We start from the raw sequence: 57,671 nt of genomic DNA, 5'->3' as shown, positions 1-57,671 counted from the left end.
AAGTGATGAAGAAGCTCATCGATATCCGTAACGGTAAAGGCGAAGTCGATGATATCGACCACCTCGGTAACCGTCGTATCCGTTCCGTAGGCGAAATGGCGGAAAACCAGTTCCGCGTTGGCCTGGTACGTGTTGAGCGTGCGGTGAAAGAGCGTCTGTCTCTGGGCGATCTGGATACCCTGATGCCTCAGGATATGATCAACGCTAAGCCGATTTCTGCAGCAGTGAAAGAGTTCTTTGGCTCCAGCCAGCTGTCTCAGTTTATGGACCAGAACAACCCGCTGTCTGAGATTACGCACAAACGTCGTATCTCTGCACTCGGCCCAGGCGGTTTGACCCGTGAACGCGCAGGCTTCGAAGTTCGAGACGTACACCCGACTCACTACGGTCGCGTATGTCCAATCGAAACGCCTGAAGGTCCGAACATCGGTCTGATCAACTCCTTGTCCGTGTACGCACAGACTAACGAATACGGCTTCCTCGAGACTCCGTACCGTAAAGTGACCGACGGTGTTGTAACTGACGAAATTCATTACCTGTCTGCTATCGAAGAAGGCAACTACGTTATCGCTCAGGCGAACTCCAACCTGGATGACGAAGGCCACTTTGTAGAAGATCTGGTTACCTGCCGTAGCAAAGGCGAATCCAGCTTGTTCAGCCGTGACCAGGTTGACTACATGGACGTATCCACCCAGCAGGTGGTATCCGTCGGTGCGTCCCTGATCCCGTTCCTGGAACACGATGACGCCAACCGTGCATTGATGGGTGCGAACATGCAACGTCAGGCGGTTCCGACTCTGCGTGCTGATAAGCCGCTGGTTGGTACCGGTATGGAACGTGCTGTTGCCGTCGACTCCGGTGTTACCGCGGTTGCTAAACGTGGCGGTACTGTCCAGTACGTGGATGCTTCCCGTATCGTTATCAAAGTTAACGAAGACGAGATGTACCCGGGCGAAGCAGGTATCGACATTTATAACCTGACCAAATACACCCGTTCTAACCAGAACACCTGTATCAACCAGATGCCTTGCGTATCTCTGGGCGAGCCGGTTGAACGTGGTGATGTGCTGGCAGACGGTCCGTCCACCGACCTCGGTGAACTGGCGCTCGGTCAGAACATGCGCGTGGCATTCATGCCATGGAATGGTTACAACTTCGAAGACTCCATCCTCGTATCTGAGCGTGTTGTCCAGGAAGACCGTTTCACCACCATCCACATTCAGGAACTGGCATGTGTGTCCCGTGACACCAAGCTGGGGCCGGAAGAGATCACCGCTGACATCCCGAACGTGGGTGAAGCTGCGCTCTCCAAACTGGATGAATCCGGTATCGTTTATATCGGCGCGGAAGTAACCGGTGGCGACATTCTGGTTGGTAAGGTAACGCCGAAAGGTGAAACCCAGCTGACGCCAGAAGAGAAGCTGCTGCGTGCGATCTTCGGTGAGAAAGCGTCTGACGTTAAAGACTCTTCTCTGCGCGTGCCAAACGGTGTTTCCGGTACGATTATCGACGTTCAGGTCTTTACTCGCGATGGCGTAGAAAAAGACAAACGTGCGCTGGAAATCGAAGAGATGCAGCTGAAGCAGGCGAAAAAAGACCTGTCTGAAGAACTGCAGATCCTCGAAGCTGGCCTGTTCAGCCGTATCTACGCTGTGCTGGTTTCCGGTGGTGTTGAAGCTGAAAAACTCGACAAACTGCCGCGCGATCGCTGGTTAGAACTCGGCCTGACCGACGAAGAGAAACAAAATCAGCTGGAACAACTGGCTGAGCAGTACGACGAACTGAAACACGAGTTCGAGAAAAAACTCGAAGCGAAACGCCGTAAAATCACTCAGGGCGACGATCTGGCACCGGGCGTGCTGAAGATTGTTAAGGTTTATCTGGCGGTTAAACGTCGGATCCAGCCTGGTGATAAGATGGCAGGTCGTCACGGTAACAAGGGTGTAATCTCTAAGATCAACCCGATCGAAGATATGCCACACGATGCTAACGGTACGCCGGTAGATATCGTGCTGAACCCGCTGGGCGTACCATCGCGTATGAACATCGGTCAGATCCTTGAAACCCACCTGGGTATGGCTGCGAAAGGTATCGGCGATAAGATCAACGCCATGCTGAAACAGCAGCAGGAAGTCGCGAAACTGCGCGAATTCATCCAGCGTGCTTACGATCTGGGTTCAGATGTTCGTCAGAAAGTTGACCTGAATACCTTCAGCGATGAAGAAGTTCTGCGTCTGGCTGAAAATCTGAAAAAAGGTATGCCGATCGCAACGCCGGTGTTCGACGGTGCGAAAGAGTCTGAAATCAAGGAACTGTTACAGCTGGGTGGCCTGCCGACTTCCGGTCAGATCACACTGTTCGACGGTCGTACCGGTGAGCAGTTCGAGCGCCAGGTTACCGTTGGCTACATGTACATGCTGAAACTGAACCACTTGGTTGATGACAAGATGCATGCGCGTTCTACCGGTTCTTACAGCCTGGTTACTCAGCAGCCGCTGGGTGGTAAGGCTCAGTTCGGTGGTCAGCGCTTCGGGGAGATGGAAGTGTGGGCGCTTGAAGCATACGGCGCGGCATACACCCTGCAGGAAATGCTCACCGTTAAGTCTGATGACGTGAACGGTCGTACTAAGATGTATAAAAACATCGTGGACGGCAACCATCAGATGGAACCAGGCATGCCGGAATCCTTCAACGTACTGTTGAAAGAGATTCGTTCGCTGGGTATCAACATCGAGCTGGAAGACGAGTAACTCTCGATCAAACAGGTCACTGGTGCTGGCGTAACAGCCAGCGCCAGATTGTGCTAACTCCGACGGGAGCAAATCCGTGAAAGATTTATTAAAGTTTCTGAAAGCGCAGACTAAAACCGAAGAGTTTGATGCGATCAAAATTGCTCTGGCCTCGCCAGACATGATCCGTTCATGGTCTTTCGGTGAAGTTAAGAAGCCGGAAACCATCAACTACCGTACGTTCAAACCTGAACGTGACGGCCTTTTCTGCGCCCGTATCTTTGGGCCGGTAAAAGACTATGAGTGCCTGTGCGGTAAGTACAAGCGCCTGAAACACCGCGGTGTGATCTGTGAGAAGTGCGGCGTTGAAGTGACCCAGACTAAAGTACGCCGTGAGCGTATGGGCCACATCGAGCTGGCGTCTCCGACCGCTCACATCTGGTTCCTGAAATCTCTGCCGTCCCGTATCGGTCTGCTGCTCGATATGCCGCTGCGCGATATCGAACGCGTACTGTACTTCGAATCTTATGTGGTTATCGAAGGCGGTATGACTAACCTGGAACGTCAACAGATCCTGACTGAAGAGCAGTATCTGGACGCGCTGGAAGAGTTCGGTGACGAATTCGACGCGAAGATGGGTGCGGAAGCAATCCAGGCCCTGCTGAAGAGCATGGATCTGGAGCAAGAGTGCGAAACTCTGCGCGAAGAGCTGAACGAAACCAACTCCGAAACCAAGCGTAAGAAGCTGACCAAACGTATCAAACTGCTGGAAGCATTCGTACAGTCTGGCAACAAGCCAGAGTGGATGATCCTGACCGTTCTGCCGGTTCTGCCGCCAGATCTGCGTCCGCTGGTTCCGCTGGATGGTGGTCGTTTCGCAACATCAGATCTGAACGATCTGTACCGTCGCGTGATCAACCGTAACAACCGTCTGAAACGTCTGCTGGATCTGGCTGCGCCGGACATCATCGTACGTAACGAAAAACGTATGCTGCAGGAAGCGGTTGACGCCCTGCTGGATAACGGTCGTCGTGGTCGTGCGATCACCGGTTCTAACAAACGTCCTCTGAAATCTTTGGCCGATATGATCAAAGGTAAACAGGGTCGTTTCCGTCAGAACCTGCTCGGTAAGCGTGTTGACTACTCCGGTCGTTCTGTAATCACCGTAGGTCCATACCTGCGTCTGCATCAGTGCGGTCTGCCGAAGAAAATGGCACTGGAACTGTTCAAACCGTTTATTTACGGCAAGCTGGAACTGCGTGGCCTGGCCACTACCATCAAAGCCGCTAAGAAAATGGTTGAGCGTGAAGAAGCTGTCGTTTGGGATATCCTGGACGAAGTTATCCGCGAACACCCGGTACTGCTGAACCGTGCACCAACCCTGCACCGTCTGGGTATCCAGGCATTTGAACCGGTACTGATCGAAGGTAAAGCTATCCAGCTGCACCCGCTGGTTTGTGCGGCATATAACGCCGACTTCGATGGTGACCAGATGGCTGTTCACGTACCGCTGACGCTGGAAGCCCAGCTGGAAGCGCGTGCGCTGATGATGTCTACCAACAACATCCTGTCTCCGGCGAACGGCGAACCTATCATCGTTCCGTCTCAGGACGTTGTATTGGGTCTGTACTACATGACCCGTGACTGTGTTAACGCCAAAGGCGAAGGCATGGTGCTGACTGGCCCGAAAGAAGCTGAGCGTATCTATCGCGCAGGTCTGGCCTCTCTGCATGCGCGCGTTAAAGTGCGTATCACTGAATACGAAAAAGATGAAAACGGCGAATTCGTTGCGCACACCAGCCTGAAAGACACGACCGTTGGTCGCGCCATTCTGTGGATGATCGTACCGAAAGGTCTGCCTTTCTCCATCGTCAACCAGGCGCTGGGCAAGAAAGCAATCTCCAAAATGCTGAACACCTGTTACCGCATTCTGGGCCTGAAGCCGACCGTTATCTTCGCTGACCAGACAATGTACACCGGCTTTGCTTATGCAGCGCGTTCAGGTGCATCTGTTGGTATTGATGACATGGTCATCCCAGAGAAGAAACACGAGATCATCTCTGAAGCGGAAGCTGAAGTTGCTGAGATCCAGGAGCAGTTCCAGTCTGGTCTGGTAACCGCGGGCGAACGCTATAACAAAGTTATCGATATCTGGGCTGCGGCGAACGATCGTGTATCCAAAGCGATGATGGATAACCTGCAAACCGAAACCGTGATTAACCGTGACGGCGTAGAAGAGCAGCAGGTTTCCTTCAACAGCATCTACATGATGGCCGACTCCGGTGCGCGTGGTTCTGCAGCACAGATTCGTCAGCTGGCCGGTATGCGTGGTCTGATGGCTAAGCCAGATGGCTCCATCATCGAAACGCCAATCACCGCGAACTTCCGTGAAGGTCTGAACGTACTCCAGTACTTCATCTCTACTCACGGTGCTCGTAAAGGTCTGGCGGATACCGCACTGAAAACAGCGAACTCCGGTTATCTGACTCGTCGTCTGGTTGACGTTGCGCAGGACTTGGTTGTTACTGAAGACGATTGCGGCACGCTGGAAGGCATCACCATGACCCCGGTTATCGAGGGTGGTGACGTTAAAGAACCGCTGCGCGATCGCGTTCTGGGTCGTGTGACTGCTGAAGACGTTCTGAAGCCGGGTACGGCGGATATTCTGGTTCCACGCAACACGCTGCTGCACGAACAGTGGTGTGACCTGCTGGAAGAGAACTCCGTTGACTCCGTCAAAGTCCGTTCTGTTGTATCCTGTGACACCGACTTTGGTGTATGTGCGCACTGCTACGGTCGTGACCTGGCGCGTGGCCACATCATCAATAAAGGTGAAGCAATCGGCGTTATCGCGGCACAGTCCATCGGTGAACCGGGTACACAGCTGACGATGCGTACGTTCCACATCGGTGGTGCGGCATCTCGTGCGGCTGCTGAATCCAGCATCCAGGTGAAAAACAAAGGTAGCATCCGTCTGAGCAATGCGAAGTCGGTTGTTAACTCCAGCGGTAAACTGGTTATCACCTCACGTAACACCGAACTGAAACTGATCGACGAATTCGGCCGTACCAAAGAAAGCTATAAAGTGCCTTACGGCTCCGTTATGGCGAAAGGTGATGGCGAACAGGTTGCTGGTGGCGAAACCGTAGCGAACTGGGATCCGCACACCATGCCGGTTATCACCGAAGTGAGTGGTTTCGTCCGCTTCACTGACATGATCGACGGCCAGACCATTACTCGTCAGACCGACGAGCTGACCGGTCTGTCTTCTCTGGTGGTTCTGGATTCTGCAGAACGTACTGCGGGTGGTAAAGACCTGCGTCCGGCACTGAAAATTGTTGATGCTCAGGGCAACGACGTTCTGATCCCAGGCACCGATATGCCTGCTCAGTACTTCCTGCCGGGTAAAGCGATTGTTCAGCTGGAAGATGGCGTACAGATCAGTTCTGGTGACACCCTGGCGCGTGTTCCGCAGGAATCCGGCGGTACCAAGGATATCACCGGTGGTCTGCCGCGCGTTGCGGACCTGTTCGAAGCACGTCGTCCGAAAGAGCCGGCAATCCTGGCTGAAATCAGCGGCATCATTTCCTTCGGTAAAGAAACCAAAGGTAAACGTCGTCTGGTTATCACCCCGGTAGACGGTAGCGAGCCGTACGAAGAGATGATTCCGAAATGGCGTCAGCTCAACGTGTTCGAAGGTGAACGTGTAGAACGTGGTGACGTTGTTTCCGACGGTCCGGAAGCGCCGCACGACATCCTGCGTCTGCGTGGTGTGCATGCTGTAACTCGTTATATCGTTAACGAAGTTCAGGACGTATACCGTCTGCAGGGCGTTAAGATTAACGATAAGCACATCGAAGTTATCGTTCGTCAGATGCTGCGTAAAGCCACCATCGAAAGCGCTGGTAGCTCCGACTTCCTGGAAGGCGAGCAGGTTGAATACTCCCGCGTCAAGATTGCTAACCGCGATCTGGAAGCGAACGGCAAAGTGGGTGCAACATTCTCCCGCGATCTGCTGGGTATCACCAAAGCGTCTCTGGCAACCGAGTCCTTCATCTCTGCAGCATCGTTCCAGGAAACCACGCGTGTCCTGACCGAAGCCGCTGTTGCAGGTAAACGTGATGAACTGCGCGGTCTGAAAGAGAACGTTATCGTGGGTCGTCTGATCCCGGCGGGTACCGGTTATGCGTACCACCAGGATCGTATGCGCCGCCGCGCAGCGGGCGAACTGCCAGCTGCTCCGCAGGTGACTGCTGAAGATGCGTCTGCCAGCCTGGCAGAACTGCTGAACGCAGGCCTGGGCGGTTCTGACAACGATTAATCGTTGCTGACACTAATAAAAAACCCGCTTCGGCGGGTTTTTTTATGTCGATGGATTTAAGATGTATTATGTTGGCCGGATAAGGCATCAGCTGCCATCCGGCATGATGACGCCAGGCTTATGAGGCCTACGGCTTACGCTATCCGATCAGTTTACTGGTGGCAAGCGTCGATACAGTTCAATCATATCGCCTGCCAGATCCTGAATCACCATGGCATTCATCAGGTGGTCCTGGGAATGGACGGTGATGAGATTAACCGGTAGTTTGCCGGTACCTTCGTCAATTCCGATCAGCTGGGTCTGGATTTTATGCGCTTGTTTAACATACTCGCGTGATTCTATCATCGCGTGTTCTGCCCCGGCGAAATCACCTTTACGCGCCAGTTGCAACGCCGTCAGGGCTTGACTGCGCGCAGCTCCGGCGTTTACCAATAATTCCATGATGATCGTTTCTAACTCTTCCATGCCATCACTCCAGTAGTTTCAGCGCTTTGTCCAGTACCGCATCGCCTTTCATCATGCCGTAATCCATCATATCGATAACGGCGACTTTTTTTCCTAGCGGGTTGGCGAGCGCCTGCAGCTTGACCTGTTCATACTTAACCTGTGGGCCGAGCAATACGATATCCGCAGTGGCGATATTCTCTTCAAACTCAGCCACAGGGACCGCTTTGATAGTGACGTCGACTCCTTTTTTCTGGGCGGCATCTTTCATCTTTTGCACCAGCATGCTGGTGGACATTCCGGCGGCACAGCATAAAACAATGTTTTTCATAAGTAGTCTCGATCAACATGTGTGGGTTGATAATTATCGCGAGCCAGCCGCAGCAACAACTGCTTTGCAACGATTGTGTGCAAGGCATCACAAAGAAAGTCACTTTTTCTGAAACCGGTTACAAAAAGAGGCTCAACCCTACGATCTGGCCCTGATTTGGCGATTGTTGACCCATTTATCATATGCAGGAATATATAATCACTGTTAATAAAGACATGTTATAAAAAACAGTATTGACAGCGTTTTTTAAACCCGTATGTTAATACTTAACAGCGGAGAAATTGTAGTTTGCTGTTAACGTAGTAAGTGTTAGTAGAGCTTGATTGGGGGTTGCGATAAAGGCCACGAAGTATTTTTGTATGGGATAGTCGATGCTGAAAACGCTATTTATTCACCTCGACAATGCTTTCAGGCCACGTAGTTGATATATCTAATCGCAAATAGTTAGTAAAACGCGACGATGTAACGCCATGATTTAATAGTAAATGTTTGCGGTTTCTGTTTTCTGGTTATCGCAAGGGAAATAAGGCAACGCATCAAAGAGTATATGTCGCGAGGGGAAGTGTACTTGTTTAGGTCACCAGCCTTGAGTTCTATTATCAAGCGGGTGGAATGTGTTTAACGGTAAATAGAGGACGGTTTTAGTTAGTATCAATATCCAATATTATCTGTAGTAAACGTGTACATTTTAAAGTAGTACCATCAGCAGTATTAAATCGTTAAGTTTATTAATGTTAAATTTGAAGTGTGTAGTAACTTAAAGCCCTGACTGCAATGGTCAGGGCTTTTGTTCATTTTAGATCAAGTTGTTACCTGAAATGCTCAACCGCGATGGTGTAACATTTCGGCGCTAATCGATTATTAAATAAATTAATGCTTGCTTATTGATTAGAAGTAAGTCTACTATAGCGACATCGGTTTGATACACAGACCTTATGAAAGCAGTTTTAGTAAAGCAGTTCTCAGTTCAAGCGTTATCCTCAGATACTCTTCTTCATGAGCCTCCTCCCTAAGTGCCCCATAAGTTAATTTCTGCAAAACAGGCCATCTTCGCTGCTTAAGCGGCTCAAAAATATGAAAGGAAGTATCTATGTCTAACAAAATGACTGGTTTAGTAAAATGGTTTAACTCTGAGAAAGGCTTCGGCTTTATCACTCCTCAGGACGGTAGCAAGGACGTGTTTGTGCATTTCTCTGCTATCCAGAGTAACGATTTTAAAACATTAGACGAAGGTCAAAAAGTGGAGTTCTCTGTGGAGAATGGCGCTAAAGGCCCGTCTGCTGTTAACGTTGTCGCGCTGTAATCGCCGATAATTTCACTAATGCTTACGATAGCGATGAAGGCCAGAGCCTGAGCAGTTAAGTGACAGTGAAGAAAAAACCCGCGAAAGCGGGTTTTTTCGTTTTATGCGATTGCTCCGGACTTACGGCATCTGCGAAGCGCGTCCCAGATAGCTGTCCCAGTCCTTCCACACGGGCTGTAACCCCTGCGCCATTAGTGCTTCAGCAACGGCTTCTGGGCGACGGGCGTCGTGTGGGGAGAACTGTTCCAGTTCAGGATGGTTATCGGCATAACCGCCGGGCTGTGTTTTTGAGAAGGCGCTGACGTTGTTGATCGCCAGCGGGATCACATGATCACGGAACCATGGCGATTCGCGGGTGGAGAGCGACAGCTCAATTTCTGGCGCCAGTAAACGAAACGCGCAAATGGTTTGGACCAACTGTCGCTCGTCCATGATCGATGCGGGTTCAACGCCACCGGTGCATGGGCGCAGGCGAGGGAAGGAGATGGAGTAGCGGCTCTGCCAGTAATGCTGCTGCATCCACAGCAGATGTTCAGCCACCATATAGCAATCGACCCGCCAGCTGTCGGACAAACCAATCAACGCGCCAAGACCGATTTTGTCGATCCCTGCGCGGCCCAGCCTGTCCGGCGTTTCCAGTCGCCAGAAGAAATCCTGCTTTTTCCCCTTCAGATGGTGGCGAGCGTAAATCGCCTCATGATAGCTCTCCTGATACACCATCACGCCATCCAGTCCCAGCATCTTCAGCTCCGCATATTCAGCCTCTGACAGCGGCTGAACTTCCATCTGCAACGAGGCAAACTGGCGGCGAATGGTGGGCAAATGGCGACGAAAGTAATCCATTCCGACTTTTGCCTGATGTTCACCGGTGACCAACAACAGATGCTCAAAACCCAGTTCACGGATAGCGGTACACTCTCGTTTTATCTCATCTTCGTCCAGCGTTTTGCGTTTGATACGGTTGCTCATGGAAAAGCCGCAGTAGGTGCAGTCGTTGGCGCAAAGATTCGAGAGATACAGCGGCACATAAAAGCTGACCGTGTTGCCGAAGCGCTGCCGGGTCAGGCGCTGCGCTCGCTGTGCCAACGGCTCCAGAAAGTCGGCGGCGGCAGGGGAGAGCAACGCCATCAGATCGTCGCGACTAAGCTGTGAAGCGTTGAGGGCGTGCTCCACGTCAGCGGCGGTTTTACCGTTGATACGCAGGCGGATGTCATCCCAGTCAAGCTGGCGCCAGCGGTCGCTGAACGTTTTCATACGAAGGCCTCCAGGAATCCGGTTAACGGGCTGGTGGCGCTTGCCTGCGAACTTTTGCTTCCTGGTACCGCCTGGCGCGCCAGAAGGCCCGCTTCAACCGCCAGACGGAAGGCGGTAGCCATCGTGACCGGGCAGTCGGCCACGGCGATTGCCGTGTTGACCAGCACTGCGTCGGCACCCATTTCCAGCGCCTGTGTGGCGTGGCTGGGGACGCCAATACCCGCATCAACCACCACCGGTACGGTTGCCTGTTGGATAATAATCTCCAGCATCGCTTTCGTTTCCAGTCCCTGATTAGAACCGATGGGCGCGCCGAGCGGCATTACCGCCGCGCAGCCGACCTCTTCCAGCCGCTTACACAGCACCGGATCCGCGCCGCAGTAGGGCAGCACCACAAAGCCCTGTTTCACCAATGCTTCCGCGGCTTTTAACGTTTCAATCGGATCCGGCAATAGCCAGCGGGCGTCCGGGTGGATTTCTAATTTTAGCCAGTTTGTGCCCAGCGCTTCACGCGCCAGCTGGGCGGCGAAAATAGCCTCTTCCGCGGTTTTCGCCCCAGAGGTGTTAGGCAGTAGCGTCACCCCCGCGTCGATAAGTGGGGCCAGAATGGCATCGTTGTGCTGGCGCAAATCCACGCGCTTCATCGCCAGCGTCACCAACTGGCTGCAGGAGGCGCGAATCGCCTCGACCATCAGCTGCGACGAAGCAAATTTTCCGGTGCCGGTGAACAGATGTGAATCAAACGTTTTGTCGGCAATACGTAACATATCAACCCCCTGCAATAACCTGAAAAAGCAGGATCTGGTCGCCTTCCTGCACGATTTGCTGCTCCCACTGCTCGCGCGGCAGGATCTGCTGATTGAGCGCCAGCGCCGCTCCCGGTTTAAGTTGATTTAGCGCAGTGAGCAGCCCGCTGACGGTTTGTCCCTCGGCGCACTGCATCGGCTCATCATTGAACTGAATCTGCATGTTGTCCTCCGCAGACCGGGCAGCCGCTGGCACGACGCAGCGCGAGGCTGCGCCACTGGCTGGTTTTACCGTCGAACAGGCGTAGCTCCCCACTGGGAGTTTCAATGCCGCTGAGTAATTTAATCGCCTCCAGCGCCTGCAAGGTGCCCATCACGCCCACAACCGGGCCGACGATGCCGGCGGTGCGGCAGTTGCGTTCCGGCTCTACATCATCCGGCCACAGGCAACGGTAACAGCCTTGTTCCCACGGTGGCGTCAGTACCATTAGCTGGCCGCCAAAGCCCACAGCGCTGGCGGTGATGAGCGGAGTGTTGAGCATCACGCAGGCGGCGTTAATTTCCTGGCGCGTCGCCATGTTGTCGGTACAGTCGAGCACCACGTCGGCACGCGCTACCGCATGCCGGAGCGCCTCACCGGTCAGCCGCTGCTCAAGGACGACCAGCTCGCTGTCCGGATTAAGGCGTGCCAGATGTCGCTTTGCCGCCTGTGCTTTCGGGCGGGCGATATCATCGGTGGTGAACAATATTTGCCGCTGCAGGTTGCTCAGATGAACGTCATCATCGTCCGCCAACGTCAGCGTGCCGACGCCCGCTCCCGCCAGATACAGTGCCGCAGGCGAGCCGAGCCCACCTAAGCCGACGATCAGCACATGGCTATCGAGCAGCTTTTGTTGGCCCTCAATGGCAATGTCGCCGAGCAGGATCTGGCGGCTGTAGCGCATAAAATCGCGGTCATTCATCGCCGGCTCCCGCAATGTCCAATAGCTGCGCCGTGGCTGTCTGCCAGTCTGCGGCGTGGGTTATGGCGCTGACCACGGCAATGCTGCCAACACCGGTCGCCAGCACCGCCGGGGCGCGCTCAAGGCTGATGCCGCCGATAGCGACAGTGGGGTAATCCGCCAGTCGTTTACTATGGCTTGCCAGCTGCGTGAGGCCCTGCGGGGCCGACGGCATCTGCTTGGTTTGCGTCGGGAAGACATGACCCAGCGCGATATAAGAAGGCTTAGCAGCCAGCGCTACGTCTATCTCCATATCATCGTGAGTTGAAACACCCAGGCGTAGCCCCGCCGCCTGAATCGCCTTCAGGTCGGTGGTTTCGAGGTCTTCCTGGCCCAGATGCACGCCGTACGCGTTGTGCTTAATTGCCAGACTCCAGTAGTCGTTGATAAACAGGCGAGCATCATAGCGACGCCCCAACTCTATGGCGGCAATGACGTCGGCTTCGACCTCTTCATCACGTTTATCTTTAATGCGCAGTTGGATCGTGCGCACACCTGCCTGCAGCAAGCGTTCAATCCATTCAACGCTGTCTACCACCGGGTAAAGCCCGAGGCGGAACGGCACGGTCGGGAAATCAGGCTGGTACATCACGCCTCCTCTTTTTTGAGGTAGATTTCGCCGCCTTTGGCGCGGAAGTTCTCCGACATATCCGCCATTCCGATTTCAATGGTTTGTGCGGCGGCGTAGTCGCGGACCTCCTGGCTGATTTTCATCGAGCAGAACTTCGGCCCGCACATGGAGCAGAAGTGGGCAACCTTGCCGGACTCCTGGGGCAGGGTTTCATCGTGATAGGCGCGGGCGGTGAATGGGTCGAGTGCGAGGTTAAACTGGTCTTCCCAGCGGAATTCGAAGCGCGCTTTCGACATGGCGTTATCGCGGATCTGCGCACCCGGATGGCCTTTGGCTAAATCAGCGGCGTGGGCGGCAATCTTGTAGGTAATCAGCCCTTGCTTCACGTCTTCTTTGTTCGGCAGGCCAAGGTGCTCTTTTGGCGTGACGTAGCACAGCATCGCACAGCCAAACCAGCCGATCATCGCCGCACCAATGCCGGAGGTGAAGTGGTCATAGCCCGGCGCGATATCTGTCGTCAACGGCCCTAAGGTGTAGAACGGCGCTTCATGGCAGTGCTCCAGCTCTTCGGTCATGTTGCGCTGGATCATATGCATCGGCACATGACCCGGGCCTTCAATCATCACCTGCACGTCGTATTCCCAGGCGATTTTGGTCAGTTCGCCCAGCGTATGCAGCTCGGAGAACTGCGCCTCGTCGTTGGCATCCTGAACCGAGCCTGGACGCAGGCCGTCGCCGAGAGAGAGCGAAACGTCATAAGCGGCACAGATTTCGCAAATCTCGCGGAAATGTTCAAACAGGAAGTTCTCTTTGTGATGAGAGAGACACCATTTCGCCATGATCGAACCGCCGCGCGAGACAATACCTGTCAGGCGTTTGGCGGTCATCGGCACGTAGCGCAGCAGTACGCCCGCGTGAATGGTGAAGTAGTCGACGCCCTGTTCGGCTTGTTCGAGCAGCGTGTCGCGGAAGGCTTCCCAGGTGAGATCTTCAGCGATCCCGTTAACCTTCTCCAGCGCCTGGTAGATCGGTACGGTACCGATCGGCACCGGGCTGTTACGCAGGATCCACTCGCGGGTTTCGTGAATATAGCGGCCGGTGGAGAGGTCCATCACCGTATCTGCGCCCCAGCGGGTTGACCACACCAGCTTCTCCACCTCTTCTTCAATGGAGGAGGTTACCGCCGAGTTACCGATGTTGGCGTTCACCTTCACCAGGAAGTTGCGGCCGATGATCATCGGCTCGGATTCCGGGTGGTTGATGTTGGCAGGAATAATCGCGCGGCCCGCAGCGACTTCATCACGGACGAATTCCGGGGTGATGTTTTCCGGCAGGCGAGCACCAAAGTTCATTCCTGGATGCTGATGGCGCAGCACTTCACTACGAATGCGCTCGCGGCCCATGTTTTCACGGATGGCGATAAATTCCATCTCCGGGGTAACCATCCCCTGACGGGCATAGTGCAACTGGGTAACGCGCTTGCCGGCTTTGGCGCGTTTTGGCGTCAGCAGGCCGCTGAAACGCAGCTCGTCCAGGCCATCGTCGGCCAGACGTTCTTTGGTATAAGCGGAGCTACGGTCGTCTAATTCTTCGCTATCATTACGCGCCGCAATCCACGGCTGGCGCAGTTTCGCCAGACCCTGCTGAACGTTAATCGCCACATCAGGATCGCCGTACGGCCCGGAGGTGTCGTACACCGGCACGGCTTCGTTCTCTTCAAACTGCGGGTTGTCTTTCGTACCACCAATCAGCGTAGGACTTAGCTGGATTTCGCGCATCGGGATGCGGATATCCGCCTGCGAACCGGTGATGTAGATACGTTTTGAGTTAGGAAAGGCGGTACCTTCCAGCGTGTCGATAAAGTGTTGGGCTTGGGCGCGCTGTTCGCGGCGTGATGGTTTAGTAGTGGCAGACATAGCTCATTCCAAATAAAAGTAAGGATATGGCTTGTCAGACGACGGATGAAGCAAGAGAGACGAACGCCAAAGGGCGATACGGTTGTAGATTGACTCTTGTTCCCTTCGCAGGTTTTAACCTGATCAGGTTCCGCGGATCCCGAATTAACGGTCTCAGCCTTTTCCACTCATGCTGCTGTGGAAAATAAGCACTCCGACAAGAAGTAACCTCAAAAAGAGGCAATGAATGTAAATTACGCGTTAATGTCGCAAATCTCAAGCAGGACGTTTGATCATGCCACTCTCGTGCATCGCATCAAAAACCAGCATGATCAGCTTATCTTCCAGCACGAACCGGGCTTCCAGCGCCTCGCCGATATCCGATAAGGCCTGTTGAAATTCAAGGAAGTTATCGTGATCAATGGCGGTCTCCAGACTGGAATCATAGTAGTCCATGATCAGTTGCGTATTGGCTTCCAGGAGCGGCCAAATTTTTGTGGCTTTTAAAAGCTGCCCGTTCCCTTCCAATTTATGGAGAATACGTTCATAAATACTGAAGTGTCCGGTGGAAAGGTAATCGACCAGGCTCTGGCAAAAATCATCCAGCGCCTTTTCATTGAGCCGCATGTACGATTCTTTGCCTGGCTTAATGCCAACCAGATTGTAGTAAGCCACGAGCAGGTGCTTACGTACATGTAGCCAGCGATCAACCAGTTTGTTACTTCCTCCGACGTGCTCCGTCAGGCTTTCCAGCTGGTTTAGCATGATTGACTCCGCAAGATGGTGTTTAGGAACGGCTCACCCGTAAATGTAAAAATAATGTAAACAACATGCCTGTGAAGCAAAGGTTGCGCAAGAGATATGGATCGTATAATTGAAAAATTAGATAGCGGCTGGTGGATTGTCAGTCATGAGCAAAAGTTATGGTTGCCTCATGGCGAACTGCCTTACGGCGACGCAGCAAGTTTTGATCTGACCGGGCAGCGTGCACTTCCTATAGGCGAATGGGAAGGGGAGACGGTCTGGCTGGTGCAGCAGCAGCGTCGGCACGATATGGGGTCTGTGCGCCAGGTCATTGACCAGGATGTTGGCCTGTTTCAACTGGCCGGACGCGGCGTACAACTGGCTGAGTTCTACCGCTCACATAAATTCTGCGGTTACTGCGGTCATCCCATGCACCCGAGTAAAACGGAATGGGCGATGCTGTGTAGCCACTGTCGAGAACGCTACTACCCGCAAATTGCCCCCTGCATTATCGTCGCTATTCGCCGTGACGACGCTATCCTGCTTGCCCAACATGTTCGCCATCGTAACGGCGTGCATACCGTGCTGGCGGGTTTTGTCGAAGTGGGCGAGACCCTCGAGCAGGCGGTGGCGCGCGAAGTCATGGAAGAGAGCGGCATTAAGGTGAAAAACCTGCGCTACGTCACTTCTCAGCCGTGGCCGTTCCCACAGTCTTTGATGACCGCATTTATGGCGGAGTATGATAGCGGCGAAATTGTTATTGACCCGAAGGAACTGCTGGAAGCGAACTGGTATCGCTACGACGATTTACCGCTCCTGCCCCCGCCGGGCACCGTCGCGCGTCGATTGATTGAAGATACTGTCGCCCTCTGTCGGGCAGAGTATGAGTGACACACATGTTACACTGGCGTGAAATAGCTCAAGGAATGGAAAAATGACCGAACTGAAGAACGATCGTTATCTGCGTGCGCTGCTGCGCCAGCCCGTTGATGTCACTCCGGTATGGATGATGCGCCAGGCGGGCCGCTATCTACCGGAATATAAAGCCACGCGCGCCGAAGCGGGCGATTTTATGGCGCTGTGCAAAAATGCCGAGCTGGCCTGCGAAGTCACGCTGCAGCCGCTGCGTCGCTATAAGCTTGATGCGGCGATCCTCTTTTCGGATATCCTGACGATTCCCGATGCGATGGGACTTGGGCTGTATTTTGAAGCCGGAGAGGGCCCACGCTTTACCTCTCCGATCGCCAGCAAGGCTGACGTCGACAAACTGCCGATCCCGGACCCGGAAGATGAGCTGGGGTATGTGATGAATGCGGTGCGCACTATCCGCCGTGAACTGAAAGGCGAAGTGCCGCTGATCGGCTTCTCCGGTAGCCCGTGGACACTGGCGACCTATATGGTCGAAGGCGGCAGTAGTAAGGCCTTCACCGTGATTAAAAAGATGATGTACGCCGATCCAAAGGCGCTGCATCTGCTGCTTGATAAGCTGGCGAAGAGCGTCACTCTGTACCTGAACGCGCAGATCAAAGCGGGCGCGCAATCGGTAATGATTTTCGACACCTGGGGCGGTGTGCTGACCGGTCGCGACTATCAGCAGTTCTCCCTGTACTACATGCACAAAATCGTCGACGGCCTGATGCGCGAGAACGAAGGTCGTCGCGTACCGGTGACGCTGTTCACCAAAGGCGGTGGTCAGTGGCTGGAAGCGATGGCGGAAACCGGCTGTGATGCGTTAGGTCTGGACTGGACCACTGACATTGCCGATGCGCGTCGTCGTGTAGGTCATAAAGTGGCACTGCAGGGCAATATGGATCCGTCCATGCTGTATGCGCCGCCAGCCCGCATCGAAGAAGAGGTGGCGACGATTCTGGCCGGTTTTGGTCAGGGTGAAGGCCATGTCTTTAACCTGGGCCACGGCATTCATCAGGATGTCCCGCCAGAGCATGCGGGTGTCTTTGTGGAGGCGGTACATCGGTTGTCTGAACAGTACCACCGCTAAGGAGTCATTATGGATCTTGCGTCATTACGCGCGCAGCAGCTTGAACTGGCCTCTTCAGTGATCCGCGAGGATCGCCTGAGGAGCGATCCGCCGGATCTGATCGGCGGGGCGGATGTTGGGTTCGAGCAGGGGGGCGAAGTGACGCGAGCCGCGGTGGTCTTACTGAAGTACCCCTCGCTGGAACTGGTTGAATACAAGGTGGCGCGAATCGCCACCACCATGCCCTACATTCCTGGCTTTCTCTCCTTTCGAGAAACACCCGCGCTGATGGCCGCCTGGCAGCAGCTTTCGCACAAGCCTGATCTGCTGTTCGTTGACGGTCACGGGATCTCTCACCCTCGCCGTCTGGGCGTGGCCAGCCATTTTGGCCTGCTGGTGGATGTCCCGACGATTGGCGTGGCGAAAAAACGGTTGTGCGGCAAGTTTGAGCCGCTCGCCGCCGAACCCGGAGCGTTAGCGCCGTTGTTGGATAAAGGCGAACAGCTGGCATGGGTTTGGCGCAGCAAAGCACGCTGTAACCCGCTGTTTATCTCTACGGGTCATCGCGTGAGCCAGGACAGCGCGTTAGCGTGGGTACAACGCTGTATGAACGGCTATCGTCTGCCGGAACCAACACGCTGGGCAGATGCGGTGGCATCCGAACGCCCTGCTTTTACGCGGCTTGCAGCAAAAACGCCCCATATCGGGTAAACTGCCGCTAATTTCCGTATTTGAGAACTCATCATGTTACAAAATCCGATTCACCTGCGTCTGGAGAAGCTGGAAAGCTGGCAGCACGTCACGTTTATGGCCTGTCTGTGCGAACGCATGTACCCCAACTACGCCATGTTCTGTAAGCAAACCGAATTTGGCGATGGACAAATTTACCGCCGAATTCTGGATTTGATTTGGGAAGCGCTGACGGTTAAAGACGCGAAAATCAATTTCGATAGCCAGTTGGAAAAATTTGAAGAGGCTATTCCTTCAGCAGACGATTACGATTTGTACGGCGTTTATCCGGCGATTGATGCCTGTGTGGCATTAAGCGAACTGATGCATTCGCGTCTTAGCGGTGAAACGCTGGAACATGCAATTGAGGTTAGTAAGGCTTCGATTACGACGGTTGCGATGCTGGAAATGACCCAGGCTGGTCGCGAAATGACCGATGAAGAGCTCAAAGAGAACCCGGCCGTTGAGCAAGAATGGGATATTCAGTGGGAAATTTTCCGACTTTTAGCCGACTGTGAAGAACGCGATATTGAGCTGATAAAAGGGCTTCGTGCAGACCTGCGCGAGGCTGGCGAGAGCAATATTGGTATAAATTTTCAGCAATGACACCATAAAACGTGATTTAACGCCTGATTTGTCGTGCCTGAAGGCTTCCCATCCGCCCCCGGTCTGGTCTACATTTGGGGGGCGAAAAAAAGTGGCTATCGGTGCGTGTATGCAGGAGAGTGCTTTTCTGGCATTTCCGTCGCACTCGATGCTTAGCAAGCGATAAACACATTGTAAGGATAACTTATGAACAAGACTCAACTGATTGATGTAATTGCAGACAAAGCAGAACTGTCTAAAACACAGGCTAAAGCTGCTCTGGAATCCACTCTGGCTGCTATTACTGAGTCTCTGAAAGAAGGCGATGCTGTACAACTGGTTGGTTTCGGTACCTTCAAAGTGAACCACCGTGCTGAGCGCACTGGCCGCAACCCGCAGACCGGTAAAGAAATCAAAATTGCCGCAGCTAACGTACCGGCATTTGTTTCTGGTAAAGCACTGAAAGACGCGGTTAAGTAATTCGCGTGGCAGTGAACAGTTTTATCGAAGGGGCGGTTTCGCCCCTTTTGTCTATCTGGCGTCATTCGCTTTGGCTTTCAGGTGTGCTGTTACTGTCTGCCTGTAGTCGCCACTCTGAGCTTCCTCCGTTCACGGCCAGCGGCTATGTTGGCGATCAGGGGGCGGTACGCATTTGGCGTAAAGATTCCAGCGACGATGTTCACTTGCTCTCGGTATTTAGTCCGTGGCGTAAAGGCGATACCACCACCAGTGAATACCGCTGGCAGGGTGATTCGCTCTCGCTGATAGAACTCAACACTTACAGTAAACCACCGGAACATGTCCGTATACGCTTCGATGACCGGGGCGAACTGAGTTTCATGCAGCGTGAAGTCGATGGGCAAAAGCAGCAGCTTTCCAGCGATCAAATTGCGCTTTACCGCTATCGTGCCGATCAAATCCGCCAGACCAGCGATGCGTTGCGTCAGGGACGGGTGATATTGCGTCAGGGACGCTGGCATGCGAATAACACAGTCACGACCTGTGAAGGTGAAACACTGAAGCCCGATCTGGAATCGTGGGCGATAAACCACATTGAGCGCCGCCAGAGCCATTCATCTGTAGAAGTGAGTGTGGCATGGCTGGAAGCGCCCGAAGGGTCGCAGCTACTGCTGGTCGCTAATGAAGATTTTTGTCACTGGCAGCCTACTGCCAAAACCTTCTGAAAACCTGATGCCAGGACATCGGGCCAGATAAGGTGAGGCCGCCATCCGGCAAAAACCGTTTACCAGTGGCCCATTCCCATATGGCCGCCGCGATGGTTGCCGCCACCGCCGCACCCGCCGTAGCCCATTCCCGCTCCGCGAGGTACGCCTGCCTGGGCCATTGCGACATCGCGTTTAACGCGCTGCTCATCCAGTGACTGATTCAAAGCCTCCATCTCCTTTGCCACGGCATTAATTTTTGCTGTGTCTGGCGAGCTGGCTGTTAGCAACGCGTTGTACTCATAACGTTTAGAGGTCAGCTGTTGGCGCAAGGCGTTGGTCTGCGAGTAGTAATCATCATATATTTTCTGCGCGGTAGCCTGCTGCTCAGTGGTCATTGGCGTACCGCCTCGTTGCTGCATTCCATCACCATATCCCCAGTGATTCTGCGCCAGCGCCGGGGTAGAGCCGAACGCGATAAGAGAGAGTGCAATCAGCGCCAGTTTGTTGTTCCGTTTCATGGGTCGTTCTCCTGTTGGTTAGATTACATTTCCTTTTGCATCTTCCGTGCCAAAGCGGCAATCCCGGTTCCGCGGGCGTTGTACTCGTGGTCTTTACAGGGCGACGAGTAAAAATGACTCGCCAGAACGCGCCGGCGGGTCATTTTTACCCGCTACTTTCAGCGGTTTGTGTCTGAGGGCAGGGTTATCACGGAGAAAAAATGGCATGATTTCTGCTGTATACCTGCAACGATGAAAGGAACAGGTGGGATAAAGGGAGAGCGTATGCGTCTTTATAAGGACACGGCGGCCAAGTGGTTGAGCCGACTCTTGCTGGCGGCAATCCTGATTTTGGTCGGTTGGTTTTCGATTATGACCATTCGGGACTATGGGCGGGAAAGCGGTGCCGCGCGGCAAACGCTACTGGAAAAAGGCAGCGTGCTCATCCGCGCTCTGGAGTCTGGTACGCGCGTAGGTATGGGGATGCGCATGCATCATGCTCAACAGCAGACGCTGCTGGAGGAAATGGCCGTACAACCAGGCGTGCTATGGTTTGCCGTCGTTGACGATCATGGCGTCATTATTACTCATAGCAATTCCGCGATGGTCGGTAAAACGCTCTATTCACCGGATGTCCTGCGGCAACTAAGCCCCGGGGAACAAGAAAGCTGGCGGAATATTGACATGCCTACGGGGGACGGTGAAAAAACACCGGTCCTGGAAATTTATCGTCAGTTTCAGCCGATGTATGGTCCAGGACGTCATGGCATGGCGCGCTGTGCCAGCAATGACGGACAGCTTATCCCCCCCGCACAAACCATATTTATCGCTTTTGATGCCAGCGATCTGGCTGCGACTCAGGCAAGAGAGTGGCGTAACACCCTGATCGTCCTGTCTGCGCTGGCGGCCGTGCTGCTGGCCACTGTGCTGACGTTCTTCTGGTATCAACGCTATCAGCGCTCGTACAAAGAACTGCAGGATGCGATGAAGCGTAAAGAAAAACTGATGGCGCTCGGACATCTGGCGGCCGGGGTCGCGCATGAGATTCGAAACCCGCTTTCATCGATCAAAGGTTTAGCGAAGTATTTTGCCGAACGAACTCCGGCTGGTGGCGAGTCGCATGAGCTGGCGCAGGTGATGGCGAAAGAGGCGGACCGTTTAAATCGGGTGGTGAGCGAGCTGCTGGAGCTGGTGAAACCTGCGCATCTGACGCTGCAACAGGTGGATCTCAATGAGGTCATCACCCACTCATTAAACCTGGTGAGTCAGGATGCGGCAAGCCGGGAAATCCAGCTACGTTTTTCGGCCAGTTCCACGCTGCCCGCTATTCAGGCCGATCCCGACCGACTGACTCAGGTTCTGTTGAATCTGTATCTGAACGCCATTCATGCGATTGGTCGTCAGGGCACGATTACGGTTGAAGCGAGTGAAAGCAGCGGCGATCGCGTTAAAATCATGGTTATTGATAGCGGGAAAGGGATTGCAGCGGAACAGCTGGAGGCCATTTTTACGCCTTACTTCACGACTAAAGCGGATGGAACCGGCCTTGGGCTGGCGGTAGTGCAGAACATAATTGAACAGCACGGTGGTACCATTCATGTGGCAAGCGTTGAGGGCAAAGGCGCAACCTTTACCCTCTGGCTGCCGACCAACGCGAAACAACAGGATTAACAAGGATGACGCGCGGAAAAATCAATATTCTGGTGGTAGATGACGATATCAGCCATTGCACCATTTTACAGGCGCTGCTGCGCGGCTGGGGTTATGAGGTCGCGCTGGCCTATAGCGGGCAAGCGGCACTGGAACAGGTGCGTGAACGCGTATTTGATTTAGTGCTGTGCGATGTGCGTATGGCGGAGATGGACGGCATCGCAACGCTGAAAGAGATTAAAGCGCTGAATTCGGCGATTCCGGTATTGATCATGACGGCGTTCTCCAGCGTGGAGACCGCCGTTGAGGCGCTGAAAACCGGGGCGCTGGACTACTTAATCAAACCGCTGGATTTTGATCGCCTGCAGGAGACGCTGGAAAAGGCGCTGGCGCATACGCGGGAAACGGGCGCTGAACTGCCGTCAGGGTCGGCTGCGCAGTTTGGCATGATTGGCAGCAGTCCGGCGATGCGGCAGTTGATCAATGAAATCGCGATGGTTGCGCCCTCGGATGCAACGGTGCTCATTCACGGAGACTCCGGTACGGGGAAAGAGCTGGTGGCCCGGGCGCTGCATGCCAGCAGTACCCGCTGTGATAAACCGCTGGTGACGCTGAACTGTGCGTCGCTTAATGAGTCGCTGCTGGAGTCCGAACTTTTTGGTCACGAGAAAGGCGCGTTTACTGGCGCGGATAAGCGGCGGGAAGGGCGCTTTGTGGAAGCCGAAGGCGGCACGTTATTTCTTGATGAAATTGGCGATATCTCACCGCTAATGCAGGTGCGTCTGCTGCGGGCTATCCAGGAGCGGGAAGTGCAACGGGTTGGCAGCAACCAGACTATTGCGGTTGATGTCCGGCTGATCGCCGCCACACATCGCGATCTGGCGGAGGAAGTGAACGCCGGGCGCTTTCGTCAGGATCTCTACTATCGCCTGAACGTCATCACTATTGAAATGCCTGCGCTGTGCCAGCGCCGGGAAGATATTCCGCTGCTGGCCGAACATTTTCTCCAGCGTTTTGCCACACGTAACCGAAAAGCGGTGAAGGGCTTTACTCCGCAGGCGATGGATCTGCTGATCCACTATGACTGGCCGGGTAATATCCGTGAGCTGGAAAATGCGATTGAGCGTTCGGTGGTGCTGCTAACGGGGGAATATATTTCCGAACGCGAGCTGCCGATGGCGATTGCCGCGACACCGATAAAAACGGAATACAGTGGCGAGATCCAACCGCTGGTGGATGTCGAAAAAGAAGTGATTCTGGCGGCGCTGGAAAAAACGGGCGGCAATAAAACCGAAGCCGCCCGTCAGTTAGGTATTACGCGCAAAACGCTGCTGGCTAAGCTCAGCCGTTAGTTTTGCTCACGTTCGATGGCGCGCCAGCCGATGTCGTTACGGCTGAAGCTGCCGTCCCAACGGATGTCGGTCATCAGGGCGTAGGCACGCTGCTGCGCCTCGGCAACGGTGTTGCCCAGCGCGGTGGCGCACAGGACGCGACCGCCGTTGGTCAGCACGCGATCGTCAGCAGACAGTTTGGTGCCCGCGTGGAACACTTTACCGTCAGCGACTTCTTCCAGCGGCAGGCCGTGGATCTCATCGCCAGTATTGTAGTTGCCCGGATAACCGCCCGCGGCAATCACTACGCCCAAAGAGGCGCGTTCGTCCCACTCAGACGTTTTCTCATCCAGCTTGCCGTCACAGGCGGCAAGGCACAGCTCCACCAGATCCGATTTCATACGCAGCATAATCGGCTGGGTTTCCGGATCGCCGAAGCGGCAGTTGAACTCGATAACCTTCGGGTTGCCCTGTTTGTCGATCATCAGACCCGCGTACAGGAAACCGGTGTAAGTGTTCCCTTCCGCCGCCATGCCTTTTACGGTTGGCCAGATGATGCGTTCCATGGTGCGCTGATGAACGTCGTCAGTCACCACCGGTGCAGGTGAGTAAGCGCCCATACCGCCGGTATTCGGACCGGTATCGCCGTTGCCCACGCGTTTGTGGTCCTGGCTGGTGGCCATTGGCAGCACGTGCTCGCCGTCAACCATCACGATAAAGCTCGCTTCTTCACCGTCGAGGAACTCTTCGATAACGATACGGTGGCCCGCATCGCCAAAAGCGTTACCTGCCAGCATGTCATGAACGGCGGCTTCGGCTTCCTCCAGCGTCATCGCGACGATAACGCCTTTACCGGCGGCCAGGCCGTCGGCCTTGATAACGATCGGCGCGCCTTTCTCACGCAGATAGGCCAGCGCAGGCTCAATCTCGGTGAAGTTCTGATACTCCGCCGTTGGAATGTTATGACGGGCAAGGAAATCTTTGGTGAAGGCTTTGGAGCCTTCCAACTGCGCTGCACCTTCGGTTGGGCCGAAGATTTTCAGACCGGCGGCGCGAAACGCATCGACCACGCCAATTACCAGAGGCGCTTCTGGGCCAACGATGGTCAGATCGATCTTCTCATTCTGGGCAAAGCTCAGCAGCGCCGGAATATCGGTCACGCCGATTGCCACGTTTTGCAGCGCAGGTTCCAGCGCGGTGCCCGCGTTGCCTGGTGCAACAAATACCGTTTCGACTTTTGGCGACTGCGCCGCTTTCCAGGCCAGCGCGTGTTCGCGCCCGCCGTTGCCAATCACTAATACTTTCATCGTCTGCTCCGTGGATTAATGGCGGAAGTGGCGCATGTCGGTGAACACCATCGCTATGCCGTGCTCGTCGGCGGCAGCAATGACTTCATCATCACGGATAGAACCGCCCGGCTGGATCACGCAGGTCACACCAGCGGCGGCGGCGGCATCAATCCCATCGCGGAACGGGAAGAAGGCGTCGGATGCCATAGAGGAACCTTGAACTTCCAGACCTTCGTCGGCGGCTTTAATTCCGGCGATTTTTGCGGAATATACGCGGCTCATCTGGCCTGCTCCTATGCCGATAGTCATGTTCTCTTTGGCGTAAACAATGGCGTTGGATTTTACAAATTTAGCTACTTTCCAGCAGAACAGCGCATCGCGCAGTTCCTGTTCGGTCGGCTGACGTTTGGAAACTACGCGCAGTTCACCTTCGCTCACCATACCCAGGTCACGATCCTGAACCAGCAGACCGCCGTTAACGCGTTTGAAGTCCAGGCCCGGCACACGTTGTGCCCACTGACCGCAGGTCAGCACGCGGACGTTCTGTTTGGCGGCGGTGATTTTCAGTGCGTCTTCGGTTGCGGATGGCGCGATGATCACTTCCACGAACTGACGGGAAATGATGGCTTGAGCAGTTTCGGCATCCAGTTCGCGGTTGAAGGCGATGATGCCGCCGAACGCGGAGGTCGGGTCGGTTTTATAGGCGCGGTCGTAAGCATCGAGAATAGAGGTACTGACAGCCACGCCGCACGGGTTAGCGTGTTTGACGATCACACAGGCTGGCTCGTTGAATTCTTTTACGCACTCCAGCGCCGCATCGGTATCGGCGATGTTGTTGTAGGAAAGTGCTTTGCCCTGTACCTGCTGCGCGGTGGTAACGGACGCTTCTTTAACATTCTCTTCTATATAGAAGGCAGCCTGTTGGTGGCTGTTCTCGCCGTAGCGCATATCCTGCTTCTTAATGAAGTTCAGGTTCAGTGTACGTGGAAAGCGACCGGCGGCTTCTTTGCTTTCGCCGTGGTAGGCCGGAACCATGCTACCGAAGTAGTTGGCGATCATGCTGTCGTAAGCGGCGGTGTGTTCGAAGGCTTTAATCGCGAGATCGAAACGTGTGTCGAGGGTCAGAGAACCGTCGTTGGCATCCATCTCTTTAATAATGGCGGCGTAGTCGCTGCTCTTCACAACGATAGCCACATCTTTATGGTTCTTGGCAGCGGAACGCACCATCGTCGGGCCGCCGATATCAATGTTTTCTACCGCATCTTCCAGCGAGCAGCCTTCACGGGCAACGGTCTCGGCGAACGGGTACAGGTTAACAACCACCATGTCGATAGGTGCGATGCCGTGCTGTTCCATAATCCCGTCGTCCTGACCGCGACGACCAAGAATGCCGCCGTGGACTTTCGGATGCAGGGTCTTTACGCGTCCATCCATCATTTCCGGGAAGCCGGTGTAATCGGAAACTTCGGTTACTGGCAGACCTTTCTCAGCTAACAGGCGCGCAGTGCCACCTGTAGACAGCAGCTCCACACCGCGTGCGGAAAGTGCCTGAGCGAATTCGATGATACCGGCCTTGTCAGAAACACTGAGCAGAGCGCGGCGGACTGGACGACGTTGTTGCATGGTAAATCCCCTGGATTTGACTATTACAGAGAGCGTTAGGTGAATTCTTGGCTAAAAACTCAGCTAACGCCCCTTACGGGGCATCCTTGTTGTGCGGGGGCATTGTAACGAAAACGTTTGCGCAACGCTCGCGAATTTTTAATTTTCGATTTTGACCTCTTCTTTTTCCGTTGAAGGATGCTCATATAAACAGAGAAGTGCACAAACGATCGCGTGGTTTGTGGATAACTCTGTGTGTAAATGGGTATAAGGCGGGGTTTTGCTGTGGAATGCAGCGGTCAGTCATTTTTCTGCAATTTAAGGGTTGCGGGCCGCAGGAAACTCCCTATAATGCGCCTCCATCGACACGGCGGATGTGAATCACTTCACACAAACAGCCGGTTCGGTTGAAGAGAAAAACCTGAAAATGAGGGTTGACTCTGAAAGAGGATAGCGTAATATACGCCACCTCGCGACAGAGCGCTAAAGCGCGTCGCACCTGCTCTTTAACAATTTATCAGACAATCTGTGTGGGCACTCGAAGATACGGATTCTTAACGTCGCAAGACGAAAAATGAATACCAAGTCTCTGAGTGAACACGTAATTCATTACGAAGTTTAATTCACGAGCATCAAACTTAAATTGAAGAGTTTGATCATGGCTCAGATTGAACGCTGGCGGCAGGCCTAACACATGCAAGTCGAACGGTAGCACAGAGGAGCTTGCTCCTTGGGTGACGAGTGGCGGACGGGTGAGTAATGTCTGGGAAACTGCCCGATGGAGGGGGATAACTACTGGAAACGGTAGCTAATACCGCATAACGTCGCAAGACCAAAGAGGGGGACCTTCGGGCCTCTTGCCATCGGATGTGCCCAGATGGGATTAGCTAGTAGGTGGGGTAACGGCTCACCTAGGCGACGATCCCTAGCTGGTCTGAGAGGATGACCAGCCACACTGGAACTGAGACACGGTCCAGACTCCTACGGGAGGCAGCAGTGGGGAATATTGCACAATGGGCGCAAGCCTGATGCAGCCATGCCGCGTGTATGAAGAAGGCCTTCGGGTTGTAAAGTACTTTCAGCGAGGAGGAAGGTGTTGAGGTTAATAACCGCAGCAATTGACGTTACTCGCAGAAGAAGCACCGGCTAACTCCGTGCCAGCAGCCGCGGTAATACGGAGGGTGCAAGCGTTAATCGGAATTACTGGGCGTAAAGCGCACGCAGGCGGTCTGTCAAGTCGGATGTGAAATCCCCGGGCTCAACCTGGGAACTGCATCCGAAACTGGCAGGCTAGAGTCTTGTAGAGGGGGGTAGAATTCCAGGTGTAGCGGTGAAATGCGTAGAGATCTGGAGGAATACCGGTGGCGAAGGCGGCCCCCTGGACAAAGACTGACGCTCAGGTGCGAAAGCGTGGGGAGCAAACAGGATTAGATACCCTGGTAGTCCACGCCGTAAACGATGTCGACTTGGAGGTTGTGCCCTTGAGGCGTGGCTTCCGGAGCTAACGCGTTAAGTCGACCGCCTGGGGAGTACGGCCGCAAGGTTAAAACTCAAATGAATTGACGGGGGCCCGCACAAGCGGTGGAGCATGTGGTTTAATTCGATGCAACGCGAAGAACCTTACCTACTCTTGACATCCAGAGAACTTAGCAGAGATGCTTTGGTGCCTTCGGGAACTCTGAGACAGGTGCTGCATGGCTGTCGTCAGCTCGTGTTGTGAAATGTTGGGTTAAGTCCCGCAACGAGCGCAACCCTTATCCTTTGTTGCCAGCGATTCGGTCGGGAACTCAAAGGAGACTGCCAGTGATAAACTGGAGGAAGGTGGGGATGACGTCAAGTCATCATGGCCCTTACGAGTAGGGCTACACACGTGCTACAATGGCATATACAAAGAGAAGCGACCTCGCGAGAGCAAGCGGACCTCATAAAGTATGTCGTAGTCCGGATTGGAGTCTGCAACTCGACTCCATGAAGTCGGAATCGCTAGTAATCGTGGATCAGAATGCCACGGTGAATACGTTCCCGGGCCTTGTACACACCGCCCGTCACACCATGGGAGTGGGTTGCAAAAGAAGTAGGTAGCTTAACCTTCGGGAGGGCGCTTACCACTTTGTGATTCATGACTGGGGTGAAGTCGTAACAAGGTAACCGTAGGGGAACCTGCGGTTGGATCACCTCCTTACCTTAAAGAAACGTTCTTTGTAGTGCTCACACAGATTGTCTGATGAATGATGAACTTCTGAATGTACTTTCGAGTGCATTAAGAAGTTTTGCTCTTTAAAAATCTGGATCAAGCTGAAAATTGAAACGACACACTGTTTCATTTCTCCGTAAACAAGAAATGAAAAGCGGTGTGTTCGAGTCTCTCAAATTTTCGCAATACTGAAGTGTTTTACGAAACATCTTCGGGTTGTGAGGTTAAGCGACTAAGCGTACACGGTGGATGCCCTGGCAGTCAGAGGCGATGAAGGACGTGCTAATCTGCGATAAGCGTCGGTAAGGTGATATGAACCGTTATAACCGGCGATTTCCGAATGGGGAAACCCAGTGTGATTCGTCACACTATCATTACGTGAATACATAGCGTAATGAAGCGAACCGGGGGAACTGAAACATCTAAGTACCCCGAGGAAAAGAAATCAACCGAGATTCCCCCAGTAGCGGCGAGCGAACGGGGAGCAGCCCAGAGTCTGAATCAGCATGTGTGGTAGTGGAACGGTCTGGAAAGTCCGGCGATACAGGGTGACAGCCCCGTACACAAAAGTGCATATGTTGTGAACTCGAAGAGTAGGGCGGGACACGTGGTATCCTGTCTGAATATGGGGGGACCATCCTCCAAGGCTAAATACTCCTGACTGACCGATAGTGAACCAGTACCGTGAGGGAAAGGCGAAAAGAACCCCGGCGAGGGGAGTGAAAAAGAACCTGAAACCGTGTACGTACAAGCAGTGGGAGCCTCTTTATGGGGTGACTGCGTACCTTTTGTATAATGGGTCAGCGACTTATATTCTGTAGCAAGGTTAACCGAATAGGGGAGCCGAAGGGAAACCGAGTCTTAACTGGGCGTTAAGTTGCAGGGTATAGACCCGAAACCCGGTGATCTAGCCATGGGCAGGTTGAAGGTTGGGTAACACTAACTGGAGGACCGAACCGACTAATGTTGAAAAATTAGCGGATGACTTGTGGCTGGGGGTGAAAGGCCAATCAAACCGGGAGATAGCTGGTTCTCCCCGAAAGCTATTTAGGTAGCGCCTCGTGAACTCATCTTCGGGGGTAGAGCACTGTTTCGGCTAGGGGGTCATCCCGACTTACCAACCCGATGCAAACTGCGAATACCGAAGAATGTTATCACGGGAGACACACGGCGGGTGCTAACGTCCGTCGTGAAGAGGGAAACAACCCAGACCGCCAGCTAAGGTCCCAAAGTCATGGTTAAGTGGGAAACGATGTGGGAAGGCACAGACAGCCAGGATGTTGGCTTAGAAGCAGCCATCATTTAAAGAAAGCGTAATAGCTCACTGGTCGAGTCGGCCTGCGCGGAAGATGTAACGGGGCTAAACCATGCACCGAAGCTGCGGCAGCGACACTATGTGTTGTTGGGTAGGGGAGCGTTCTGTAAGCCGTTGAAGGTGTGCTGTGAGGCATGCTGGAGGTATCAGAAGTGCGAATGCTGACATAAGTAACGATAATGCGGGTGAAAAACCCGCACGCCGGAAGACCAAGGGTTCCTGTCCAACGTTAATCGGGGCAGGGTGAGTCGACCCCTAAGGCGAGGCCGAAAGGCGTAGTCGATGGGAAACAGGTTAATATTCCTGTACTTGGTGTTACTGCGAAGGGGGGACGGAGAAGGCTATGTTAGCCGGGCGACGGTTGTCCCGGTTTAAGCATGTAGGCGGAGATTCCAGGTAAATCCGGAGTCTTGCTAACGCTGAGGTGTGATGACGAGGCACTACGGTGCTGAAGTAACAAATGCCCTGCTTCCAGGAAAAGCCTCTAAGCATCAGGTAACACGAAATCGTACCCCAAACCGACACAGGTGGTCAGGTAGAGAATACCAAGGCGCTTGAGAGAACTCGGGTGAAGGAACTAGGCAAAATGGTGCCGTAACTTCGGGAGAAGGCACGCTGATATGTAGGTGAAGTGATTTACTCATGGAGCTGAAATCAGTCGAAGATACCAGCTGGCTGCAACTGTTTATTAAAAACACAGCACTGTGCAAACACGAAAGTGGACGTATACGGTGTGACGCCTGCCCGGTGCCGGAAGGTTAATTGATGGGGTTATCCGTAAGGAGAAGCTCTTGATCGAAGCCCCGGTAAACGGCGGCCGTAACTATAACGGTCCTAAGGTAGCGAAATTCCTTGTCGGGTAAGTTCCGACCTGCACGAATGGCGTAATGATGGCCAGGCTGTCTCCACCCGAGACTCAGTGAAATTGAACTCGCTGTGAAGATGCAGTGTACCCGCGGCAAGACGGAAAGACCCCGTGAACCTTTACTATAGCTTGACACTGAACACTGGTCCTTGATGTGTAGGATAGGTGGGAGGCTTTGAAGTGTGGACGCCAGTCTGCATGGAGCCAACCTTGAAATACCACCCTTTAATGGCTGGTGTTCTAACGTAGACCCGTGATCCGGGTTGCGGACAGTGTCTGGTGGGTAGTTTGACTGGGGCGGTCTCCTCCTAAAGAGTAACGGAGGAGCACGAAGGTTAGCTAATCCTGGTCGGACATCAGGAGGTTAGTGCAAAGGCATAAGCTAGCTTGACTGCGAGAGTGACGGCTCGAGCAGGTGCGAAAGCAGGTCTTAGTGATCCGGTGGTTCTGAATGGAAGGGCCATCGCTCAACGGATAAAAGGTACTCCGGGGATAACAGGCTGATACCGCCCAAGAGTTCATATCGACGGCGGTGTTTGGCACCTCGATGTCGGCTCATCACATCCTGGGGCTGAAGTAGGTCCCAAGGGTATGGCTGTTCGCCATTTAAAGTGGTACGCGAGCTGGGTTTAGAACGTCGTGAGACAGTTCGGTCCCTATCTGCCGTGGGCGCTGGAGAATTGAGGGGGGCTGCTCCTAGTACGAGAGGACCGGAGTGGACGCATCACTGGTGTTCGGGTTGTCATGCCAATGGCATTGCCCGGTAGCTAAATGCGGAAGAGATAAGTGCTGAAAGCATCTAAGCACGAAACTTGCCCCGAGATGAGTTCTCCCTGACCCTTTAAGGGTCCTGAAGGAACGTTGAAGACGACGACGTTGATAGGTCGGGTGTGTAAGCGTAGCGATACGTTGAGCTAACCGATACTAATGAACCGTGAGGCTTAACCTTACAACGCCGAAGATGTTTTGGCGAAGAGACACGATATTCAGCTTGATTACAGATTACATCGACATGCGAAAAGCGTGTTGATAAACAGAATTTGCCTGGCGGCTGTAGCGCGGTGGTCCCACCTGACCCCATGCCGAACTCAGAAGTGAAACGCCGTAGCGCCGATGGTAGTGTGGGGTCTCCCCATGCGAGAGTAGGGAACTGCCAGGCATCAAATAAGTGAAGAAGCCCATCCTGCCGGATGGGCTTTTTTGCGTCTGCAGGGAGTGAAAACTGCCGGATGCAGCGTACCGTTTTATCCAGCCCATCATGTTGTAACCGGTGTGCAGGCCTGAGAAGCGCAGCACACCAGGCTCTCCCGGCAGCACATTGCCTGTTACGCGAACGACGAATAGCATTCTCCTTTTTTCTTTACTGCACTAATCTACAGCAAGGAGCCGTGAAACTTTCTCAACTTGAGGATGCAGGCTCGACATTTGCATGATTCCTGGGTATCTTCAGCTATCTGGATGTCTAAACGTTTAAACGTATGTAGTGAGGTTATCAGGTTATGCCAATTCGCGTGCAGGACGAGCTACCCGCCGTCAATTTCTTGCGTGAGGAAAACGTCTTTGTGATGACGTCATCTCGCGCTTCTGGTCAGGAAATTCGTCCACTGAAGGTGCTCATCCTCAACCTGATGCCCAAGAAGATTGAAACGGAAAACCAGTTCCTGCGTTTACTGTCTAACTCCCCGCTGCAGGTAGATGTTCAGCTATTGCGCATTGATGCCCGCGAGTCACGCAACACCCCTACGGAGCATCTGAATAACTTTTACTGTAATTTCGAGGATATCTGCGATCAGAACTTTGATGGACTGATCGTGACCGGCGCGCCGTTGGGTCTGGTTGAATTTAATGACGTGGCTTACTGGCCGCAGATTAAACAAGTGCTTGAATGGGCGAAAGATCATGTTACATCGACGCTCTTTGTCTGTTGGGCGGTGCAAGCCGCATTGAATATCCTGTACGGAATTCCCAAGCAAACCCGTACGGATAAACTCTCAGGCGTCTATGAGCACCATATTCTTCATCCTCATGCGCTGCTGACGCGTGGATTTGATGATGCGTTCCTGGCCCCGCATTCGCGCTATGCCGATTTTCCTGCTGCCCTTATCAGGGACTATACCGATCTCGAGATTTTTGCCGAAACAGAAGAGGGAGATGCCTACCTGTTTGCCAGCAAAGATAAACGTATCGCCTTCGTAACGGGCCATCCTGAATATGACGCCCATACACTCGGCAGTGAATATTTTCGTGACGTCGAAGCGGGCTTAACGCCGGAAGTGCCCTATAACTACTTCCCAAAAGATGACCCGCAAAATAAACCGCGGGCAACCTGGCGTAGCCACGGCAATCTGTTGTTTACCAACTGGCTCAACTATTACGTTTACCAGATCACGCCATATGATCTGCGTCACATGAATCCAACGCTGGATTAATCTTCTGTAACAGACGATCCTTAAGCGTTTCAGCATGTTGAATCAGGCACCTTCGGGTGCCTTTTTTATTTCCGAAACGCACCTCACTGTGTAATTAAATTTTATTTATATTGTTATCAATAAGTTAATTGATAATTAAATTAAAAATGGAAATTGTTTTTGATTTTGAAATTTAAATGAGTAGTCTTAGTTGTGCTGAACGAAAACCGCACAACGATCCTTCGTTCGCATTGGGGATGTGTTTGGATCAATGACGAGGAACTACGCAATGAATCAACAGGCAACGACAACCGATGAACTGATCTTCACCAGGCCGCGTGGCGAACAGGAACAGCAGATTCTGACCGCTGAAGCGGTGGAGTTTCTGACCGAGCTGGTGACAAGATTTACGCCAAAGCGGAATAAACTTCTGGCTGCACGTATCCAGCAGCAGCAGGATATTGATGACGGTAAGTTGCCTGACTTTATTTCGGAAACAGCTTCCATTCGCGAAGGTAACTGGAAAATTCGCGGTATTCCTGATGATTTACTGGATCGCCGTGTAGAGATTACCGGACCGGTTGAGCGCAAGATGGTTATCAACGCGCTGAACGCGAACGTCAAAGTCTTTATGGCTGATTTTGAAGATTCGCTGGCTCCTGAGTGGAGCAAAGTTATCGACGGGCAAATCAACTTGCGCGATGCAGTCAATGGCACCATTAGCTACACCAACGAAGCCGGTAAAATTTATCAACTCAAACCCAATCCGGCCCTGTTAGTGTGCCGCGTTCGCGGTCTGCATCTGCCGGAAAAACACGTCACCTGGCGTGGCGAATCGATCCCGGGCAGCCTGTTCGACTTTGCCCTCTATTTCTTCCACAACTACAAAACGTTGCTGGCAAAAGGCAGTGGCCCTTATTTCTATCTACCCAAAACGCAGGCCTGGCAAGAAGCGGCATGGTGGAGTGAAGTGTTCAGCTATGCAGAGGATCGCTTTAATCTGCCGCGCGGCACAATTAAAGCGACCCTGCTGATTGAAACGCTGCCAGCCGTTTTCCAGATGGACGAAATTCTGCACGCGCTGCGTGACCACATTGTGGGCCTGAACTGCGGTCGCTGGGACTACATTTTCAGTTATATCAAAACCCTGAAGAACCACCCGGATCGCGTGTTGCCGGACCGTCAGGTGGTGACGATGGATAAGCCATTCCTCAGTGCGTATTCGCGTCTGCTGATTAAAACCTGTCATAAACGCGGCGCGTTCGCGATGGGCGGCATGGCCGCGTTCATTCCCAGCAAAGATGCGGAACGTAACAACCAGGTTCTGACCAAGGTAAAAGCGGACAAAGCGCTGGAAGCCAATAACGGTCATGACGGCACATGGATTGCCCATCCAGGACTGGCAGATACCGCAATGGCGGTGTTCAACGACGTACTCGGTGAAAATAAAAATCAGCTGTTCGTGACCCGTGAAGAAGATGCGCCGATTACCGCAGAACAATTGCTGGCACCCTGTGAAGGTGAGCGTACTGAAGAAGGCATGCGTGCCAACATTCGTGTCGCGGTGCAGTACATCGAAGCGTGGATCTCCGGTAACGGCTGCGTACCGATTTACGGTCTGATGGAAGATGCGGCCACCGCCGAAATCTCTCGTACTTCCATCTGGCAGTGGATCCACCACCAGAAAACGCTCAGCAACGGCAAACCGGTTACCAAACCGTTGTTCCGCCAGATGCTGGCCGAAGAGATGTTGGTGATTCAGGACGAACTGGGGGAACACCGCTACAGCAGCGGGCGTTTTGACGATGCCGCGCGCCTGATGGAGCAAATCACCACTTCCGACGAGTTAATTGACTTCCTGACGTTACCGGGCTACCGCCTGTTGGCCTAATTTACCCACAATTTATCCTAATGGAGCATCTGCACATGAAAACCCGTACTCAACAAATCGAAGAATTACAGCAAGAATGGACTCAACCGCGTTGGGAAGGCATCACGCGCCCCTATAGCGCGGAGGAAGTGGTGAAATTACGTGGCTCGGTCAACCCGGAATGCACGCTGGCGCAGCTTGGCGCGGCGAAAATGTGGCGTCTGCTACACGGCGAATCGAAGAAAGGTTATATCAACAGCCTCGGTGCGCTGACTGGTGGTCAGGCGCTGCAGCAAGCGAAAGCTGGTATTGAAGCGGTCTACCTTTCAGGCTGGCAGGTGGCGGCAGATGCCAACCTGGCGTCCAGCATGTATCCGGATCAATCGTTGTATCCAGCGAACTCCGTTCCGGCGGTGGTGGACAGGATCAACAACACATTCCGTCGTGCCGATCAGATCCAATGGTCAACCGGTATTGAGCCGAACGATCCGCGCTATGTGGATTACTTCCTGCCGATCGTTGCCGATGCGGAAGCGGGTTTTGGCGGGGTACTGAACGCGTTTGAACTGATGAAATCGATGATTGAGGCTGGTGCAGCGGCCGTTCACTTCGAAGATCAGCTCGCATCGGTGAAAAAATGTGGTCACATGGGCGGCAAAGTCCTGGTGCCGACTCAGGAAGCTATCCAGAAACTGGTGGCAGCGCGTCTGGCTGCAGACGTTATGGGCGTTCCGACGCTGGTGATTGCGCGTACCGATGCTGACGCAGCCGATCTGATTACGTCTGATTGTGACCCATACGATAGCGAGTTCATCACTGGCGAACGTACCAGCGAAGGGTTCTACCGTACGCATGCGGGCATTGAGCAGGCGATCAGCCGTGGCCTGGCCTACGCACCGTATGCGGATCTGGTGTGGTGTGAAACCTCCACGCCGGACCTCGAACTGGCGAAGCGCTTTGCCGATGCTATTCATGCGAAATTCCCAGGCAAACTGCTGGCCTACAACTGTTCGCCATCGTTTAACTGGCAGAAAAACCTGGATGACAAAACCATTGCCAGCTTCCAGCAACAGCTGTCCGATATGGGTTACAAATACCAGTTCATTACGCTGGCGGGTATCCATAGCATGTGGTTCAACATGTTCGACCTCGCGCATTCCTATGCGCAGGGTGAAGGCATGCGCCACTACGTTGAGAAGGTTCAGCAGCCGGAATTTGCGGCGGCTAAAGACGGTTACACCTTCGTGTCCCATCAGCAGGAAGTAGGGACAGGCTACTTCGACAAAGTAACCACCATCATTCAGGGCGGCACTTCTTCAGTGACCGCGCTGACCGGCTCGACTGAAGAATCGCAGTTTTGATCAATGCCCGGTGGCGCTGCGCTTACCGGGCCTACGAAGGGATGTAGGCCGGATAAGCGAATGCGCCATCCGGCATGACATTGTGCCGGATGGGAGAAATTGATGACGCGTGGCCTGGAATTACTGATTGCTCAGACGATTTTGCAAGGTTTCGACGCCCAGTACGGGCGTTTTCTGGAAGTGACCTCCGGCGCGCAGCAGCGTTTTGAACATGCCGACTGGCACGCGGTTCAGCAGGCGATGAAAAGCCGTATCCACCTTTACGATCATCATGTGGGTCTGGTGGTGGAGCAACTGCGCTGCATTACTGATGGCAAAAGTACCGACGCGGATTTTTTACTTCGCGTGAAAGAGCATTACACCCGGCTATTGCCAGATTATCCACGCTTCGAGATTGCGGAGAGTTTCTTTAACTCCGTCTATTGCCGGTTATTTGACCACCGCTCGCTGACTCCCGAGCGACTGTTTATTTTCAGCTCTCAGCCAGAGCGCCGTTTTCGCACGATCCCACGCCCGTTGGCGAAAGACTTTTTTCCCGATACCGGCTGGGAGTGGCTGCTTACGCGCGTCCTCAGCGATCTGCCCTTGCGTCTGCCGTGGCAGAACAGACATCGGGATATCCACTACATCATCGAACACCTGACCGAAACGCTGGGGGCGGATGTGTTGCAGCGCAGTCATTTGCAGGTGGCGAACGAACTGTTTTATCGCAACAAGGCCGCCTGGCTGGTCGGTAAGTTGATTACCCCTTCCGGGACGCTGCCGTTTTTACTGCCAATTCACCGTACTGACGAGGGCGAACTGTTTGTCGATACCTGCCTGACCACGACGGCGGAAGCCAGTATCGTGTTTGGCTTCGCCCGCTCGTATTTTATGGTTTACGCCCCGCTGCCCGCCGCGTTAGTGGAGTGGCTGCGCGAGATCCTGCCCGGTAAAACCACCGCTGAATTGTATATGGCGATCGGCTGTCAGAAACACGCGAAGACCGAAAGTTACCGCGAATATCTGCTCTATCTTGCCCATTGCGATGAGCAATTTATCGAAGCGCCGGGGATCCGCGGCATGGTGATGCTGGTATTTACCCTGCCAGGCTTCGACCGCGTCTTTAAAGTCATCAAAGACAAATTTGCGCCGCAAAAAGAGATGTCGGCCGCCCACGTCCGCGCCTGTTATCAACTGGTCAAGGAGCACGATCGTGTCGGGCGGATGGCTGATACTCAGGAGTTCGAGAACTTTGTGCTGGATAAACGGCAAATCGATCCGTCGCTGATGGCGCTGTTGCTACAGGAAGCCCCGGAAAAAATTACCGATCTCGGCGAGCAGATTGTCATTCGCCATTTGTATATCGAACGACGGATGGTGCCGCTGAATATCTGGCTGGAGCAGGTCGAAGGCCAGCAACTGCGCGATGCAATTGAAGAGTACGGCAATGCCATTCGTCAGCTGGCCGCCGCCAATATTTTCCCCGGCGATATGCTGTTTAAGAACTTCGGCGTGACTCGCCACGGGCGCGTGGTGTTCTACGACTACGATGAAATTTGCTACATGACTGAGGTGAATTTCCGCCATATCCCGCCGCCGCGCTACCCGGAAGATGAGATGAGCGCTGAACCGTGGTATAGCGTATCCCCGGGGGATGTCTTCCCGGAAGAGTTTCGTCACTGGCTATGCGCTGACCCGCGTATCGGGCCGCTATTTGAAGAGATGCATGCTGACCTGTTCAGCGCCGACTATTGGCGAGGTCTGCAAACGCGGATCCGTGAAGGACACGTGGAAGATGTTTACGCCTACCGGCGCAAACAGCGGTTTTGCATCAGATTTGCGGCTTGATGCCCGGCAACCCTTTCTTAACGAAATCCGCCGTATGCCAGCGTGACTTCTTTCGCCGCTTTGATCGCCATGGCACCAAACTCGGTCACTCGATCGTCGGTAATGCGCGAAATGGGTCCGGAGATGGAAATAGCGGCAAACGGCTCGCGGTGTTCATCATAAATGCACGACGCCACGCAGCGCAGACCCAGCGCATGCTCCTCATCATCAAAGGAGTAGCCGCGCTTGCGCGTTTGGGCTAAATCCTCTTTCAGATGCACCGGCGACACCAGCGTGGCGTGGGTGTAAGCGTGCAGCCCTTTACGGTGCAGCAGGCCAGTCACCTGTTCTTCACTCAGTTGGGCTAAAAACGCCTTACCCGCACCGGAGGCGTGCATCGGCAGTTTGCCGCCGATAGGCGCGGACATGCGCATCAGTTGGGTACACTGCACCTGGTCGATAATAATGGCCTGATGGTCGCTTTGATCTAACACGGCCAGGTTTACCGTCTCACCGGAGTCTTCCATCAGCTTGCGCAGGATCGGGTGGACAATCGCCAGCAAATTACGGCTTTGCAAAAAGCTGCTGCCGACGATAAACGCATGCGCACCCACGGCCCAGTGGCCTAATTCACCCACCTGACGGACAAATCCTTGCTGCTGCATGGTGGTCAACAAACGGTGAGTCGTGGAGTTTGGCAAGCCGGCCTGCTGTGCCAGCTCGGTTAGCGCCACGCTGCCGTTGGATTCTGCAATCCACTCCAGTAGCTTCAGGCCGCGGGTCAGAGACTGAACCTGCCCGGTTGCAGGCGTAGTAGCAGCGGCGGGTTTTCTACCGCGTTTCGCGGGGATTGTGGCAACCATGGCGGACTCCTTTTCTGTATCGTGGAAATCATTTTCGTTTTATTCAATTATAATGCAAGAATTCCTGTACTGATCGGATGAGTGAAGCTGAACATGTCTCATGTTGGCCGTTGTTCTCTTTTCCACCTCTCAGGTTTGTGCCAGTATGGTCTGTTGAGTTTTTTTCGGTCTGGTTGAGCGTTGTCGGGAGCGAGTGTGAGCAGCAAAGTTGAACAATTACGTCAGCAGTTAAATGAACGTATTCTGGTGCTGGACGGCGGTATGGGCACCATGATCCAGGGATATCGTCTGAGCGAAGAGGATTTCCGCGGCGAACGCTTTGCCGACTGGCCGTGCGATCTGAAAGGCAACAACGACCTGTTGGTGCTCAGCAAACCTGAGGTGATCGCCGCCATCCATAACGCCTATTTTGAGGCGGGCGCGGATATCATCGAAACCAACACCTTTAACTCCACGACGATCGCCATGGCGGATTACCAGATGGAATCCCTGTCGGCGGAAATCAACTTTGCGGCAGCCAAACTGGCGCGCGCGGCGGCAGACGAATGGACGACACGCACACCGGAAAAACCGCGCTATGTCGCGGGCGTGCTCGGCCCAACCAACCGTACGGCGTCTATCTCGCCTGACGTCAACGACCCGGCTTACCGCAATATTACCTTTGATCAGCTGGTGGCCGCCTACCGTGAATCCACCAAAGCGCTGGTGGAAGGTGGAAGCGACCTGATCCTGATTGAAACCGTCTTCGATACCCTGAACGCCAAAGCCGCTATTTTCGCGGTTAAAACCGAATTTGAAGCGCTGGGCGTTGAGTTGCCGATTATGCTCTCCGGCACCATCACCGATGCTTCCGGGCGTACGCTCTCCGGTCAGACAACCGAAGCGTTCTATAACTCACTGCGCCACGCCGATGCGCTGACCTTCGGTCTGAACTGCGCCTTAGGTCCGGACGAGTTGCGCCAGTACGTGCAGGAGCTGTCGCGCATTGCCGAATGCTACGTTACCGCGCACCCGAACGCCGGGTTGCCGAACGCCTTTGGCGAATACGATCTCGATGCCGACACCATGGCGGCGCAAATACGCGAGTGGGCGCAAGCGGGCTTCCTCAACGTGGTTGGCGGCTGCTGCGGCACCACGCCGGAACACATCGCCGCGATGAGCCGCGCAGTGGAAGGCTTGCCGCCGCGCCGCTTGCCGGAAATCCCGGTAGCCTGCCGTCTGTCTGGCCTTGAACCGTTGAATATTGGCGACGATAGCCTGTTTGTGAACGTCGGCGAGCGTACCAACGTCACCGGTTCGGCGAAATTTAAGCGACTGATCAAAGAAGAGAAATACAACGAAGCGCTGGATGTCGCCCGTCAGCAGGTGGAAAGCGGCGCACAGATTATCGATATCAACATGGATGAGGGGATGCTCGACGCCGAAGCGGCGATGGTGCGTTTTCTCAACCTTATCGCCGGTGAGCCGGATATCGCCCGCGTGCCGATTATGATCGACTCCTCAAAATGGGACGTCATCGAAAAAGGGCTGAAGTGCATTCAGGGTAAAGGCATCGTTAACTCCATCTCGATGAAAGAGGGGGTTGAGACCTTTATCCACCACGCGAAGTTGCTGCGACGCTACGGTGCCGCAGTGGTGGTGATGGCCTTTGACGAGCAGGGGCAGGCCGACACCCGAGCGCGTAAAATTGAGATTTGCCGACGGGCGTACAAAATTCTTACCGAAGAGGTAGGCTTCCCGCCGGAAGACATTATCTTCGACCCGAACATCTTTGCGGTCGCGACCGGGATTGATGAGCACAACAACTACGCCCAGGACTTTATCGGCGCCTGTGAGGACATCAAACGCGAACTACCGCACGCGCTGATCTCCGGCGGCGTCTCCAACGTGTCGTTCTCCTTCCGTGGTAACGACCCTGTTCGTGAAGCCATTCACGCGGTATTCCTTTACTACGCCATTCGCAACGGCATGGACATGGGGATCGTCAACGCCGGACAACTGGCGATTTACGACGACCTGCCCGCCGAGCTGCGCGATGCGGTTGAAGATGTGATCCTCAACCGTCGTGACGATGGCACCGAGCGTCTGCTGGAGCTGGCTGAGAAATACCGCGGTAGCAAAACTGATGACACTGCCAATGCCCAGATGGCGGAATGGCGCAGTTGGGACGTGAAAAAGCGCCTCGAATATTCGCTGGTGAAAGGTATTACCGAATTTATTGAGCAGGATACTGAAGAAGCTCGCCAGCAGGCCGCGCGTCCGATCGAGGTGATTGAAGGGCCGCTGATGGACGGGATGAACGTGGTTGGCGATCTGTTTGGCGAGGGCAAAATGTTCCTGCCGCAGGTGGTGAAATCCGCCCGCGTGATGAAGCAGGCGGTGGCCTACCTCGAACCGTACATTGAGGCCAGCAAAGAGAAAGGCTCCAGCAACGGCAAGATGGTCATTGCTACCGTGAAAGGCGATGTGCACGATATCGGCAAAAACATCGTTGGTGTGGTGCTGCAATGTAACAACTACGAAATCGTCGATCTTGGCGTGATGGTGCCAGCGGAGAAAATCCTCAGAACGGCACGTGAAGTGAATGCCGATCTGATTGGTCTTTCCGGGCTGATTACCCCGTCGCTGGACGAAATGGTCAACGTGGCGAAAGAGATGGAGCGCCAGGGTTTCACTATTCCATTGCTGATTGGCGGCGCGACCACCTCAAAAGCGCACACGGCGGTGAAAATCGAGCAGAATTACAGTGGCCCGACGGTTTATGTGCAGAACGCCTCGCGTACCGTTGGCGTAGTCGCCGCACTCCTCTCGGACACTCAGCGCGATGACTTTGTCGCCCGTACGCGTAAAGAGTACGAAACCGTGCGTATCCAGCATGCGCGTAAGAAACCGCGGACCCCACCAGTAACGTTACAGGCTGCCCGCGACAACGATCTGGCCTTCGACTGGGAAAACTACACGCCGCCAGTGGCGCACCGCCTCGGCGTACAGAGCGTTGAAGCCAGCATCGAAACGCTGCGCAACTACATCGACTGGACGCCGTTCTTTATGACCTGGTCGCTGGCCGGGAAATACCCGCGCATCCTCGAAGATGAGGTGGTGGGAGAAGAGGCGAAACGTCTGTTTAAAGACGCCAATGACCTGCTGGATAAACTCAGCGCTGAGAAGACCCTGAATCCGCGCGGTGTGGTGGGCTTGTTCCCGGCTAACCGCGTGGGGGACGACATCGAGATTTACCGTGACGAGACGCGTACGCACGTCATCAACGTCAGTCATCACCTGCGCCAGCAGACGGAAAAAGTCGGTTTCGCCAACTACTGCCTGTCTGACTTTGTTGCGCCGAAACTGAGCGGCAAAGCGGATTACATCGGTGCTTTCGCAGTTACCGGCGGTCTGGAGGAAGATGCACTGGCGGACGCCTTCGAAGCCCAGCATGACGACTACAACAAGATCATGGTGAAAGCGATCGCCGACCGCCTGGCGGAAGCGTTCGCGGAATATCTGCACGAGCGCGTGCGTAAAGTCTACTGGGGCTATGCGGCGAATGAGAACCTCAGTAACGAGGAACTGATCCGCGAAAACTACCAGGGAATTCGCCCGGCACCGGGCTATCCGGCTTGCCCGGAACACACCGAAAAGGCCACCATCTGGGAACTGCTGGATGTAGAAGCGCACACCGGGATGAAGCTCACCGAATCCTTCGCGATGTGGCCAGGTGCGTCGGTTTCCGGCTGGTATTTCAGTCATCCAGACAGCAAGTACTACGCCGTGGCGCAAATCCAGCGCGATCAGGTTGAAGATTACGCCTTCCGTAAAGGCATGAGCGTGACGGAAGTCGAACGTTGGTTAGCGCCTAATCTGGGCTATGACGCTGACTGATTCACAAAACTGTCATCTTTATTTACAACAAACAGGGCACTCAATGAGTGCCTTGTCTCTTTATTACGTTTAAACCCTTATACTGAAAGAACGTTCATCGGTAGTGCTTGCCGGATGGCACATTTTTGTCGGCCTGATAAGCGTATCGCCATCAGGCGGTATGTCATTGCTATGAACCTCAGGAACATATAACGATAAGGAGAACCTGATTCCGTGCTAACTCTGTTACACCTGCTTTCTGCTGTCTCTATGCTGGTTTGGGGTACTCATATTGTGCGCACCGGCGTGATGCGCGTCTTCGGCGCCCGCTTGCGTACCGTACTCAGCCGTAGTGTTGAAAAGAAGCCGCTCGCCTTTTGTGCGGGTATCGGCGTGACGGCGCTGGTGCAAAGCAGCAACGCCACCACCATGCTGGTGACCTCATTTGTCGCGCAGGACCTCGTCGCGCTCACCCCTGCGCTGGTGATTGTACTCGGCGCCGACGTCGGGACCGCGCTGATGGCGCGTATCCTGACCTTCGATCTCTCCTGGCTGTCGCCACTGCTGATTTTTATCGGCGTGATCTTCTTTCTCGGACGTAAACAGTCCCGTGTGGGGCAACTGGGGCGGGTTGGTATTGGACTGGGGTTGATTTTACTGGCGCTGGAACTGATTGTGCAGGCGGTAACACCGATCACCCAGGCTAACGGCGTACAGGTTATTTTCGCCTCGCTCACCGGCGATATCATGCTGGATGCGCTGATTGGCGCTATGTTCGCGATTATCAGTTACTCCAGCCTTGCGGCGGTGCTGCTGACGGCAACGCTGACCGCGGCAGGCATTATCTCGTTCCCGGTGGCGTTGTGTCTGGTGATTGGCGCCAACCTCGGCTCTGGCCTGCTGGCGATGCTTAATAACAGCGCCGCTAACGCCGCCGCCCGCCGTGTGGCGCTCGGTAGCCTGCTGTTTAAGCTGGTGGGTAGCCTGATTATCCTGCCGTTTGTTCATCCGTTGGCAAATCTGATGGATGAACTGCCGCTACCGAAATCTGAACTGGTTATTTACTTCCATGTCTTCTACAACCTGGTGCGCTGCGTGGCGATGGTGCCGTTCGCAGAACCGATGGCGCGTTTTTGTAAGCGCATCATCCGCGATGAGCCGGAGCTGGATGCGCATTTGAAGCCCAAGCATCTGGACGTCAGTGCGCTGGATACGCCGACGCTGGCCCTGGCCAATGCCGCTCGTGAAGCTCTGCGCATCGGCGACGCGATGGAGCAGATGATGGACGGGCTGAAGAAGGTGATGCACGGCGAGCCGCGTGAAGAGAAAGAGCTGCGCAGGATGGCGGACGACATTAACGTGCTATACACGGCAATCAAGCTCTATCTGGCGCGGATGCCAAAGGATGAACTGGCGGAAGAGGAATCACGCCGTTGGGCGGAGATTATCGAAATGTCGCTTAACCTCGAGCAGGCTTCCGATATTGTCGAACGTATGGGCAGTGAGATAGCGGATAAGTCGCTGGCTGCCCGTCGCGCATTCTCCGTGGAAGGATTGAAAGAGCTGGATGCGCTCTTCGATCAGCTGCTCAGCAATCTGCAGCTGGCGATGTCGGTGTTCTTCTCTGGTGACGTGACCAGCGCCCGACGTCTGCGCCGTAGCAAGCACCGTTTCCGTATTCTCAACCGTCGGTATTCGCATGCGCACGTTGACCGTCTGCATCAGCAGAACGTGCAGAGCATCGAGACCAGCTCCTTGCACCTGGCGCTGCTGGGCGATATGCAGCGTCTGAACTCGCTGTTTTGTTCCGTGGCCTATAGCGTGCTGGAACAGCCGGATGAGGACGATGAGCGCGACGATTATTGAGTGAGGTGGACCGGTTGGCCGGATAAGGCATTTATGCCGTTATCCGGCAACGTCGGTTAGAAGCAGTGACCTGCTTCGAGGGCAACCGCGTCTTCACCTGCTTTAAAGACGTAAGTAGTGTTCGGACCGCCAAGAACCGCCTGGCCGTTACTCACCTTAATCCAGTTTCCTTCCGGCAAACCAATCACCGTCAGCTCTGGTGCCACAACCAGCAGCTCGCGAATACGCTGTTCACGCGTTTCGCCTTTGTGGCCTTCCGGAAGCGCATTGGTGAAATGTGGGTTAATCTGCAGCGGGAACAGACCCAGGGCATCAAAACCTTTTGGATCGACAATCGGCATGTCGTTGGTGGTGCGGATGGTCTGGCAGGCGAGGTTAGAACCTGCGCTCCAGCCGATGTACAGCGCACCGCGTTTGACGACATCCACAATCGGCGCCAGCAGTCCGCGCTCGCGGCTCTCTTTCAGTAACTGGAAGGTGTTACCCCCGCCGACAATCACCAGCTCTGCGTTTTCAATGGCAGCGATCGGGTCGGCAACGGTATGAATGCCAGTAACGTTGACGCCCATTGGCGCAAAGATGGCTGCCGTTTTCGCCGTGTATTCATCCCAGGTTTGCGTCACGCCAGCGAACGGAATAAACACCGCCGTACGGCGACCATTCAGCTGCTCAGCAATCAGCGGTAGCGCATGTTCCATCCAGCCTTTGCCCGGCAGCGTCGAGTTACTCAATAAAAGCAGTTCCATCATTTCTCCATGTAATCAGAAAATTACAAACCGCGATAATGCTACCACTATCAGCGTAACGCCTTACTGATATGGCTCACGATGTTGGAAGGGGGGAAAGCCGAACGGGTTAACCACAACCTCCTGTTGGAAAAGCCCGTTCAGACTTAACAACGATCAATCTATTGAAACAGCGTTCTTTTGCGTAGTGGCAAACGCCAGGCCTTCGTCCTCCCAGCCCTTAATACCACCAATCATTATTTTCACCGGTCGACCTAGCTGCGCCAACTTCAGCGCCGCGCGATCGGCCCCGTTACAGTGCGGGCCAGCGCAATAGACGACAAACAGTGTGTCCTGTGGCCATTTTTTCAAGGATTCCGTATTTATCAGTCGATGGGGGAGATGAATCGCGCCAGGGACATGACAACGGGAAAAACTCTCTGCACTCCCCACCACATGTAAAAGCACAAAATCTTTGTCGTCAGCAGCCATCGCGGAATGAACGTCAGAACAATCCGTCTCCATATTCAGACGTTGCTGGAAATGGGCGATAGCTTGTGCAGATGAAGCGGCTGGAATATCAGTTACGGTACTCATATTGTTGTTTTCTCTTGTGGTGAAATCAGCTGTTGTGTTACCTCTTATCTCATCAAAAAATTAACCTCGAAACACCCTCTGACCATGACAGATTCCGCCAGGATCATGACAACATCTTCTCGCCCGTTGGTCGTTGCACTCGCTTATGACGGGCTATGTACTTTCGAGTTTGGCGTCGCAGTGGAAGTTTTTGGGCTTCCGCGACCTGAGCTGGGAGAGGGCTGGTATCGTTTTGCCGTGGCTTCGGTTGATCAAGGTGAATTAAGGGCAACTGGTGGGGTTCGTATCGTGGTGGACGGTGGATATGAATTGCTGCAGGAAGCAGACACTATTGTCATTCCTGGCTGGCGTGACGTGAACTCACCGGTCCCAGAAGCATTATGCGATGCGCTTCGTGAAGCACATCAACGCGGTTGTCGAGTCATCTCTATCTGTTCTGGTGTATTTGTTCTGGCTGCGGCAGGTTTGCTGGATGACCGTAAGGCGACGACGCACTGGCGTTACGTCAGTGAACTCCAGCGACGCTTTCCCGCCATCAACGTCGTGGAAGATGTCCTGTATGTCGGTGACCACGACGTGCTCACTTCGGCAGGTAGTGCGGCAGGGATTGATTTATGCTTGCATGTGGTGCGCACTGATTTTGGACTTGAGATTGCCAATAACGTGGCCCGTCGCCTGGTGCTGCAGCCCCACAGGGATGGCAGCCAGACTCAGCAACACCTGCGTCCTGTTGCCCGCAGTCGGGAAAGCCAGCGTTTTGGTCTTTTGCTTGACTGGTTACATAACAATATCGCGCAGAAGCATACCCTTGACGCTCTGGCCAGCCAGGTCGGTATGAGTCCCCGCACGTTGATGCGGCGATTTCAGGAGTCAACGGGGCTTACTCCCGCACGTTGGCTGATGAATGAACGGCTAAACCGTGCGCAGCAGGCGCTCAATACATCCCATATCAGTATTGAGCAGATCGCGCAGCAAACCGGGTTCGGCAGCGCAAACTCTTTGCGTTACCACTTTCAAAAACGATTTGGTATCAGCCCGCAGGCATTACGTAATCAGATGCGATAGCACATTTTCACACTCTGCTTTTTTATCCCCCGCAAGGTAGGGTATATTTCGCTGTCAAAGGAGAAATTATGCTGCCCGACTCATCCATCCGATTAAATAAATACATCAGTGAAAGCGGAATCTGCTCGCGCCGCGAGGCGGATCGCTTTATCGAACAAGGGAATGTCTTCCTGAATGGTAAACGCGCCACCATTGGCGATCAGGTGATGCCTGGCGACGTCGTAAAAGTGAATGGTCGGTTGATTGAGCCGCGTGAAGCGGAAGATCTGGTTTTTATCGCGTTGAACAAGCCGGTAGGGATTGTCAGCACCACTGAAGACAGCGAACGCGACAACATTGTTGATTTCGTTAACCACAGCAAGCGCGTGTTCCCAATCGGTCGTCTGGACAAAGATTCCCAGGGGCTTATCTTTCTGACCAACCACGGCGACCTGGTGAATAAAATCCTGCGTGCCGGTAACGATCACGAAAAAGAGTATCTGGTGACGGTAGATAAGCCGGTCACTGATGACTTTATCCGTGGGATGAGTGCCGGTGTGCCAATCCTTGGCACCGTTACCAAGAAATGTAAGGTCAAGAAAGAAGCGCCGTTTGTGTTTCGCATCACGCTGATTCAGGGGCTGAACCGCCAGATCCGTCGTATGTGCGAGCACTTTGGCTATGAAGTTACTAAGCTTGAGCGTACACGTATCATGAACGTTGGTCTGTCCGGCCTGCCGCTGGGTGAATGGCGCGACCTGACGGATGACGAACTGATCGACCTGTTCAAGCTGATTGAGAACTCGTCCTCAGAAGCCAAACCGAAGGCGAAAGCGAAGCCAAAAACAGCAGGCATTAAGCGCCCGGTGGTGAAAATCGAAAAATCGGCTGAGAAAGAGAAATCGCGCCCGGCGGCAAACGGGAAGCGTTTTACCTCGCCGGGGCGTAAGAAGAAAGGGCGTTAACGTCTGCCGCGCGTTGGCGTATTCGCTGACCAGGAAAATGATGCTTCCGCATCCGGTTTATAAGCCTGCTTTTTCTTCAACTGGCGGGCTTTTTTAGCTTCTGCTTCGCGCAAGGCCATCAGTTTATCGATGTACTCTTTCTTGATGCTGTTGGTCTCAGCGTTGGTCAGCAGTCGACCATGCGCAATGCGCGCGCGGTCGAGCAGCGTTTTCAGTTCACGCTGTTCGCGCTCGGTCATCTCTTTTTGGGTAATGCGGGGGAGTGCCATAAGGGTGCCCTCTGTTAGCCGATATTCGCAGTGTACGGCAAAGTGCAGAGGCTGGGTAGGCCGGATAAGGTGTTAGCCGCTATCCGGCCTGCCGCCGCCAATTAGCGGCGTTCTTTTTCTTCAATCGGTTTACCGGACCAGTAACCTGCCAGCAGCGAACCGGAAAGGTTATGCCAGACGGAGAACAACGCGCCGGGCAGCGCCGCAAGCGGGCCAAAGTAGATTTTGCCCAGCGCAGCGGCAAGCCCTGAATTCTGCATGCCCACTTCAATAGCCAACGTACGACAGGTTGACTCGTCGAAACCAAACAGTTTTCCGCCCCAGTAGCCGCCGAGCAAGCCAATGGTGTTATGCAGGATCACGGCGATAATCACCACAAAGCCGACAGACGCAATGTGCGAGGCGGACCCCGCCACGACGGCGCTGATGATCGCCAGGATACACACCATAGAAAACGCCGGTAGATACGGTTCCACGGCTTTTACGACGCGTGGGAACAGATGGTGAATGACCAGTCCCAAAGCAATCGGAATGACCACGATCTGCAGAATACTCAGCAGCATACCCATCACATCCACCTGGATATGCGCGTCGACATACAGCCGTGTCAGCAGCGGCGTGGCGACAACGCCGACCAGCGTTGAAACCGATGAAATAGTCACGGAGAGCGCCACATCACCTTTTGCCAGATAGATCATGACGTTCGATGCGGTTCCGCTGGCGACGCTACCGACCAGCACCATCCCTGCCGACAGTTCCGGCGGCATATTAAATGCCAGCGCCAAAATCCATGCGGCGAGCGGCATCACCAGATAGTGCAGGAAAATACCCGCCGCGACAGGTGCGGGGCGTGAAAGTACGCGTTTAAAGTCGTCCACCTTCAGGTGAACGCCCATGCCGAACATGATCAGCATCAGCAACGATGGCACGAATGGCCCGACAGGCGTAAAGGTGGAGGGCGTGTAATACGCAATAACAGAGAGTAGCAGCGCCCATAACGGGAACAGCCGCGTGAGAGTAGCGAGCATGTTATCTTCCTTGCGATTGAAATGTGTTGTGTTGTTATAAAAAAGCCGGGTTCGAGCCCGGCTATAGTTATTGTTTATCGCGTGATGAAATATTATTCAAACAAATTATGATGCAGCTTCTGTACCACCTGTTCGGCTTCGCTACCGGGCACCAGGAAGCACAAGTTATGGCTGGACGCGCCGTAGCAAATCATGCGGATGTTGAACGGCTCCAGTACACCAAACACCTCTTTACCCACGCCGCAGGCTTTGGACAGGTCGTTGCCAATCAACGCCACCAGCGCCAGGCCTTCTTCGACTTCAACCCGGCACAGGGCAGACAGTTCCATCAGCAGAGACTGCGTTAACAGCGTATCGCCGGTGGAGGTTGAGCCGGTGGTATCCAGCGTCAGCGCTACGCTGACTTCAGATGTGGTAATTAAATCTACCGAGATATTGTGGCGTGCAAGGATGCTGAACACTTCTGCTAAAAAGCCGCGAGAGTGCAGCATATTCAGGCTATGCAGCGTCAGCAGCGTCTGCTTACGGCGTAGCGCCAGCGCACGGAACAGCGGTGGATTCGCGGTTTTATTGCAGACCAGCGTACCGCCTGCTTTTGGATCCTTGCTGGAGCCAACAAATACCGGGATATCGCTACGTACGGCCGGCAACAGGGTTGCCGGGTGCAGCACTTTCGCGCCAAAGGTCGCCATTTCCGCGGCCTCTTCAAAAGCGATTTCATCAATACGCTGCGCAGCAGGAACAACGCGCGGATCGGTAGTGTAAATGCCTGGAACATCGGTCCAGATATCGACGCGCGTTGCGTGCAGCGCTTCGGCCAGCAGGGCGGCTGTATAATCGCTACCGCCGCGCCCCAACGTGGTGGTGCGGCCTTTGCCTTCGCTGCCGATAAAACCCTGAGTGATTACCAGACCTTCGCTCAGACGCGGGGCCAACTGAAGCGTTGCCAGTTCAGCCAGCGCCGCGACGTCGGGTTCTGCGCGACCAAAACGATCGTTGGTGCGCATCACTTTACGCACGTCAAACCACTGCGCTTGCACGTTGCGTTCACGCAGGATCTCGACGAACAACAGGGTAGACATCAGTTCACCGTGGCTGACCAGTTCGTCGGTCAGGGCGGTTGAGGTCGCCAGTGACGCCGCTTCTGCCAGCGTGGTGATGTTTTCCAGCAGACGTTCAATCTCTTCACGAATTACGTTCGGATAACGCAGGCGTTCCAGAATATTGAACTGAATTTGACGAATGGCGTCGAGTTTTTCGAAGCGCTCGGTTGGCTCCAGCCCTTCAGCCAGTGCGACCAGCAGGTTGGTAATTCCAGCGGAAGCGGAAAGTACCACTACACGGACGTTAGCATCAGAAAGTACCACATCAGCGCTGCGATTCATGGCATCAAAATCCGCCACGCTGGTACCGCCAAACTTGGAGACAACTACATCAGTCATAACTACCTCGTGTCAGGGAATGAATAGAGCGACCATGGCACATAAGGCAGAACGAAAACCGGTGCAGGCGCAAATGCAAATACCGTATTTATAAATAAAATGTGTAGCTTGCACTGTCAACGCTGGGATTATGCGGATTTTTCATGCTGCGTTTCCGTTCAGTAACAGCGCTTATAACATCTATACTTTTTACCCCGGTTCGATGGATACAAGGGCGATGGCATTAAAACAATCACACTTTTCTGTGACTGGCGTTACAATCGATCTCAGTCACAATTCTCAAAATCAGAAGAGTATTGCTAATGAAAAACATCAATCCAACGCAGACCTCAGCCTGGCAGGCACTACAAAAACACTTTGAAGAGATGAAAGACGTTACTATCGCGGATCTGTTCGCGAAAGATAGCGATCGTTTCGCTAAATTTTCCGCTACGTTTGACGATCTGATGCTGGTGGATTTCTCCAAAAACCGCATCACTGAAGAGACGCTGGCTAAACTGCAGGATCTGGCGAAAGAGACCGATTTGGCAGGCGCCATCAAGTCCATGTTCTCCGGTGAGAAAATTAACCGCACTGAAGACCGTGCCGTGCTGCACGTGGCGCTGCGCAACCGTAGCAATACTCCAATCATCGTTGACGGCAAAGATGTGATGCCGGAAGTGAACGCGGTGCTGGAGAAGATGAAATCCTTCTCTGAAGCGATTATCTCCGGAAGCTGGAAAGGCTATACCGGTAAAGCCATTACTGATGTCGTGAACATCGGTATCGGCGGTTCAGACCTCGGCCCGTTCATGGTGACCGAAGCGCTGCGCCCGTACAAAAATCACCTGAACATGCATTTTGTGTCTAACGTCGATGGTACGCACATTGCCGAAGTGCTGAAGAAAGTGAATCCGGAGACTACGCTGTTCCTGGTCGCTTCCAAAACCTTCACCACTCAGGAAACCATGACTAACGCCCACAGCGCGCGCGACTGGTTCCTGGCGACCGCTGGCGACAACAAGCACGTTGCCAAACACTTCGCAGCGCTCTCCACTAACGGTAAAGCGGTTGGCGAGTTCGGTATTGATACCGCCAATATGTTCGAGTTCTGGGACTGGGTTGGCGGTCGTTACTCCCTGTGGTCTGCAATCGGTCTGTCCATCATCCTTTCTGTGGGCTTCGACAACTTTGTTGAGCTGCTTTCTGGCGCGCACGCCATGGACAAACACTTCTCCACCACTCCGGCGGAGAAAAACCTGCCGGTGCTGCTGGCGCTGATCGGTATCTGGTACAACAATTTCTTCGGTGCTGAAACCGAAGCGATTCTGCCGTACGACCAGTATATGCACCGTTTCGCGGCCTACTTCCAGCAGGGCAATATGGAATCCAACGGTAAATACGTTGACCGTAACGGCAATGCGGTGGATTACCAGACAGGCCCAATCATCTGGGGTGAGCCGGGTACTAACGGTCAGCATGCGTTCTACCAGCTGATTCATCAGGGTACCAAAATGGTTCCGTGCGATTTCATCGCTCCGGCAATCACCCACAACCCGCTGTCGGATCACCATCCGAAACTGCTGTCTAACTTCTTCGCTCAGACCGAAGCGCTGGCTTTTGGTAAATCTCGTGAAGTGGTTGAGCAGGAATACCGCGACCAGGGTAAAGATCCTGCAACGCTTGACCACGTTGTGCCGTTCAAAGTGTTCGAAGGTAACCGTCCAACTAACTCCATCCTGCTGCGCGAAATCACACCGTTCAGCCTGGGTGCGCTGATTGCACTGTACGAGCACAAAATCTTCACTCAGGGCGCGATCCTGAATATCTTCACCTTTGACCAGTGGGGCGTTGAGCTGGGCAAACAGCTGGCGAATCGCATTCTGCCAGAGCTGAATGATGATAAAGAAATCACCAGCCATGATTGCTCAACTAACGGTTTGATTAACCGTTATAAGTCCTGGCGTTAATCTGCTTCTTCCTTCGAGCCGCAGCGCTGTTGGCTGCGTTCGTTAACCCCGGTCACATAGCTATCTATCTATGCTCCCGGGGATTAACGATCTTGCCGCCTTGTTGCAATTCGAATGAATTTGCAGATTACTTATAAAAAAGCCGATATTAATATCGGCTTTTTTTATAATCTGGCTCCCGAATATGTACGTTTTTGCTTTACACCTTTATTGAGCTTAATCCTAAAATAATTCATTCAACGTTATCGTGTTTCTGGTTTTTTCAGAATTACCGGATGTTGTGTTTTTGTTTTTATATTTTAACTTTATGATTGTATTGATTTAATTATCTGCCGTTAATCATTTTATTTCTTGCTATCTAATTATCCTAAATTCCCGCCTGGCGTAATTTGCACACTTTGGCTTGTGTATACTCGATCTCGCCCGAAATTCTTTTGGGTAAATCTCCATTCATACAATGAAGGGAATTTGTGATGAAAAAAGTTCTGTATGGCCTTTGGGCTATATCTGCGCTTGCGGCGACTTCTGTCTATGCTGCCCCCGTTCAGGTGGGTGAGGCTGCAGGGTCGGCTGCCGCGTCGGTTTCGGCAGGAAGTTCCTCCGCAACCAGCGCGAGCACCGTAAGTTCTGCGGTGGGGGTTGCCCTTGCGGCAACCGGTGGCGGCGATGGTTCTAACACCGGAACCACAACCACCACAACCACCAGTACCCAGTAATACCGGTACGTTTAATTCTAACCACACTTCGGTGTGGTTATTTTGCCGCTGCGGAGAAATGTCGTGAAGCGACCAGCGCTGATAATGGTTTGCCTGTTATTACAGGCGTGCTCAGCCACCACCGAAGGGCTGGGTCATTCGCTATGGGATAGCGTGTTTGGTACTCCCGGCGTACAGATGACGGACGATGAAATCAAAAACATGCCCTACGCCAGCCAGTACATGCAGCTCAACGGCGGCCCACAACTGTTTGTGGTACTCGCGTTCGTGGAAAACGGACAGCAGAAATGGGTGACTCAGGATCGGGCCATTCTCGTCACGCAGTCTGGGCGCATGGTGAAAACGCATCTCGGCGGGGATAACCTGATCGAGGTGAATAATCTGGCGGCAGATCCGCTCATCAAACCAAACCAGATAGTCGATGGGGCAACGTGGACCCGCACGATGGGCTGGACCGAACATCAGCAGGTGCGCTATGCCACCGCCCACTCGGTTTTCGAATGGGATGGCACTGACACCATTAAGGTTGGTAGCGAAGATACGCCAGTACGGATCCTTGACGAAGAAGTCACCACCGATCAAACGCGCTGGCATAACCGCTACTGGATCGACAGCGAAGGGCAGATTCGCCAATCGGAACAGTATCTTGGCGCACGTTACTTCCCGGTGAAAACCACGCTGATTAAGGCGGCAAAATCATGATGAAACGAGCCGTTGTGGCGCTGCTATTGAGCCTGAGCGCAGCGTCAGTTTTTGCTGCGGGTAGCGTTAAGGTCTTTACCTCCGCCAGCGAAGAGCCAAAGACTCTGACCGGGGCCGAACATCTGCTCGACCTGGTTGGGCAGCCGCGGTTGAGTAATAGCTGGTGGCCAGGAGCGGTTATCAGCGAAGAGCGGGCAACGACGGAAGCAGAGCGTCAGCAGCAGGCATTACTGGCTCGTCTGGCGATGCTCAGCGCTGAAGAAAGCGGTGACGATGCCGCGGCTATCAACGCATTGCGCCAACAAATTCAGGCGCTGAAGGTGACCGGCATACAGAAGATTAATCTCGACCCGGATGTTGTGCGCGTCAGTGAGCGAGGCAACCCGCCGTTGCAGGACAATTACACGCTGTGGGTCGGACCGCAGCCAACGGATATAACGCTGTTTGGCCTGCTAAGTCATCCGGGTAAACAACCGTTTATACCTGGGCGCGATATCGCCAGCTATCTCGATGGGCAACGTCGGCTCAGCGGCGCAGATCGTAGCTACGCCTGGGTCATCTATCCCGACGGACGCACGCAAAAAGTCCCGGTCGCCTACTGGAACAAACGTCACGTTGAGCCGATGCCCGGCAGCATCATTTTTGTCGGACTCTCTGATGCCGTCTGGCGCAGCACCCCGGATGAAATCAATGCCGACATTCTTCGCACCCTGACCCAGCGGATACCCGAATAATGAGAAAAACTTATCTGCTCAGCTTACTGGCGCTGGGCGTAAGCGTTGCCTGCCACGGTGAAACCTGGCCCGCGCCCATTGGACCTTCCCAGTCCGATTTTGGCGGCGTGGGACTGCTGCAAACCCCAACCGCACGCATGGCGCGTGAAGGCGAAATGAGCCTTAACTACCGCGATAACGATCAATACCGTTACTACTCTGCGTCGGTACAACTCTTCCCCTGGCTGGAAACCACCCTGCGCTATACCGATGTGCGTACCAAAAAATACAGCGGCGTGGAGTCGTTTTCTGGCGATCAGACTTATAAAGATAAGGCTTTTGATCTCAAACTTCGCCTGTGGGAAGAGAGCTACTGGATGCCGCAGGTGGCGGTTGGCGCGCGGGATATCGGTGGTACCGGCCTGTTTGATGCGGAGTATGTGGTGGCGAACAAAGCCTGGGGCCCGTTTGATTTCTCTCTCGGCCTTGGCTGGGGATATCTCGGGACCAGCGGCAACGTTAGCAATCCGTTTTGCTCATACAGTGATAAATTCTGCCATCGCGATAACAGCTACAAGCAGGCCGGTTCTATTGACGGTAGCCAGATGTTCCACGGCCCGGCGTCGCTGTTTGGCGGCGTAGAATATCAGACTCCCTGGCAGTCGCTGCGCCTGAAACTGGAGTATGAAGGTAATAATTACCAGCAGGATTTTGCCGGCAAGTTGGATCAGAAGAGCAAGTTTAACGTCGGCGCTATTTATCGCGTCACCGATTGGGCCGACGTTAACCTCAGCTATGAGCGCGGGAACACCTTGATGTTTGGGGTCACGCTGCGGACTAACTTTAACGATCTGCGACCAAACTATAACGACAATACCCGCCCGAAATATCAACCACAGCCGCAGGATGCCATCCTGCAACATTCGGTGGTGGCGAATCAGTTAACGCTGCTGAAATATAATGCCGGGCTGGCGGATCCTAAAATTCAGGTGCAGGGCGATACGCTGTATGTGACGGGTGAACAGGTGAAATACCGTGATTCGCGCGAAGGGATCGAGCGTGCTAACCGGATCGTGATGAACGATCTTCCCGATGGGATCCGCACGATCCGCATTACGGAAAACCGCCTTAACTTGCCGCAGGTGACGACCGAAACGGAGGTTTCCAGCCTCAAGCGCCATCTGGAAGGGGAGCCGTTGGGCCATGAAACTCAACTGGCACAAAAACGCGTCGAACCCGAGGTACCGAAAACGACCGAGCAGGGCTGGTATATTGATAAGTCACGCTTCAATTTCCACATCGATCCGGTGCTAAATCAGTCGGTGGGCGGCCCGGAAAACTTCTATATGTATCAGTTGGGCGTGATGGGAACGGCGGATTTGTGGGTTACCGATCATCTGCTGACCACCGGGAGTTTGTTCGCCAACCTCGCCAATAACTATGACAAGTTTAACTACACCAACCCGCCGCAGGATTCGCATTTACCACGCGTGCGTACCCATGTGCGTGAGTATGTGCAAAACGATGTCTACGTGAATAACCTGCAGGCCAACTACTTCCAGTCACTCGGAAATGGGTTCTACGGACAGGTTTACGGGGGCTATCTGGAAACTATGTACGGCGGAGCGGGGGCAGAAGTGCTGTATCGCCCGCTGGACAGCAACTGGGCGTTTGGTGTTGACGCCAACTACGTGAAACAGCGTGACTGGCGCAGCGCGCAGGATATGATGAAGTTCACCGACTACAGCGTGAAGACCGGGCATTTGACGGCTTACTGGAATCCTTCGTTCGCCCAGGATGTACTGGTGAAAGCCAGCGTGGGGCAGTATCTGGCGGGGGATAAGGGCGGAACGCTGGAAGTGGCGAAACGCTTTGACAGCGGCGTAGTGGTGGGCGGCTATGCGACTATCACCGACGCCTCGCCGGATGAGTACGGAGAGGGTGATTTTACCAAAGGGGTGTACGTTTCTGTGCCGCTGGATCTGTTCTCGTCAGGCCCAACCCGCAGTCGTGCGGCGATTGGCTGGACGCCGTTAACACGCGATGGCGGCCAGCAGCTTGGACGTAAGTTTGGTCTGTACGACATGACCAGCGACAGGAGTGAAAACTTCCGCTGATAGATGGCCGGATGGGACCTGCGCTTATCCGGCTCTATAAACGACGTAATAATTTTGCCGGATTTCCCGCATACACGCCTTTCTCGGTGATCGATTTGGTCACCACGCTTCCCGCGCCGACGACCGCGCCATCGCAGATAGTGACCGCCAGAATGGTCGCTCCGCTGCCGATCGAGACATCGTCGCCAATCGTAATACGTCCCCAACTATTGCGGTCGGCATTGGGTTTTCCTTCGCGAAACATATCGTTGGCGAACATCACGCCGTGACCGATAAAACAGCGAGCGCCGAGGGTGACATATTCGCAGATGAAGGTGTGCGACTAAATTTTGCTGTCTGCGCCAATCTGCGTATTACCCTGGATTTCAACAAATGGTCCGACAAAAACGTTGTCCCCCAATGTGCAGTCGTAGAGATTTGCGGGTTCATAGATCACCACGTTCTCACCGCAGGTAACGTTGCGAACAGCGGATTGTCTTAGCTGCATAATTCATCCTGTGAAATGTGTCGTGACATACATCATTCCCTGCTGACCTTTCTTGCACAAAATATAAACAAAAAATGTAGATCTCTGTCACATTTTTGCGTTATACAGGAACCTCGCCACTGAGTAAGAGGTGCTGTTATGACGTCGCTATCTCGTCCACGCGTGGAGTTTATCTCCACTATTTTACAGACCGTGTTGAATCTGGGGTTGCTGAGTCTGGGCCTGATTCTGGTCGTATTCCTCGGGAAAGAAACGCTGCATCTGGCGGATGTGCTGTTCGCGCCGGAACAAACCAGCAAGTATGAACTGGTGGAAGGGCTGGTGGTTTACTTTCTCTACTTT

The 57,671-nt window shown here is 53.9% G+C and carries 43 protein-coding genes, 3 rRNA genes, 1 pseudogene and 1 riboswitch (2 of these 48 cut by a window edge); of the genes and pseudogenes, 28 read left to right on the top strand and 19 right to left on the bottom strand.

Annotated elements, in window-relative coordinates:
* A protein-coding gene (rpoB, locus tag HV345_RS22140) for a DNA-directed RNA polymerase subunit beta (RefSeq protein ID WP_003033111.1) crosses the window boundary here: on the top strand, window positions 1-2,750 show its 3' portion. It extends 1,279 nt beyond the left edge of the window; 2,750 of the gene's 4,029 nt are visible here — the last part of the coding sequence; its start codon lies off the left edge, out of view; the stop codon is at window positions 2,748-2,750.
* Window positions 2,751-2,826: 76 nt separating this feature from the next.
* On the top strand, window positions 2,827-7,050 hold the full coding sequence (rpoC, locus tag HV345_RS22135) for a DNA-directed RNA polymerase subunit beta' (RefSeq protein ID WP_016155301.1): 4,224 nt from the start codon (window positions 2,827-2,829) through the stop codon (window positions 7,048-7,050).
* A 147-nt stretch (window positions 7,051-7,197) separates the two neighbouring features.
* Here the strand turns inward: rpoC and HV345_RS22130 are convergent, their stop codons facing one another.
* The gene (locus HV345_RS22130) at window positions 7,198-7,515 is read right to left on the bottom strand and encodes a PTS lactose/cellobiose transporter subunit IIA (protein WP_047415986.1); all 318 of its coding nucleotides are present in this window, start codon (window positions 7,513-7,515) and stop codon (window positions 7,198-7,200) included.
* 4 nt (window positions 7,516-7,519) lie between these two features.
* Entirely contained in the window at window positions 7,520-7,825 is a 306-nt protein-coding gene (locus tag HV345_RS22125; RefSeq protein WP_181636062.1) for a PTS sugar transporter subunit IIB, read from the bottom strand.
* A gap of 1,090 nt (window positions 7,826-8,915) precedes the next feature.
* Between HV345_RS22125 and cspA the strand changes: the two genes are divergently transcribed.
* A complete protein-coding gene (gene cspA, locus HV345_RS22120; RefSeq protein WP_016155304.1) occupies window positions 8,916-9,128 on the top strand; it encodes an RNA chaperone/antiterminator CspA in 213 nt (70 codons plus the stop codon).
* A 120-nt stretch (window positions 9,129-9,248) separates the two neighbouring features.
* On the opposite strand, the gene thiH is transcribed toward cspA, so the two are convergent.
* From thiH to HV345_RS22085, 7 genes are all read right to left on the bottom strand, one after another.
* On the bottom strand, window positions 9,249-10,382 hold the full coding sequence (thiH, locus tag HV345_RS22115; protein ID WP_181636061.1) for a 2-iminoacetate synthase ThiH: 1,134 nt from the start codon (window positions 10,380-10,382) through the stop codon (window positions 9,249-9,251).
* Window positions 10,379-11,149 carry a thiazole synthase gene (gene thiG / locus HV345_RS22110; protein WP_181636060.1) on the bottom strand — a complete coding sequence of 257 codons (771 nt, stop codon included), beginning with the start codon at window positions 11,147-11,149 and terminating at the stop codon, window positions 10,379-10,381. The genes thiH and thiG overlap by 4 nt, the downstream gene beginning before the upstream one ends.
* Window position 11,150: 1 nt before the next feature.
* The gene (thiS, locus tag HV345_RS22105; protein ID WP_016155307.1) at window positions 11,151-11,351 is read right to left on the bottom strand and encodes a sulfur carrier protein ThiS; all 201 of its coding nucleotides are present in this window, start codon (window positions 11,349-11,351) and stop codon (window positions 11,151-11,153) included.
* A complete protein-coding gene (locus tag HV345_RS22100; protein WP_103928819.1) occupies window positions 11,332-12,090 on the bottom strand; it encodes a HesA/MoeB/ThiF family protein in 759 nt (252 codons plus the stop codon). Before HV345_RS22100 ends, thiS begins: the two co-directional genes overlap by 20 nt.
* The gene (gene thiE / locus HV345_RS22095) at window positions 12,083-12,718 is read right to left on the bottom strand and encodes a thiamine phosphate synthase (RefSeq protein WP_149382844.1); all 636 of its coding nucleotides are present in this window, start codon (window positions 12,716-12,718) and stop codon (window positions 12,083-12,085) included. Before thiE ends, HV345_RS22100 begins: the two co-directional genes overlap by 8 nt.
* On the bottom strand, window positions 12,718-14,616 hold the full coding sequence (thiC, locus tag HV345_RS22090; RefSeq protein ID WP_181636059.1) for a phosphomethylpyrimidine synthase ThiC: 1,899 nt from the start codon (window positions 14,614-14,616) through the stop codon (window positions 12,718-12,720). The genes thiE and thiC overlap by 1 nt, the downstream gene beginning before the upstream one ends.
* Window positions 14,617-14,699: 83 nt before the next feature.
* Window positions 14,700-14,822: riboswitch (TPP riboswitch) on the bottom strand.
* A 49-nt stretch (window positions 14,823-14,871) separates the two neighbouring features.
* Window positions 14,872-15,360, bottom strand: a complete 489-nt coding sequence (locus HV345_RS22085) for an Rsd/AlgQ family anti-sigma factor (protein WP_016155311.1) — start codon at window positions 15,358-15,360, stop codon at window positions 14,872-14,874.
* 96 nt (window positions 15,361-15,456) lie between these two features.
* On the opposite strand from HV345_RS22085, the gene nudC reads away from it, so the two are divergent.
* The 6 genes from nudC to HV345_RS22055 all read left to right on the top strand — a co-directional run bounded on the left by nudC (window position 15,457) and on the right by HV345_RS22055 (window position 19,815).
* Window positions 15,457-16,230, top strand: coding sequence for an NAD(+) diphosphatase (gene nudC / locus HV345_RS22080; RefSeq protein WP_016155312.1), 774 nt, complete (start codon window positions 15,457-15,459; stop codon window positions 16,228-16,230).
* 43 nt (window positions 16,231-16,273) lie between these two features.
* Window positions 16,274-17,338 (top strand): uroporphyrinogen decarboxylase, encoded by a 1,065-nt coding sequence (gene hemE, locus HV345_RS22075; protein ID WP_046276272.1) that lies wholly within the window; start codon window positions 16,274-16,276, stop codon window positions 17,336-17,338.
* Between the two features lie 9 nt (window positions 17,339-17,347).
* Complete coding sequence (gene nfi / locus HV345_RS22070; RefSeq protein WP_101701279.1) at window positions 17,348-18,028, top strand: deoxyribonuclease V; 681 nt, start codon at window positions 17,348-17,350, stop codon at window positions 18,026-18,028.
* Between the two features lie 33 nt (window positions 18,029-18,061).
* Window positions 18,062-18,652, top strand: coding sequence for a YjaG family protein (locus tag HV345_RS22065; RefSeq protein ID WP_003842015.1), 591 nt, complete (start codon window positions 18,062-18,064; stop codon window positions 18,650-18,652).
* A gap of 186 nt (window positions 18,653-18,838) precedes the next feature.
* Complete coding sequence (gene hupA, locus HV345_RS22060) at window positions 18,839-19,111, top strand: nucleoid-associated protein HU-alpha (RefSeq protein ID WP_001044509.1); 273 nt, start codon at window positions 18,839-18,841, stop codon at window positions 19,109-19,111.
* An 11-nt stretch (window positions 19,112-19,122) separates the two neighbouring features.
* Entirely contained in the window at window positions 19,123-19,815 is a 693-nt protein-coding gene (locus tag HV345_RS22055) for a DUF1481 domain-containing protein (RefSeq protein ID WP_047359007.1), read from the top strand.
* 59 nt (window positions 19,816-19,874) lie between these two features.
* Here the strand turns inward: HV345_RS22055 and zraP are convergent, their stop codons facing one another.
* Window positions 19,875-20,315, bottom strand: coding sequence for a zinc resistance sensor/chaperone ZraP (gene zraP / locus HV345_RS22050; protein WP_181636058.1), 441 nt, complete (start codon window positions 20,313-20,315; stop codon window positions 19,875-19,877).
* 264 nt (window positions 20,316-20,579) lie between these two features.
* On the opposite strand from zraP, the gene zraS reads away from it, so the two are divergent.
* Both zraS and zraR read left to right on the top strand, forming a co-directional pair.
* A complete protein-coding gene (zraS, locus tag HV345_RS22045; protein ID WP_094762153.1) occupies window positions 20,580-21,965 on the top strand; it encodes a two-component system sensor histidine kinase ZraS in 1,386 nt (461 codons plus the stop codon).
* Window positions 21,966-21,970: 5 nt separating this feature from the next.
* Window positions 21,971-23,296: a sigma-54-dependent response regulator transcription factor ZraR gene (gene zraR / locus HV345_RS22040; protein ID WP_181546528.1), complete on the top strand. Its 1,326-nt coding sequence runs from the start codon at window positions 21,971-21,973 to the stop codon at window positions 23,294-23,296.
* Here zraR and purD read toward each other — a convergent pair.
* Complete coding sequence (gene purD, locus HV345_RS22035) at window positions 23,293-24,582, bottom strand: phosphoribosylamine--glycine ligase (RefSeq protein WP_016157951.1); 1,290 nt, start codon at window positions 24,580-24,582, stop codon at window positions 23,293-23,295. The two genes, zraR and purD, sit on opposite strands and share 4 nt — an antisense overlap.
* A gap of 15 nt (window positions 24,583-24,597) precedes the next feature.
* Window positions 24,598-26,187, bottom strand: coding sequence for a bifunctional phosphoribosylaminoimidazolecarboxamide formyltransferase/IMP cyclohydrolase (purH, locus tag HV345_RS22030; RefSeq protein WP_181636057.1), 1,590 nt, complete (start codon window positions 26,185-26,187; stop codon window positions 24,598-24,600).
* A 619-nt stretch (window positions 26,188-26,806) separates the two neighbouring features.
* Between purH and HV345_RS22025 the strand changes: the two genes are divergently transcribed.
* From HV345_RS22025 to aceK, 7 genes are all read left to right on the top strand, one after another.
* Window positions 26,807-28,348: ribosomal RNA gene (locus tag HV345_RS22025) — 16S ribosomal RNA — on the top strand.
* A 234-nt stretch (window positions 28,349-28,582) separates the two neighbouring features.
* Window positions 28,583-31,489 (top strand): 23S ribosomal RNA (locus HV345_RS22020).
* Between the two features lie 94 nt (window positions 31,490-31,583).
* Window positions 31,584-31,699, top strand: a 5S ribosomal RNA gene (gene rrf, locus HV345_RS22015).
* Together the 16S, 23S and 5S rRNA genes form the textbook arrangement of a ribosomal RNA operon.
* A gap of 340 nt (window positions 31,700-32,039) precedes the next feature.
* Window positions 32,040-32,969 (top strand): homoserine O-succinyltransferase, encoded by a 930-nt coding sequence (metA, locus tag HV345_RS22010; RefSeq protein ID WP_016155321.1) that lies wholly within the window; start codon window positions 32,040-32,042, stop codon window positions 32,967-32,969.
* A gap of 268 nt (window positions 32,970-33,237) precedes the next feature.
* Window positions 33,238-34,839, top strand: coding sequence for a malate synthase A (gene aceB / locus HV345_RS22005; RefSeq protein ID WP_016155322.1), 1,602 nt, complete (start codon window positions 33,238-33,240; stop codon window positions 34,837-34,839).
* A gap of 35 nt (window positions 34,840-34,874) precedes the next feature.
* Entirely contained in the window at window positions 34,875-36,179 is a 1,305-nt protein-coding gene (aceA, locus tag HV345_RS22000) for an isocitrate lyase (RefSeq protein ID WP_049268477.1), read from the top strand.
* 102 nt (window positions 36,180-36,281) lie between these two features.
* The gene (gene aceK, locus HV345_RS21995) at window positions 36,282-38,009 is read left to right on the top strand and encodes a bifunctional isocitrate dehydrogenase kinase/phosphatase (RefSeq protein ID WP_016155427.1); all 1,728 of its coding nucleotides are present in this window, start codon (window positions 36,282-36,284) and stop codon (window positions 38,007-38,009) included.
* 17 nt (window positions 38,010-38,026) lie between these two features.
* On the opposite strand, the gene iclR is transcribed toward aceK, so the two are convergent.
* Window positions 38,027-38,851 carry a glyoxylate bypass operon transcriptional repressor IclR gene (gene iclR, locus HV345_RS21990; RefSeq protein ID WP_016155428.1) on the bottom strand — a complete coding sequence of 275 codons (825 nt, stop codon included), beginning with the start codon at window positions 38,849-38,851 and terminating at the stop codon, window positions 38,027-38,029.
* Between the two features lie 195 nt (window positions 38,852-39,046).
* Here iclR and metH point away from each other — a divergent pair, with 195 nt between their 5' ends.
* Window positions 39,047-42,730 carry a methionine synthase gene (gene metH, locus HV345_RS21985; RefSeq protein WP_181636056.1) on the top strand — a complete coding sequence of 1,228 codons (3,684 nt, stop codon included), beginning with the start codon at window positions 39,047-39,049 and terminating at the stop codon, window positions 42,728-42,730.
* Window positions 42,731-42,943: 213 nt separating this feature from the next.
* Window positions 42,944-44,575 carry a Na/Pi cotransporter family protein gene (locus HV345_RS21980; protein ID WP_016155327.1) on the top strand — a complete coding sequence of 544 codons (1,632 nt, stop codon included), beginning with the start codon at window positions 42,944-42,946 and terminating at the stop codon, window positions 44,573-44,575.
* 56 nt (window positions 44,576-44,631) lie between these two features.
* Here the strand turns inward: HV345_RS21980 and pepE are convergent, their stop codons facing one another.
* Window positions 44,632-45,321 (bottom strand): dipeptidase PepE, encoded by a 690-nt coding sequence (gene pepE / locus HV345_RS21975; RefSeq protein ID WP_016155430.1) that lies wholly within the window; start codon window positions 45,319-45,321, stop codon window positions 44,632-44,634.
* Window positions 45,322-45,477: 156 nt separating this feature from the next.
* The gene (locus HV345_RS21970) at window positions 45,478-45,897 is read right to left on the bottom strand and encodes a rhodanese-like domain-containing protein (RefSeq protein ID WP_181636055.1); all 420 of its coding nucleotides are present in this window, start codon (window positions 45,895-45,897) and stop codon (window positions 45,478-45,480) included.
* Window positions 45,898-45,981: 84 nt separating this feature from the next.
* Between HV345_RS21970 and ftrA the strand changes: the two genes are divergently transcribed.
* Together ftrA and rluF are read left to right on the top strand one after the other, a co-directional pair.
* The gene (ftrA, locus tag HV345_RS21965; RefSeq protein WP_181636054.1) at window positions 45,982-46,962 is read left to right on the top strand and encodes a transcriptional regulator FtrA; all 981 of its coding nucleotides are present in this window, start codon (window positions 45,982-45,984) and stop codon (window positions 46,960-46,962) included.
* Between the two features lie 68 nt (window positions 46,963-47,030).
* The gene (gene rluF, locus HV345_RS21960; RefSeq protein WP_016155331.1) at window positions 47,031-47,906 is read left to right on the top strand and encodes a 23S rRNA pseudouridine(2604) synthase RluF; all 876 of its coding nucleotides are present in this window, start codon (window positions 47,031-47,033) and stop codon (window positions 47,904-47,906) included.
* Here rluF and HV345_RS21955 read toward each other — a convergent pair.
* The 3 genes from HV345_RS21955 to lysC form a co-directional block, all read right to left on the bottom strand.
* Complete coding sequence (locus HV345_RS21955; RefSeq protein WP_003826541.1) at window positions 47,903-48,175, bottom strand: DUF3811 domain-containing protein; 273 nt, start codon at window positions 48,173-48,175, stop codon at window positions 47,903-47,905. The genes rluF and HV345_RS21955 overlap by 4 nt on opposite strands.
* A gap of 101 nt (window positions 48,176-48,276) precedes the next feature.
* Window positions 48,277-49,203 (bottom strand): ketopantoate/pantoate/pantothenate transporter PanS, encoded by a 927-nt coding sequence (panS, locus tag HV345_RS21950; RefSeq protein WP_019077880.1) that lies wholly within the window; start codon window positions 49,201-49,203, stop codon window positions 48,277-48,279.
* A gap of 92 nt (window positions 49,204-49,295) precedes the next feature.
* A complete protein-coding gene (gene lysC, locus HV345_RS21945; protein WP_181636053.1) occupies window positions 49,296-50,645 on the bottom strand; it encodes a lysine-sensitive aspartokinase 3 in 1,350 nt (449 codons plus the stop codon).
* Between the two features lie 302 nt (window positions 50,646-50,947).
* On the opposite strand from lysC, the gene pgi reads away from it, so the two are divergent.
* The 5 genes from pgi (at window position 50,948) to HV345_RS21920 (ending at window position 56,842) form a co-directional block, all read left to right on the top strand.
* A complete protein-coding gene (gene pgi, locus HV345_RS21940) occupies window positions 50,948-52,594 on the top strand; it encodes a glucose-6-phosphate isomerase (RefSeq protein ID WP_016155434.1) in 1,647 nt (548 codons plus the stop codon).
* 473 nt (window positions 52,595-53,067) lie between these two features.
* A complete protein-coding gene (yjbE, locus tag HV345_RS21935) occupies window positions 53,068-53,310 on the top strand; it encodes an exopolysaccharide production protein YjbE (protein WP_016155435.1) in 243 nt (80 codons plus the stop codon).
* 63 nt (window positions 53,311-53,373) lie between these two features.
* Entirely contained in the window at window positions 53,374-54,012 is a 639-nt protein-coding gene (locus HV345_RS21930) for a YjbF family lipoprotein (RefSeq protein ID WP_080860361.1), read from the top strand.
* A complete protein-coding gene (locus HV345_RS21925) occupies window positions 54,009-54,746 on the top strand; it encodes a capsule biosynthesis GfcC family protein (RefSeq protein WP_181636052.1) in 738 nt (245 codons plus the stop codon). The genes HV345_RS21930 and HV345_RS21925 overlap by 4 nt, the downstream gene beginning before the upstream one ends.
* On the top strand, window positions 54,746-56,842 hold the full coding sequence (locus HV345_RS21920) for a YjbH domain-containing protein (protein ID WP_181636051.1): 2,097 nt from the start codon (window positions 54,746-54,748) through the stop codon (window positions 56,840-56,842). Before HV345_RS21925 ends, HV345_RS21920 begins: the two co-directional genes overlap by 1 nt.
* Before the next feature lie 34 nt (window positions 56,843-56,876).
* Here HV345_RS21920 and HV345_RS21915 read toward each other — a convergent pair.
* Window positions 56,877-57,329: pseudogene (locus tag HV345_RS21915) on the bottom strand (acyltransferase).
* 138 nt (window positions 57,330-57,467) lie between these two features.
* On the opposite strand from HV345_RS21915, the gene psiE reads away from it, so the two are divergent.
* A protein-coding gene (psiE, locus tag HV345_RS21910) for a phosphate-starvation-inducible protein PsiE (RefSeq protein ID WP_003031674.1) crosses the window boundary here: on the top strand, window positions 57,468-57,671 show its 5' portion. Its footprint extends 207 nt past the window's final position; the window shows 204 of its 411 coding nt (coding positions 1-204); the start codon lies at window positions 57,468-57,470; its stop codon lies beyond the right edge, outside the window.

Source organism: Citrobacter sp. RHBSTW-00986 (assembly GCF_013783065.1).
GTDB classification, from domain to species: domain Bacteria; phylum Pseudomonadota; class Gammaproteobacteria; order Enterobacterales; family Enterobacteriaceae; genus Citrobacter; species Citrobacter braakii.
This window is presented reverse-complemented; position numbering and strand designations above follow the sequence as displayed.

Excerpts from the sequence above, each read along its gene's own strand:
- HV345_RS22130 (WP_047415986.1), bottom strand. The coding sequence starts at position 7,515 with ATGGAAGAGTTAGAAACGATCATCATGGAATTATTGGTAAACGCCGGA.
- HV345_RS22125 (WP_181636062.1), bottom strand. The coding sequence starts at position 7,825 with ATGAAAAACATTGTTTTATGCTGTGCCGCCGGAATGTCCACCAGCATG.
- cspA (WP_016155304.1), top strand. The coding sequence starts at position 8,916 with ATGTCTAACAAAATGACTGGTTTAGTAAAATGGTTTAACTCTGAGAAA.
- thiH (WP_181636061.1), bottom strand. The coding sequence starts at position 10,382 with ATGAAAACGTTCAGCGACCGCTGGCGCCAGCTTGACTGGGATGACATC.
- thiG (WP_181636060.1), bottom strand. The coding sequence starts at position 11,149 with ATGTTACGTATTGCCGACAAAACGTTTGATTCACATCTGTTCACCGGC.
- thiS (WP_016155307.1), bottom strand. The coding sequence starts at position 11,351 with ATGCAGATTCAGTTCAATGATGAGCCGATGCAGTGCGCCGAGGGACAA.
- HV345_RS22100 (WP_103928819.1), bottom strand. The coding sequence starts at position 12,090 with ATGAATGACCGCGATTTTATGCGCTACAGCCGCCAGATCCTGCTCGGC.
- thiE (WP_149382844.1), bottom strand. The coding sequence starts at position 12,718 with ATGTACCAGCCTGATTTCCCGACCGTGCCGTTCCGCCTCGGGCTTTAC.
- thiC (WP_181636059.1), bottom strand. The coding sequence starts at position 14,616 with ATGTCTGCCACTACTAAACCATCACGCCGCGAACAGCGCGCCCAAGCC.
- HV345_RS22085 (WP_016155311.1), bottom strand. The coding sequence starts at position 15,360 with ATGCTAAACCAGCTGGAAAGCCTGACGGAGCACGTCGGAGGAAGTAAC.
- nudC (WP_016155312.1), top strand. The coding sequence starts at position 15,457 with ATGGATCGTATAATTGAAAAATTAGATAGCGGCTGGTGGATTGTCAGT.
- hemE (WP_046276272.1), top strand. The coding sequence starts at position 16,274 with ATGACCGAACTGAAGAACGATCGTTATCTGCGTGCGCTGCTGCGCCAG.
- nfi (WP_101701279.1), top strand. The coding sequence starts at position 17,348 with ATGGATCTTGCGTCATTACGCGCGCAGCAGCTTGAACTGGCCTCTTCA.
- HV345_RS22065 (WP_003842015.1), top strand. The coding sequence starts at position 18,062 with ATGTTACAAAATCCGATTCACCTGCGTCTGGAGAAGCTGGAAAGCTGG.
- hupA (WP_001044509.1), top strand. The coding sequence starts at position 18,839 with ATGAACAAGACTCAACTGATTGATGTAATTGCAGACAAAGCAGAACTG.
- zraP (WP_181636058.1), bottom strand. The coding sequence starts at position 20,315 with ATGAAACGGAACAACAAACTGGCGCTGATTGCACTCTCTCTTATCGCG.
- zraS (WP_094762153.1), top strand. The coding sequence starts at position 20,580 with ATGCGTCTTTATAAGGACACGGCGGCCAAGTGGTTGAGCCGACTCTTG.
- zraR (WP_181546528.1), top strand. The coding sequence starts at position 21,971 with ATGACGCGCGGAAAAATCAATATTCTGGTGGTAGATGACGATATCAGC.
- purD (WP_016157951.1), bottom strand. The coding sequence starts at position 24,582 with ATGAAAGTATTAGTGATTGGCAACGGCGGGCGCGAACACGCGCTGGCC.
- purH (WP_181636057.1), bottom strand. The coding sequence starts at position 26,187 with ATGCAACAACGTCGTCCAGTCCGCCGCGCTCTGCTCAGTGTTTCTGAC.
- metA (WP_016155321.1), top strand. The coding sequence starts at position 32,040 with ATGCCAATTCGCGTGCAGGACGAGCTACCCGCCGTCAATTTCTTGCGT.
- aceB (WP_016155322.1), top strand. The coding sequence starts at position 33,238 with ATGAATCAACAGGCAACGACAACCGATGAACTGATCTTCACCAGGCCG.
- aceA (WP_049268477.1), top strand. The coding sequence starts at position 34,875 with ATGAAAACCCGTACTCAACAAATCGAAGAATTACAGCAAGAATGGACT.
- aceK (WP_016155427.1), top strand. The coding sequence starts at position 36,282 with ATGACGCGTGGCCTGGAATTACTGATTGCTCAGACGATTTTGCAAGGT.
- iclR (WP_016155428.1), bottom strand. The coding sequence starts at position 38,851 with ATGGTTGCCACAATCCCCGCGAAACGCGGTAGAAAACCCGCCGCTGCT.
- pepE (WP_016155430.1), bottom strand. The coding sequence starts at position 45,321 with ATGGAACTGCTTTTATTGAGTAACTCGACGCTGCCGGGCAAAGGCTGG.
- HV345_RS21970 (WP_181636055.1), bottom strand. The coding sequence starts at position 45,897 with ATGAGTACCGTAACTGATATTCCAGCCGCTTCATCTGCACAAGCTATC.
- ftrA (WP_181636054.1), top strand. The coding sequence starts at position 45,982 with ATGACAGATTCCGCCAGGATCATGACAACATCTTCTCGCCCGTTGGTC.
- rluF (WP_016155331.1), top strand. The coding sequence starts at position 47,031 with ATGCTGCCCGACTCATCCATCCGATTAAATAAATACATCAGTGAAAGC.
- HV345_RS21955 (WP_003826541.1), bottom strand. The coding sequence starts at position 48,175 with ATGGCACTCCCCCGCATTACCCAAAAAGAGATGACCGAGCGCGAACAG.
- panS (WP_019077880.1), bottom strand. The coding sequence starts at position 49,203 with ATGCTCGCTACTCTCACGCGGCTGTTCCCGTTATGGGCGCTGCTACTC.
- lysC (WP_181636053.1), bottom strand. The coding sequence starts at position 50,645 with ATGACTGATGTAGTTGTCTCCAAGTTTGGCGGTACCAGCGTGGCGGAT.
- pgi (WP_016155434.1), top strand. The coding sequence starts at position 50,948 with ATGAAAAACATCAATCCAACGCAGACCTCAGCCTGGCAGGCACTACAA.
- yjbE (WP_016155435.1), top strand. The coding sequence starts at position 53,068 with ATGAAAAAAGTTCTGTATGGCCTTTGGGCTATATCTGCGCTTGCGGCG.
- HV345_RS21925 (WP_181636052.1), top strand. The coding sequence starts at position 54,009 with ATGATGAAACGAGCCGTTGTGGCGCTGCTATTGAGCCTGAGCGCAGCG.
- HV345_RS21920 (WP_181636051.1), top strand. The coding sequence starts at position 54,746 with ATGAGAAAAACTTATCTGCTCAGCTTACTGGCGCTGGGCGTAAGCGTT.